Source organism: Ruegeria sp. BF8 (genome assembly GCF_056538625.1).
In genome coordinates, this window is the sequence record NZ_JBQFTL010000002.1 from 111813 (window position 1) to 168657 (window position 56845).

Annotated in this window: 52 protein-coding genes and 2 tRNA genes (2 of these 54 only partly in view); 21 read left to right on the top strand and 33 right to left on the bottom strand. The window is 62.1% G+C overall.

All coding sequences use genetic code 11. The annotated features are described in order from the left end of the window. The 6 genes from pepN to ACR0LD_RS08095 all read left to right on the top strand — a co-directional run. Nucleotides 1-122 carry the end of an aminopeptidase N gene (gene pepN, locus ACR0LD_RS08070; RefSeq protein WP_480636387.1) on the top strand. It extends 2431 nt beyond the left edge of the window, so only the last 122 of its 2553 coding nucleotides appear in the window; the start codon falls outside the window, past its left edge; its stop codon occupies nucleotides 120-122. After that, on the top strand, nucleotides 119-562 hold the full coding sequence (locus ACR0LD_RS08075; protein ID WP_480636388.1) for a hypothetical protein: 444 nt from the start codon (nucleotides 119-121) through the stop codon (nucleotides 560-562). Before pepN ends, ACR0LD_RS08075 begins: the two co-directional genes overlap by 4 nt. 142 nt (nucleotides 563-704) lie before the next feature. After that, nucleotides 705-1952 carry a hypothetical protein gene (locus ACR0LD_RS08080; protein ID WP_170371517.1) on the top strand — a complete coding sequence of 416 codons (1248 nt, stop codon included), beginning with the start codon at nucleotides 705-707 and terminating at the stop codon, nucleotides 1950-1952. 90 nt (nucleotides 1953-2042) lie between these two features. After that, the gene (gatB, locus tag ACR0LD_RS08085; RefSeq protein ID WP_480636391.1) at nucleotides 2043-3554 is read left to right on the top strand and encodes an Asp-tRNA(Asn)/Glu-tRNA(Gln) amidotransferase subunit GatB; all 1512 of its coding nucleotides are present in this window, start codon (nucleotides 2043-2045) and stop codon (nucleotides 3552-3554) included. A 148-nt stretch (nucleotides 3555-3702) separates the two neighbouring features. Then, on the top strand, nucleotides 3703-4959 hold the full coding sequence (gene pepT / locus ACR0LD_RS08090; RefSeq protein WP_480636393.1) for a peptidase T: 1257 nt from the start codon (nucleotides 3703-3705) through the stop codon (nucleotides 4957-4959). A gap of 83 nt (nucleotides 4960-5042) precedes the next feature. Next, the gene (locus ACR0LD_RS08095; protein ID WP_170434671.1) at nucleotides 5043-5510 is read left to right on the top strand and encodes a DUF4177 domain-containing protein; all 468 of its coding nucleotides are present in this window, start codon (nucleotides 5043-5045) and stop codon (nucleotides 5508-5510) included. 12 nt (nucleotides 5511-5522) lie between these two features. Here ACR0LD_RS08095 and ACR0LD_RS08100 read toward each other — a convergent pair whose 3' ends face one another. Then, nucleotides 5523-5912 carry a DUF805 domain-containing protein gene (locus ACR0LD_RS08100; protein ID WP_480636395.1) on the bottom strand — a complete coding sequence of 130 codons (390 nt, stop codon included), beginning with the start codon at nucleotides 5910-5912 and terminating at the stop codon, nucleotides 5523-5525. Between the two features lie 82 nt (nucleotides 5913-5994). Beyond that, nucleotides 5995-6249 (bottom strand): BolA family protein, encoded by a 255-nt coding sequence (locus ACR0LD_RS08105; protein WP_480636397.1) that lies wholly within the window; start codon nucleotides 6247-6249, stop codon nucleotides 5995-5997. 107 nt (nucleotides 6250-6356) lie between these two features. Between ACR0LD_RS08105 and ACR0LD_RS08110 the strand changes: the two genes are divergently transcribed. Then, a complete protein-coding gene (locus tag ACR0LD_RS08110) occupies nucleotides 6357-6977 on the top strand; it encodes a J domain-containing protein (RefSeq protein ID WP_170340931.1) in 621 nt (206 codons plus the stop codon). Nucleotides 6978-6982: 5 nt separating this feature from the next. On the opposite strand, the gene ACR0LD_RS08115 is transcribed toward ACR0LD_RS08110, so the two are convergent. Further along, a complete protein-coding gene (locus ACR0LD_RS08115; RefSeq protein WP_480636399.1) occupies nucleotides 6983-7885 on the bottom strand; it encodes a Hint domain-containing protein in 903 nt (300 codons plus the stop codon). Nucleotides 7886-8490: 605 nt separating this feature from the next. Between ACR0LD_RS08115 and cobS the strand changes: the two genes are divergently transcribed. The 4 genes from cobS (at nucleotide 8491) to ACR0LD_RS08135 (ending at nucleotide 13778) form a co-directional block, all read left to right on the top strand. Further along, nucleotides 8491-9477 carry a cobaltochelatase subunit CobS gene (gene cobS / locus ACR0LD_RS08120; RefSeq protein ID WP_093964859.1) on the top strand — a complete coding sequence of 329 codons (987 nt, stop codon included), beginning with the start codon at nucleotides 8491-8493 and terminating at the stop codon, nucleotides 9475-9477. Nucleotides 9478-9602: 125 nt separating this feature from the next. Next, a complete protein-coding gene (gene cobT, locus ACR0LD_RS08125) occupies nucleotides 9603-11480 on the top strand; it encodes a cobaltochelatase subunit CobT (protein ID WP_170436798.1) in 1878 nt (625 codons plus the stop codon). Nucleotides 11481-11564: 84 nt separating this feature from the next. Continuing rightward, nucleotides 11565-13355 (top strand): aminopeptidase P family protein, encoded by a 1791-nt coding sequence (locus ACR0LD_RS08130; protein WP_480636401.1) that lies wholly within the window; start codon nucleotides 11565-11567, stop codon nucleotides 13353-13355. 78 nt (nucleotides 13356-13433) lie between these two features. Further along, a complete protein-coding gene (locus tag ACR0LD_RS08135) occupies nucleotides 13434-13778 on the top strand; it encodes a DUF427 domain-containing protein (protein WP_480636403.1) in 345 nt (114 codons plus the stop codon). A 33-nt stretch (nucleotides 13779-13811) separates the two neighbouring features. Here the strand turns inward: ACR0LD_RS08135 and ACR0LD_RS08140 are convergent, their stop codons facing one another. The 16 genes from ACR0LD_RS08140 to ftsW form a co-directional block, all read right to left on the bottom strand. Then, on the bottom strand, nucleotides 13812-14477 hold the full coding sequence (locus ACR0LD_RS08140) for an outer membrane protein (protein ID WP_170391021.1): 666 nt from the start codon (nucleotides 14475-14477) through the stop codon (nucleotides 13812-13814). A 123-nt stretch (nucleotides 14478-14600) separates the two neighbouring features. Next, nucleotides 14601-16286, bottom strand: a complete 1686-nt coding sequence (locus ACR0LD_RS08145) for a chloride channel protein (RefSeq protein WP_480636404.1) — start codon at nucleotides 16284-16286, stop codon at nucleotides 14601-14603. Between the two features lie 101 nt (nucleotides 16287-16387). Further along, the gene (gene recN, locus ACR0LD_RS08150) at nucleotides 16388-18037 is read right to left on the bottom strand and encodes a DNA repair protein RecN (protein WP_480636407.1); all 1650 of its coding nucleotides are present in this window, start codon (nucleotides 18035-18037) and stop codon (nucleotides 16388-16390) included. A 36-nt stretch (nucleotides 18038-18073) separates the two neighbouring features. Then, a complete protein-coding gene (locus ACR0LD_RS08155; RefSeq protein WP_170340921.1) occupies nucleotides 18074-18937 on the bottom strand; it encodes an outer membrane protein assembly factor BamD in 864 nt (287 codons plus the stop codon). A 125-nt stretch (nucleotides 18938-19062) separates the two neighbouring features. Beyond that, the gene (lpxC, locus tag ACR0LD_RS08160) at nucleotides 19063-19983 is read right to left on the bottom strand and encodes a UDP-3-O-acyl-N-acetylglucosamine deacetylase (protein WP_480636409.1); all 921 of its coding nucleotides are present in this window, start codon (nucleotides 19981-19983) and stop codon (nucleotides 19063-19065) included. A gap of 213 nt (nucleotides 19984-20196) precedes the next feature. Next, entirely contained in the window at nucleotides 20197-21828 is a 1632-nt protein-coding gene (gene ftsZ / locus ACR0LD_RS08165) for a cell division protein FtsZ (protein ID WP_480636410.1), read from the bottom strand. A gap of 344 nt (nucleotides 21829-22172) precedes the next feature. Then, on the bottom strand, nucleotides 22173-22589 hold the full coding sequence (locus ACR0LD_RS08170; RefSeq protein WP_480636412.1) for a hypothetical protein: 417 nt from the start codon (nucleotides 22587-22589) through the stop codon (nucleotides 22173-22175). Continuing rightward, nucleotides 22576-23910, bottom strand: a complete 1335-nt coding sequence (ftsA, locus tag ACR0LD_RS08175; protein WP_170340546.1) for a cell division protein FtsA — start codon at nucleotides 23908-23910, stop codon at nucleotides 22576-22578. Before ftsA ends, ACR0LD_RS08170 begins: the two co-directional genes overlap by 14 nt. 7 nt (nucleotides 23911-23917) lie before the next feature. Continuing rightward, on the bottom strand, nucleotides 23918-24925 hold the full coding sequence (locus ACR0LD_RS08180) for a cell division protein FtsQ/DivIB (protein ID WP_480636414.1): 1008 nt from the start codon (nucleotides 24923-24925) through the stop codon (nucleotides 23918-23920). After that, nucleotides 24913-25833, bottom strand: coding sequence for a D-alanine--D-alanine ligase (locus tag ACR0LD_RS08185; protein ID WP_170365773.1), 921 nt, complete (start codon nucleotides 25831-25833; stop codon nucleotides 24913-24915). The genes ACR0LD_RS08180 and ACR0LD_RS08185 overlap by 13 nt, the downstream gene beginning before the upstream one ends. Before the next feature lie 104 nt (nucleotides 25834-25937). Beyond that, nucleotides 25938-26864 (bottom strand): UDP-N-acetylmuramate dehydrogenase, encoded by a 927-nt coding sequence (murB, locus tag ACR0LD_RS08190; RefSeq protein ID WP_170434648.1) that lies wholly within the window; start codon nucleotides 26862-26864, stop codon nucleotides 25938-25940. 55 nt (nucleotides 26865-26919) lie between these two features. Next, complete coding sequence (locus tag ACR0LD_RS08195; RefSeq protein ID WP_170357288.1) at nucleotides 26920-27162, bottom strand: DUF2484 family protein; 243 nt, start codon at nucleotides 27160-27162, stop codon at nucleotides 26920-26922. Then, complete coding sequence (locus ACR0LD_RS08200) at nucleotides 27159-27407, bottom strand: DUF2484 family protein (protein ID WP_170357287.1); 249 nt, start codon at nucleotides 27405-27407, stop codon at nucleotides 27159-27161. The genes ACR0LD_RS08195 and ACR0LD_RS08200 overlap by 4 nt, the downstream gene beginning before the upstream one ends. A gap of 75 nt (nucleotides 27408-27482) precedes the next feature. Beyond that, the gene (gene murC / locus ACR0LD_RS08205; RefSeq protein WP_170357286.1) at nucleotides 27483-28892 is read right to left on the bottom strand and encodes a UDP-N-acetylmuramate--L-alanine ligase; all 1410 of its coding nucleotides are present in this window, start codon (nucleotides 28890-28892) and stop codon (nucleotides 27483-27485) included. Continuing rightward, nucleotides 28889-29986: a UDP-N-acetylglucosamine--N-acetylmuramyl-(pentapeptide) pyrophosphoryl-undecaprenol N-acetylglucosamine transferase gene (locus tag ACR0LD_RS08210; RefSeq protein ID WP_170357285.1), complete on the bottom strand. Its 1098-nt coding sequence runs from the start codon at nucleotides 29984-29986 to the stop codon at nucleotides 28889-28891. Before ACR0LD_RS08210 ends, murC begins: the two co-directional genes overlap by 4 nt. Then, nucleotides 29986-31149 (bottom strand): putative lipid II flippase FtsW, encoded by a 1164-nt coding sequence (gene ftsW, locus ACR0LD_RS08215; protein WP_170357284.1) that lies wholly within the window; start codon nucleotides 31147-31149, stop codon nucleotides 29986-29988. The genes ACR0LD_RS08210 and ftsW overlap by 1 nt, the downstream gene beginning before the upstream one ends. A gap of 129 nt (nucleotides 31150-31278) precedes the next feature. Here ftsW and ACR0LD_RS08220 point away from each other — a divergent pair, with 129 nt between their 5' ends. After that, the gene (locus tag ACR0LD_RS08220) at nucleotides 31279-32460 is read left to right on the top strand and encodes a BaiN/RdsA family NAD(P)/FAD-dependent oxidoreductase (RefSeq protein ID WP_170365762.1); all 1182 of its coding nucleotides are present in this window, start codon (nucleotides 31279-31281) and stop codon (nucleotides 32458-32460) included. Here ACR0LD_RS08220 and ACR0LD_RS08225 read toward each other — a convergent pair. The 9 genes from ACR0LD_RS08225 to mraZ form a co-directional block, all read right to left on the bottom strand. Continuing rightward, a complete protein-coding gene (locus tag ACR0LD_RS08225; RefSeq protein ID WP_093964839.1) occupies nucleotides 32457-32831 on the bottom strand; it encodes a glycine zipper family protein in 375 nt (124 codons plus the stop codon). The two genes, ACR0LD_RS08220 and ACR0LD_RS08225, sit on opposite strands and share 4 nt — an antisense overlap. Before the next feature lie 110 nt (nucleotides 32832-32941). Beyond that, on the bottom strand, nucleotides 32942-34336 hold the full coding sequence (gene murD, locus ACR0LD_RS08230; protein ID WP_480636419.1) for a UDP-N-acetylmuramoyl-L-alanine--D-glutamate ligase: 1395 nt from the start codon (nucleotides 34334-34336) through the stop codon (nucleotides 32942-32944). A 150-nt stretch (nucleotides 34337-34486) separates the two neighbouring features. Then, nucleotides 34487-35569 carry a phospho-N-acetylmuramoyl-pentapeptide-transferase gene (gene mraY / locus ACR0LD_RS08235; protein WP_170357281.1) on the bottom strand — a complete coding sequence of 361 codons (1083 nt, stop codon included), beginning with the start codon at nucleotides 35567-35569 and terminating at the stop codon, nucleotides 34487-34489. Nucleotides 35570-35603: 34 nt separating this feature from the next. Beyond that, entirely contained in the window at nucleotides 35604-36998 is a 1395-nt protein-coding gene (locus ACR0LD_RS08240; protein ID WP_480636421.1) for a UDP-N-acetylmuramoyl-tripeptide--D-alanyl-D-alanine ligase, read from the bottom strand. Beyond that, nucleotides 36995-38476, bottom strand: a complete 1482-nt coding sequence (locus tag ACR0LD_RS08245; protein WP_480636423.1) for a UDP-N-acetylmuramoyl-L-alanyl-D-glutamate--2,6-diaminopimelate ligase — start codon at nucleotides 38474-38476, stop codon at nucleotides 36995-36997. Before ACR0LD_RS08245 ends, ACR0LD_RS08240 begins: the two co-directional genes overlap by 4 nt. Before the next feature lie 21 nt (nucleotides 38477-38497). Next, entirely contained in the window at nucleotides 38498-40285 is a 1788-nt protein-coding gene (locus tag ACR0LD_RS08250) for a peptidoglycan D,D-transpeptidase FtsI family protein (protein ID WP_480636425.1), read from the bottom strand. Continuing rightward, nucleotides 40282-40650: a cell division protein FtsL gene (ftsL, locus tag ACR0LD_RS08255; RefSeq protein ID WP_170391006.1), complete on the bottom strand. Its 369-nt coding sequence runs from the start codon at nucleotides 40648-40650 to the stop codon at nucleotides 40282-40284. Before ftsL ends, ACR0LD_RS08250 begins: the two co-directional genes overlap by 4 nt. Then, nucleotides 40647-41642, bottom strand: a complete 996-nt coding sequence (gene rsmH / locus ACR0LD_RS08260) for a 16S rRNA (cytosine(1402)-N(4))-methyltransferase RsmH (RefSeq protein ID WP_480636852.1) — start codon at nucleotides 41640-41642, stop codon at nucleotides 40647-40649. Before rsmH ends, ftsL begins: the two co-directional genes overlap by 4 nt. A gap of 4 nt (nucleotides 41643-41646) precedes the next feature. Further along, nucleotides 41647-42150, bottom strand: a complete 504-nt coding sequence (gene mraZ, locus ACR0LD_RS08265) for a division/cell wall cluster transcriptional repressor MraZ (protein ID WP_093965061.1) — start codon at nucleotides 42148-42150, stop codon at nucleotides 41647-41649. A gap of 917 nt (nucleotides 42151-43067) precedes the next feature. Here mraZ and ACR0LD_RS08270 point away from each other — a divergent pair. Beyond that, nucleotides 43068-43292 carry a DUF1127 domain-containing protein gene (locus tag ACR0LD_RS08270; RefSeq protein ID WP_093964832.1) on the top strand — a complete coding sequence of 75 codons (225 nt, stop codon included), beginning with the start codon at nucleotides 43068-43070 and terminating at the stop codon, nucleotides 43290-43292. Between the two features lie 474 nt (nucleotides 43293-43766). On the opposite strand, the gene ACR0LD_RS08275 is transcribed toward ACR0LD_RS08270, so the two are convergent. Then, complete coding sequence (locus tag ACR0LD_RS08275; protein WP_480636428.1) at nucleotides 43767-44975, bottom strand: FAD-binding domain-containing protein; 1209 nt, start codon at nucleotides 44973-44975, stop codon at nucleotides 43767-43769. Between the two features lie 351 nt (nucleotides 44976-45326). On the opposite strand from ACR0LD_RS08275, the gene ACR0LD_RS08280 reads away from it, so the two are divergent. Beyond that, complete coding sequence (locus tag ACR0LD_RS08280; RefSeq protein WP_480636430.1) at nucleotides 45327-45920, top strand: OmpA family protein; 594 nt, start codon at nucleotides 45327-45329, stop codon at nucleotides 45918-45920. A gap of 38 nt (nucleotides 45921-45958) precedes the next feature. On the opposite strand, the gene ACR0LD_RS08285 is transcribed toward ACR0LD_RS08280, so the two are convergent. Beyond that, the gene (locus ACR0LD_RS08285) at nucleotides 45959-48361 is read right to left on the bottom strand and encodes an ATP-dependent helicase (protein WP_480636432.1); all 2403 of its coding nucleotides are present in this window, start codon (nucleotides 48359-48361) and stop codon (nucleotides 45959-45961) included. Between the two features lie 161 nt (nucleotides 48362-48522). Between ACR0LD_RS08285 and ACR0LD_RS08290 the strand changes: the two genes are divergently transcribed. After that, nucleotides 48523-49683 carry an alpha-hydroxy acid oxidase gene (locus tag ACR0LD_RS08290; RefSeq protein WP_480636434.1) on the top strand — a complete coding sequence of 387 codons (1161 nt, stop codon included), beginning with the start codon at nucleotides 48523-48525 and terminating at the stop codon, nucleotides 49681-49683. Nucleotides 49684-49803: 120 nt separating this feature from the next. Further along, complete coding sequence (locus ACR0LD_RS08295) at nucleotides 49804-53241, top strand: pyruvate carboxylase (protein ID WP_480636436.1); 3438 nt, start codon at nucleotides 49804-49806, stop codon at nucleotides 53239-53241. 62 nt (nucleotides 53242-53303) lie between these two features. Here the strand turns inward: ACR0LD_RS08295 and ACR0LD_RS08300 are convergent, their stop codons facing one another. Further along, complete coding sequence (locus tag ACR0LD_RS08300; RefSeq protein ID WP_480636438.1) at nucleotides 53304-54272, bottom strand: hypothetical protein; 969 nt, start codon at nucleotides 54270-54272, stop codon at nucleotides 53304-53306. A 123-nt stretch (nucleotides 54273-54395) separates the two neighbouring features. Then, entirely contained in the window at nucleotides 54396-54548 is a 153-nt protein-coding gene (locus tag ACR0LD_RS08305; RefSeq protein ID WP_170340270.1) for a hypothetical protein, read from the bottom strand. Between the two features lie 148 nt (nucleotides 54549-54696). On the opposite strand from ACR0LD_RS08305, the gene ACR0LD_RS08310 reads away from it, so the two are divergent. From ACR0LD_RS08310 to ACR0LD_RS08320, 3 genes are all read left to right on the top strand, one after another. Continuing rightward, nucleotides 54697-54771 (top strand) — tRNA-Gly (locus ACR0LD_RS08310). Between the two features lie 34 nt (nucleotides 54772-54805). Further along, nucleotides 54806-54880: transfer RNA gene (locus tag ACR0LD_RS08315), tRNA-Gly, on the top strand. Nucleotides 54881-54968: 88 nt separating this feature from the next. Next, nucleotides 54969-55832: a GNAT family N-acetyltransferase gene (locus ACR0LD_RS08320; RefSeq protein WP_480636440.1), complete on the top strand. Its 864-nt coding sequence runs from the start codon at nucleotides 54969-54971 to the stop codon at nucleotides 55830-55832. A gap of 3 nt (nucleotides 55833-55835) precedes the next feature. Here ACR0LD_RS08320 and ACR0LD_RS08325 read toward each other — a convergent pair whose 3' ends face one another. Further along, a complete protein-coding gene (locus ACR0LD_RS08325; RefSeq protein ID WP_050602861.1) occupies nucleotides 55836-56075 on the bottom strand; it encodes an Lrp/AsnC family transcriptional regulator in 240 nt (79 codons plus the stop codon). Nucleotides 56076-56228: 153 nt separating this feature from the next. On the opposite strand from ACR0LD_RS08325, the gene hisB reads away from it, so the two are divergent. Together hisB and hisH are read left to right on the top strand one after the other, a co-directional pair. Next, the gene (gene hisB / locus ACR0LD_RS08330) at nucleotides 56229-56816 is read left to right on the top strand and encodes an imidazoleglycerol-phosphate dehydratase HisB (protein WP_170357270.1); all 588 of its coding nucleotides are present in this window, start codon (nucleotides 56229-56231) and stop codon (nucleotides 56814-56816) included. Continuing rightward, nucleotides 56817-56845, top strand: the start of a protein-coding gene (gene hisH, locus ACR0LD_RS08335; protein ID WP_170371555.1) for an imidazole glycerol phosphate synthase subunit HisH. It continues 610 nt past the right edge of the window; the window shows 29 of its 639 coding nt (coding positions 1-29); it begins with the start codon at nucleotides 56817-56819; the stop codon falls past the right edge of the window.

Sequence of the window (56845 nt, forward strand, 5' to 3'; positions counted from 1 at the left end):
CCTGGAAACGCTATGACGCCGACCGCCAGGACCTGATCCGCGCCCAACTGACCCGCATCGCCGAAACCCCGAACCTGTCGCGCGACACGACCGAGATGATCTCGCGCATCCTCGGGGCATGACGGCGCCCGAGGGCTCCGGGTTTCGCTTTACCCGACACAACCGGTCGCCCCGCAGCATCGCCATCCTGGCCGCTGTCTATGCGGGGCTGCTGGCACTTGTGCTGGTTTTCGGCGCGGTCTGGTGGCTGATCGGGTTGCTGGCGCTGGGCACCCTGCCCGCGTTGTGGGACGTGCTGCGCGACACCGATGCCGGGCTGAACCTGGACCCGGCCAAACTGAGCTGGCATTCGGGCGCCCGGCAGGGCGAGATCGACCTGACCGAGATCGACTTCTTCCGCTTCGACACGCGCTGGGATTTTTCCGTGCGCGTGTCGATTGTGTTGACCAGCGGCAAGCGGTTGCGCCTGCCGGACGAGTCCCTACCGCCGCACAAACAGCTGGAACAGGCGCTGCAACAAGCCGGCTTCCGGGTTGATCGGCACCATTTCACGGTTTTCTGAAACGATTCACGGAATCCGCGTAGATTGATCCTGTCTGATCCATTGAAGCAGAAAGTTTAATGTTAGAATCCTTGAACTGGTCACAATTCCGGTTCAGAATTCATCGCTAGTTAACAAGTTTGTACAGTTTCGAGTGTTTTCGATGTTCCGGTCGTTCTGGGCAGGTCTTGCCCGTATCAATCCCATATCAACTCACGTGGCTCCGGTTTCGGACGCGGGTTCCCGCTGTCTGGAAGATGTCGGGCGTCTCAATATTCCCGTTGCGGAACTGGGTGCGGCTGACCTGATCGGGCGGGACATGATCGAACGCGGGCGCCATCTTGCTCGGCAGGATCGTTGGGCCGAACTGTCAACCGAGATCCGGGCCGCGGACCAAGCGCGGACAACAGCCCCGGACGGGCTGCCCATCGCCGATCTTCTGGCATTTGGCGCGCGATCGGATGTTGTCCTGGCCGCCGAACACGCGCTGTCCGACGGCGGTGCGATCGCCGAGTACGACCTGCTTGGCGGTATTTCCGAGCTTGAGGGTGTGAAACAGGATCATCCCGATGATCCGATGATTGCTCTCATCGTCGCTCTGGCCCACATCGATCTGGCATGGGCGTGGCGTGGCACGGCTCTGGACGCGGCGCTACCGCCGCTGCATCGTTCACGCTGTGCTGCACATTTTGACCGGGCTGCAGCCATCCTGCCCGAGTGCCGCAAGGCGCTGCCGGACAGCCCTGTGGTCGCCGCCGCCGACTGTGCCCTGCTGGCTGGTCAGCGCACCCAGCGGGCCCGGGTGGCGGATCAGTACGAACGCCTTATTTCGCTGGATCCGCGAAACCATCGACACATGCGCGCGATGGGCAGCCACCTGCTGCCGCGATGGTTCGGCAGCTATGAAGAGCTTGAGGTGCAGGCCCTGCGCAATGCCGCGAACACGCGCGACACGTGGGGTGCCGGCGGATACACGTGGGTTCAGTTCGACGCAATTGCCTTGGATGAACAAGCCTGCGCGCGGCTGGACGTCGAGTATTTTCTGGAAGGTCTGCGCGACATTGTGCAACGGATGCCGGACCAGCAAACGATCAACCTGCTGGCCTCGTATTGCGCGATCACGGTGCAGAATGGGTTCGGTCTGGACGACAAGGCCGATCTGGTCCGGTGCCAGATCCGGGAGGCCGCCCAATGGCTGATCCGCGATCATTTGACCGAACTGCACCCGCTCATCTGGGCCCACGCGGCCAACGGGTTCAACAACTCGGTCCGCGTCAACTCACCCGAGCGGTTCGCGGCACGTGGACAGCGTGACGCTTTGCGCGCCATCGGTGATCTGTTCCGCGAGGAATTGCGCAACGGGACCGACGTGACCTTCACGCCTTCAGGTCTGCAACTGACCAGCCACTGAGAATTGCGTCTCGGCGCCCTTTGCCCCTTGCCCCTTGGCCTTGCCGGGCATAATACCCATGCCTGAACTTCTGCGGAAATGAGGCGCGCCATGCTCGACTTGACCTATGAACTGCCCAAACCCAAGACCATCGCCGGTGCCAAGCACGACTGGGAACTGGTGATCGGGATGGAGGTGCACGCGCAGGTCTCGTCCAATGCCAAGCTGTTCTCGGGGGCATCGACCAAATTCGGGGCCGAGCCGAACTCGAACGTGTCTTTCGTGGATGCGGCCATGCCGGGCATGCTGCCGGTGATCAACGAATTCTGCGTGGAACAGGCAGTGCGCACGGGTCTTGGCCTGAAAGCGCAGATCAACCTGAAATCGGCCTTTGACCGCAAGAACTATTTCTATCCCGACCTGCCACAGGGCTACCAGATTTCCCAGCTGTATCACCCGATCGTGGGCGAAGGCGAAGTTCTGGTGGAACTGGGCGACGGCACCGCGCGCATGGTGCGCATCGAGCGTATCCACATGGAACAGGACGCAGGCAAATCGATCCACGACATGGATCCGAACATGTCCTTCGTCGACCTGAACCGCACCGGCGTCTGCCTGATGGAGATCGTCAGCCGCCCCGACATCCGCGGCCCGGAAGAGGCCGCCGCCTACATCGCCAAGCTGCGCCAGATCATGCGTTACCTTGGCACCTGCGACGGCAACATGCAGAACGGCAATCTGCGGGCCGACGTGAACGTGTCGATCTGCCGTCCGGGCGACTATGAGAAATACATGGAAACGCAGGACTTTTCGCACTTGGGCACGCGTTGCGAGATCAAGAACATGAACTCGATGCGTTTCATCCAGCAGGCCATCGAGGTCGAGGCGCGTCGCCAGATCGCCATCGTCGAGGCCGGCGGCAAGGTCGAGCAGGAGACCCGCCTGTATGACCCCGACAAGGGCGAGACGCGCTCGATGCGGTCCAAGGAAGAGGCGCACGACTATCGCTATTTCCCGGACCCCGACCTGCTGCCGCTTGAGATCAAGCAGGCTTGGGTCGATGACATCGCCGCCAAGCTGCCCGAGCTGCCGGACGAGAAAAAGGCCCGTTTCATCAACGATTTTGGCCTGACCGACTATGACGCCTCGGTGCTGACCGCCGAGGTTGAATCGGCCGTGTACTTCGAAGAGGTCGCCAAGGGTCGCAACGGCAAGCTGGCCGCGAACTGGGTCATCAACGAGCTGTTCGGCCGCCTGAAGAAAGATGACCGCGACATCACCGACTCGCCGGTTTCGCCCGCGCAGCTGGGTGAGATCATCGACCTGATCGCCTCGGACGCCATCTCGGGCAAGATCGCCAAGGACCTGTTCGAGATCGTCTATACCGAAGGCGGCGACCCGGCGCAGATCGTCGAAGAGCGCGGCATGAAGCAGGTGACCGACACCGGTGCCATAGAGGCTGCTTTGGACGAGATCATCGCTGCCAACCCGGCCCAGGTCGAGAAGGCCAAGGTGAACCCAAAGCTGGCCGGCTGGTTCGTCGGACAGGTGATGAAGGCCACCGGCGGCAAGGCCAACCCCAAGGCGGTCAACCAGTTGGTTGCGCAGAAGCTGGGCCAATAAGGTCTTTCCATTTGTACAGGCCGGGCAGCCGGGTTTGCCCGGTTGCTCAAAGTTTTACCCGGAGTTCTTGACGCCTTCCAGGCTCGAGGCGGCGCTTGACTCGGGCGGCCGGTTGCGGCCTTTGTCTTGGCCAGAGAGGTAAGGTGCCATGCAGAACAGATTTGACCAGGAGCTGGAGGACCGGCTGGTTCGCTACGCGGCTATCGACAGCCAGAGCGACGAAAACTCACCCACCACCCCCAGCACGGAAATCCAATACGACATGCTGAACCTGCTGCGGCAGGAGCTGACCGAAATGGGCGCGCAGGATGTGACCATGACGGACTATGGCGTCGTTCTGGCTACCATTCCGGGCACCGCGCCGGGGCCAACCATCGGCTTTCTGGCCCATGTGGACACCGCGCCGCAGTTCAACGCGACCGGGGTCAAGCCGCGGGTCATCAAGGGCTACAATGGCGGCGACATCACCTTTCCCGACGATCCGTCACTGGTGCTGTCCCCGGCCGAGCACCCCTATCTGGCCAGCAAGGTTGGTGACGACCTGATCACAGCCTCGGGCACCACGCTGCTGGGCGCCGATGACAAGGCGGGCGTGTCGATCATCATGACCATGGCCCGGCACCTGCTGGCCGATCGGACGATCGCGCATGGACCGATCCGCATCGCCTTTACCCCCGACGAGGAAATCGGCCGGGGCGTGACCGAGGCGCTTCCCAAGGATCTGGGCGCCGACTTCGCCTATACGCTGGATGGGCAGCAACTGGGCGAGATCGAATACGAGAGCTTCTCGGCTGACCGGGCGGTGATCCGGATCGAGGGCGTTTCGATTCACCCGGGCCTGGCCAAGGACAAGATGGTGAACGCGACCCATCTGGCGGCCAAGATCGTGCAGACGTTGCCGCAGGCCACCATGACCCCCGAAGTCACCGACGGGCGCGAAGGGTTCATCCACGTGACCGACCTGAACGGCGGCTCGTCCGAGATGGAGATCAAGCTGATCCTGCGCGATTTCGAGATGGACGGGCTGGAAGCCAAGGGCGAGTTGGTGCGCAAGGTCTGTGATGCAGTACAGGCCAGCGAACCGCGCGCCAAGATCAGCGTCGAGATCAGCCACCAGTACCGCAACATGCGCTATTGGCTGGAAAAGGACATGACACCGGTGGATCTGGCGTGCGAGGCCTGCCGTGACATGGGGATCGAGCCGGTCTCGGTTCCGATCCGCGGCGGCACCGACGGGTCGCGCCTGACCGAATTTGGCACCCCCTGCCCCAACATCTTTACCGGGATGCAATGCATCCACGGGCCGCTGGAGTGGATCTCGGTCCAGGACATGGCGGTGGCGACCGAGCTGTGCTTGAAGATCGCCTCAAAGGCGACGCATGGGGAAAGCAACAGTCGAGGCTGAAATTCGCCGGGGCGTGAAGTTTTCTGTTCCCCGTCCCGGACGGAACGATACATTGCCCGCCAACACCAGTTCAGGAACCATTGATGCAGCGTTACGAATACAAGGTCGTCCCGGCCCCCAAGAAAGGCACCAAAGCCAAGGGGGTCAAAACACCCGAGGGCCGGTTTGCCGTCACCATCGAGCATTTGCTGAACGAGTTGGGTGCGAAAGGCTGGGAGTACCAGCGCGCAGAGCTGCTGCCCAGCGAGGAGCGGGTCGGCCTGACCGGGTCCGCCGAAAACTGGCGCAATGTTCTGGTGTTTCGCCGTGCGGTCGAAACCGAAGTCGCCAACGACGACGTCGCCGCACTCCTGACCCCGCCAGAAGCGGATGACACTCCACTGGCACGACCGGTTCCTGGCCCGGACGATGCGGCTGCGGCCGGTCAAGTCGAGGCTCCGGCCCGCATCGCGCAGGACCATGACGACCCGCCGCTGACGCTGAAGCCGGCCAAGTCAGAAGATGCCCCCAAAGCGGATGCCGAGGAAGAGAAAGAAAAGCCCGACAGCTAGGCGAAGGCCGCGTCAGGCCGGCGCGGCACCATAGGCGTTTTCGGCCTGCTCGCTGGGTTGAATGTAGAAATACAGAAGGATCAGCGTACCGATCAGCGGAATCAAACCGATCAGGATCCACCAACCGGACCGCCCGGTGTCATGCAGACGGCGCACACCCACCGCGATGTTCGGCACGATCACGCCCAACGAGACTAGCCACGACAGCGGTTGACCGGCTTCCGAAGCGAAGGCATCGAAGCCCAGCAAAGGCGCCACCACCGCACCGTCTATCAACTGTGTGACAATCAGCACCAGAAAGATCGCCAACACCCACCACCAGAACTCGGAGCGCGGTGCGCGCCCTTGAAAGGTTGCGTATTTTGACAGCACCGTACGAACGGCGTGGCTCATCTGTTCCATAGTTTCCTCCGCGCAAATCACGGGAAACATAGCAGATTATTCGAAAAAACCGACAATAATCGAAAAAGTCGGGCGAAAGGCTTTAGTCACCGATGTCCAAAGCCAGGGCGTGGATACGCGGAACGATGTCGCCGAGGGCCTTGTGAACGGCCCGGTGGCGCGCAACGCGGGACTGCCCCTGAAACGCTTCAGCGCGAATGCGGACGTTGAAGTGGCTTTCGCCGCCCTCCTGAAACCCTGCGTGGCCGCGATGGCGTTCACTGTCATCCACGACTTCCAGTTCACGCGGGTTGAACTCGGCCTGCAATCGCTGGCGGATTTCGTCGGTCACGGTCATTTTTACGCTCAGCGGCAAATATTTTGCCGCGCCCCTCTTCTACTTTCGATCACTTAGATTAAACTGCTGCCTCCGAGTCGAAAAGACGCGTTCATGAGGATGAGCATATGGTGAAACCAGATCCCTTCGGATTCGACATGTCGGTGTCCAGCGCCAAGAAGAAAAACCCGCGCGGGCGTCGGGGCATGTCGGGCGCGTCCGAGACCTCGACCCGGGTCTGTGACCACGAAGGATGCCAGGAAGCCGGCAAGTTCCGCGCGCCCAAGGCACCGGATGTGCTGGACGACTTTTTCTGGTTCTGCCAGCAGCACGTGCGCGAGTATAACCAGAAGTGGAATTTCTTCGACGGCACCACCGAGGCCGAACTGAACGCCCAACGGTCGAAAGACAAAGTGTGGGAGCGCGAAACCAAGCCGATGGGCGATCCCGAGGCGCGGGCTTGGGCCCGGCTTGGCATCGAAGATCCGCATCAGGTTCTGGGCGAAAACGCGACCAAGAACCCCGGTCGGGCCGCAACAGGCCGTCGTCTGCCGCCTACTGAGCGTCGTGCGATCGAAATCCTCGAAGCCAAGGACACCTGGACCAAGGCCGAGGTTCGCAAAGCCTACAAAAAGCTGATCAAGGTGCTGCACCCGGACATGAACGGCGGCGACCGCAGCCAGGAAGAACAGCTGCAGGAAGTCGTCTGGGCCTGGGATCAAATCAAGGACAGCAGAAACTTCAAATAGCGGTTTTAGTGCGCGAATGTATCGCGTAACGCAGCAGCTTCGGGGCGTTTTAGGCAACGTACGCGCGTTTGCTCAAAAGCGGATGCCGCGTTTCGCAGTTCGGGAAATAGCACACGGAGTTCCTCGGCATCCTCCCGATCGAAGGACATCACCGCCATTTCACCTAAAAACAGACTTTCAGTTGGCAAACCATTCGACAACAGTATCGCGTGGCGACAGCAAGCAATATGGTAGTATGTAACGGGATCATAAGAATTTACTTGGCGAATTGTTTGATCGTTAACGAGATGAACTGCCGCGGCGAAAACTTTTGGCTCTCCAAACAGCAACTCTGCGCGCCAACCCTCCACGACAATCCTATGTTGTGGAGAAACGTACAAATCTCGGTCAGGCAGTCCTTTTCCGAATGCACCTTTCTGAATGCAAACCGGACGTAACTGGGGGTTTCGCTTCAAAGCTTCTGCCTGCAGGGTCTTCTCTCCGATCCACTCGATGCGTAGCAGTTCACCACTGGAAGCGCGCACTTTGTCACCAACAGCGAGTTCCTCAACAGCGCGACAGCCACTTTCAGTTTCAATCAATGTCCCTTTCACGAAACACGGCACCGTTCCAGCGGGCAAGCTAACGGTTACCCCAATCGAGGCATTGTTGCCATTTCCAGGCCCGCTGGAGGCTCTGACGATCAAACTCAGAGTTGTATTTGGGGGAACAATAACCCCCGGCTGCAGGTCCACTGTTAGTAAACCAGCACTGGAAATAGTAACCGAGTAATCTGAAGGAGAAAGAAGTCCGTCATCTGTTACAGATACAAACCAAGACGCTGGCTTGTTGGAGTTGTAGTCCACAGAAAATGTGTCCGTGTTCGGAGGAAAGAAAATCCTCGTTGGACCGGTAATTACTAAAGCCATGGCAACCTTTTACTCAAACTAAGTCCGAAATAGTGTACCACCTCCACAACACATTTCAATATCTGCACGTGACGAGCCGCAAGTTGTGAAGATTTCTTGTGGCATTTGCCCGAGGTCACTTTCCAGTTCGCCGAAAGTGTTGCCCTGCCTAGTTTCTACACGTCCTTAGGATGACGTTGAATCCAGAAACTGCCATCTCGACGTCTGGTATTGCCACCTGACAGTTCAGGCTCGCGACTAGCAAAGAAATCTGCTGTGTACTTGAGCAACTTTCAAAAAGCCCCATGAGACCATTTTTCATATGTCTGATAAGGTAATTTTCAACATTTGGATTATTGAATACTTACCTGCATACAGCATTTCCGACACATGGATCGGCATGTGCGTCCGAACTGGCCGCAGTGCCTTTGTTGACAAACGCGGCTTGACCTGCACCTGGTACGCGTCGCGACCAAGGATCGCCCGCACGTCAATAGGGCCAGTTTGAAAGAAAAACCTGCTCACCTTTCCAAGGGGGCCGCTTTCCCTTGCCCTTATCTGCAATATGTTGCACCACACACGGGTTCAAACCCGGCAAAACGGGCCAAAGGATAAGGACAAGGCGAATGGCTGACGGATCGACCGATATCAACGCAAAACCCACCGAAGAGATCTCGGTCCGTGACGTGTTCGGGATCGACAGCAATATGTCCGTCAAAGGGTTCGCCGAAAGCAGCGACCGCGTGCCGGCAATCGACCCTACCTACAAGTTTGATCCCGAAACCACGCTGGCAATTCTGGCCGGGTTCACCCACAACCGCCGGGTGATGATCCAAGGCTATCACGGCACCGGCAAATCGACCCATATCGAGCAGGTCGCTGCGCGACTGAACTGGCCTGCCGTGCGCGTCAATCTGGACAGCCACATCAGCCGGATCGACCTGATCGGCAAGGATGCGATCAAGCTGCGCGACGGCAAACAGGTGACTGAATTCCACGAAGGCATCCTGCCCTGGGCGCTGCGCAACCCTGTGGCCATCGTGTTCGACGAATACGATGCCGGCCGCGCCGACGTGATGTTCGTGATCCAGCGGGTTCTGGAGCATGACGGCAAGCTCACCTTGCTGGACCAGAACGAGATCATCACGCCGAACCCCTATTTCCGCCTGTTCGCGACCGCCAACACCGTGGGTCTGGGTGACACCACCGGCCTGTATCATGGCGTTCAGCAGATCAACCAGGCCCAGATGGACCGCTGGTCGCTGGTGGCGACGCTCAACTACCTCAGCCACGACGCCGAGGTGATGATCGTTCTGTCCAAGGCGCCGCATTACAACACCGAAAAGGGCCGCAAGACCGTCAGCCAGATGGTCACCGTTGCCGACCTGACCCGGACGGCGTTCATGAACGGCGATCTGTCGACCGTGATGAGCCCGCGCACCGTTATCAACTGGGCGCAGAACGCCGAGATCTTCCGCGACGTGGGCTACGCCTTCCGCCTGTCTTTCCTGAACAAATGCGACGAGTTGGAACGGCAGACCGTTGCCGAGTTCTATCAGCGTTGTTTTGATGAAGAACTGCCGGAAAGCGCGGCCAGCGTGAGCCTGGGTTGATGGCATCGATTGCGCCCAGATCGGGCGCAACGCCCCCGGCGGGGACATCGGGGGCCAGATGAAGACGGGGTCCGGCCACTTTAACCGGGCGTCGGGCCTAAGGGCGTGAGTGAGGGCTGATAGATATGGCGCAGAAGAACGACAACCCTGCTGATCCGTTCAAGAAGGCTCTGGCCGAGGCGACCAAGGTCATGGCCGATGATCCCGAGTTGTCGGTAAGCTATTCCGTCGACCCGTCGGGCCTGTCCGGAGACTCGATGCGCCTGCCGCAGGTGTCACGCCGAATGACACGCGAAGAGGTTCTTTTGGCGCGGGGCACCGCAGATGCCCTGGCGCTGAACCGTCGCTACCATGACGATGCGACGCATGCACGATATGCGCCTCCGGGAGATATGGCGCGCGACCTCTATGAAGCGATGGAAACCGCCCGGTGCGAAGCGATGGGCGCCCGGGACATGCCCGGCACGGCTTCGAACATTGACGTCAAGATCGGCCACGAGGCGTTGCGGCGCGGCTATGACCAATGCAAGCAACCCTCGGAGGCACCGCTTGCGGTGGCGGCGGGTTATCTGATCCGTCATCTGGCGACCGGGCGTGATCTGCCCGCTGCAGCCGAGAACGTCATGAACCTGTGGCGCGGATTCATCGAGGAACAGGCCGGCGGGGTGTTGGAGAATCTCGACGAGGTGCTCTCGGATCAGGCCGAATTCGCCAAATTCGCCCGCCAGATGATCAAGGATCTGGGCTATGGCGACCAGTTGGGTGACGACCCGGACGAACTGGACGAAGATCAGGAAGATCAGGCCGAGGAAGACGCCGAAGAACAGCCCGATCCGGACAGCACCGGCCAGGACGACCAAGACGACCAGGACGCCGACGCGACGCCCGAGCAAACTCAGGAAGAGCAACAGGATCAGTCTCAGGCGCAGGTCTCGATGGACGAGATGGCCGAGGACGAGATGGGTGAAGAAGCCGAGATGCCCGAGGGCGAAGCGCCTTTGGAGCCGCCTGCCCCTCCGCCCGCCTCCGAGGCCGATCCGGACTACATGGTCTACCTGAACACACATGACGAAGAGATTGCGGCCGAGGACCTTGCCGAACCCGCCGAACTGGAACGGCTGCGCGCCTATCTGGATCAGCAGCTCGAGCCGCTGAAGGGCGCTGTAAGCCGCTTGGCCAACAAGCTGCAGCGCCGCCTTCAGGCACAGCAGAACCGCAGCTGGGAGTTTGACCGCGAAGAGGGCATTCTGGATGCCGGTCGGCTGGCGCGGGTGGTAGCCAACCCCACGACACCGCTCAGCTTCAAGGTCGAGAAGGATACCGAGTTCCGCGACACCGTGGTGACGCTGTTGCTGGACAATTCTGGCTCGATGCGTGGAAGGCCGATTTCCATTGCAGCGATCTGCGCCGATGTTCTGGCCCGCACGCTGGAACGGTGCAACGTGAAGGTCGAGATCCTGGGCTTCACGACGCGGGCCTGGAAAGGCGGACAAGCGCGTGAGGCGTGGCTGAACGATGGCCGCCCACAGCAACCCGGCCGCCTGAATGACCTGCGCCACATCGTCTACAAGGGCGCCGACGCGCCTTGGCGCCGCGCACGGCCCAATCTTGGCCTGATGATGAAAGAAGGCCTGCTGAAGGAAAACATTGACGGCGAGGCGTTGGAATGGGCCCACCGCCGGATGCTGGCGCGTCGTGAACAGCGCAAGATCCTGATGGTGATCTCGGATGGCGCTCCGGTCGATGATTCAACACTCAGCGTGAACCCCGCCAACTACCTTGAGAAGCATCTGCGCGATGTCATCGCCATGGTCGAAAAGCGCAAGATGGTCGAGTTGCTGGCCATCGGCATCGGCCACGACGTCACCCGCTATTATGATCGCGCGGTCACGATCACCGATGTCGAACAGCTGGCAGGAGCGATGACCGAGCAATTAGCCGCGCTGTTCGACAGCGACCCGCGCGCGCGGGCCCGCGTGATGGGCATGAAAAAGGCCGGATGAGGCCGGTCTTGCCTCCAGCGGGAGCATTTAAAAGAAAGGTGAAGGCAGGCGATCAAGACCTGTAGTGAGCCGAAGGAGAAGCAGATGTTCCAGTCTTTCGAAGTCACGGCGCGGCCCGAACAGGGGCCGCCAAGATTGGCGGCTTTGCGCACAGAGTTGGAGCGCGAAGGACTGGATTGCTTCATCGTCCCACGTGCCGACGCGCATCAGGGCGAATATGTGGCCGCCCGCGACGGGCGGCTGGCATGGCTGACCGGATTCACCGGTTCTGCCGGGTTCTGCGCAGCGCTGCGAAACGTGGCCGGCGTATTTGTGGACGGTCGGTATCGCACTCAGGTCAAGGCGCAGGTGGCGCCCGATTTCACGCCGGTACCGTGGCCCGACGTAAGCCTTTCGGCGTGGTTGAAACAGCAGTTGCCCGATGGAGGGCGGGTGGCGTTCGATCCGTGGCTGCATTCCGCCGGACAGATCACGGCAACCCGGGCCGAACTGCAGAATAGCGGGATCCAGTTGGTTCCGTCAGACAATCTTGTGGACCGCATCTGGTCCGACCAGCCACCACCGCCAATGAACCCGGTCAAGGTGCACCCGCTGGAATTTGCAGGCGAAAGCGCCGAAAGCAAGGTTTCGCGGCTGGCTTCGGTTCTGGCTCAGAACGGGAGGTCGGCTGCCGTCATCACGTTGCCGGATTCGATCATGTGGCTGCTGAACATCCGCGGGTCAGACATCCCATATAACCCGGTTGCGCATGGGTTTGCGATTTTGCAGGCCGACGGGCACGTGGACCTGTTCATGGCTGCAAAAAAGCTGAAGGGGATGGACGAGCATCTGGGGCCGCGCGTTTCGATCCACGAACCCGACGCGTTCCTGAACGCTGTTGCGGCGCTTGAGGGCGCGGTGCAAGTGGACATGGGAACTCTGCCGCATGCCGTTGCCGATGTGCTTGGCGACCGGGCTGTGGACGGTGGCGATCCCTGCGCACGCCCCAAGGCCTGCAAGAACGAAGCCGAAATTGCTGGCAGCGCCGCCGCGCATCTTCGTGACGCCGCCGCCGTCATCGAAACTCTGTGCTGGCTGGATGCCCAACCCCCCGGCAGCGTGACTGAAACGCAGGTGGTCACACAGCTGGAGGAGAACCGGCGGCGCGACAATGCGTTGCAGGATATCTCGTTCGACACCATTGCGGGCACCGGGCCAAACGGCGCCATCATGCACTACAGAGTGACCGAAGAAACCGACAGCCGGCTTGAGGACGGTCATATTCTGGTTCTGGACAGCGGCGGGCAGTATCTGGATGGTACCACGGACATCACCCGGACGATCCCCATCGGCACGGTGGGAGACGAGGAAAAAACCTGCTTTACCCGGGTTCTGAAGGGAATGATCGCGATGTCGCAACTGCGCTGGCCCGTTGGTCTGGCCGGTCGAGACATCGAGTGCATCGCCCGGGCACCTTTGTGGGCCGCAGGCCAGGATTTCAATCACGGCGTCGGCCACGGTGTCGGCGCATACCTGAGCGTTCACGAAGGGCCACAGCGCCTGGCGCGGGTCAGCCACGTTCCGCTCGAGCCCGGGATGATCCTGTCGAACGAACCGGGTTACTACCGCGAAGGTGCCTTCGGCATTCGGATTGAAAACCTGCTGGTTGTTGAGGAGGCCCCCGCCCTGCCCGGCGCAGACCCCGAGCGCGCGATGCTGTGCTGGCGGACACTGACATATGTCCCCATCGATCGACGCCTGATCGTCGTAGATATGCTGACCAGTGCCGAGCGTGATTGGCTGAACGCGTATCACCGGGACGTGGCGGAAAAAGTCCGGCCAAGACTGTCACATGCCGCGCAACTGTGGTTGGATGCCGCAACCGCGCCCTTGTGACACCCGTTTGTCACATACTATGGGCATAGGCGAAGGCCTGACCACAACGAGGCCGCGACGACGAGGGAAGGAGCAGACATGACAGATTACATCAAGATCCGCAAAGCACCTGGCAAGTGGTGCGTCAGGTCCGGTGGCGCGATTCTGGGCGAAACGACCAACGCCCTGGAACTGTTGGAAGGCGATCTGGCCCCCGTCATCTACTTTCCGCGTGCAGACATCGCGATGGCCTTTCTGGACAAGACCGAAAAGTTGACCCATTGCCCGCACAAAGGCGATGCTACGCACTACTCGATCGTCAACAAGTCGAGCGTGACGAAGAATGCGGTCTGGAGCTATGAAGATCCAATTCCCGCCGTTGCCGAAATCAAAGGCTACCTTGCTTTCTACCCGCTGGAGTCGGTGAAGGTCGAACAGATTTGAGGGCTGGACAAACCTGGCCCTCAACTACGTCTGTCAGAAACTGTAGCTGTATCCGAGAATGAGCGAGTGCGAAGAGTAGCGGCCATTCGCGAGATCTGTCGGGATGAACACTTGGGTCGTGGCGAAATCAAGATCGCCGGTCGTCTTGTAGCGGTACCCGATGTCAATGTTCCCGCGTTCCCCTACCTGAAAACGTCCGCCAAACCCCAATTGCCCCGCAATGGCGGTGTCACTGTCATCGACCAGTGTCACGCCAGCACCGGACTGACCGTCGTGGGACACGCGTGCAAACCCAAGCCCGCCACCAACATAGGGCTTGAACCTGCCCTGTACCGGGACGTCATACCAAAGGTTTGCCATCCCGAAGGTCGCATCAAAGCTTCCGTCATACTGAGTAAACGGGCGGCCGATTTCCTTGGTATCATTCGAAGCATATGAAAGTTCGAACTCGGCCCGCAGATTTGGCGCGACACGCAGTCCGACGGCCAGACCGTAGGTTACACCATTGTCGGTTGTGATGGTGCCTTGGCCAACCACGACCGAAGGAACTGTCTGGAAAAAATCAAAATCATAGTCGCCCATATCGGTGATACCGAGAAAGCCGGTCACGTACGGAGCCTCCTGCGCCCGCGCGGGGACAGCACCAATCATCGAAACCGCAGCCACCACAGTCAGCAAAGAAGACCGTTCGAAAGCCATGTTCACACCTCAATCAAAGTGACTATCAGGGATAATTCTTCCATCAGGCTAGAATGCTCTCATTTTTTGACAAGGCGTCAAAATCAAAGAGAAACTCTCAGTGGCCCGCCTGCCACTGCTGCATCACGAGTGTTCCTCGGCCGCTGTTGCGGCCAGTGCACGATTGTACGCCTTCAATGCGTCCACGTGGTACAAGGCTCCGACCGGGTTTTCGACCCCGTCATCATCCCGAACAACCACCGGGAGCCAGGTGATTCCGTCTCGATCGAAATAGGGCATTGCCGCCTCGAGGGTTGCGCTGGCCCGGACGCACAAACCCTGCTCGATCATCTCCTGAACCTCCTCCCTGCTTACCGTATTCGGATCTCCCAGCGGTCGCATCACGGCTCCGGCGCGCAGCATCGCCAGCAAATAAGCCTGTGGCCCGGCGGCCAAATGCACCCCGCGGCGCTCGAGCTGGGTCAGGAAGAAGGACCGGTCCACAAGGCGCGAGGCCAACGCCGTGGACATGGACACCGAGACCATCACGGCAAGGCCGATCTGCCAGTCTCCGGTCAGTTCGAACACAATCAACGTGGTTGATATCGGAGCGCCGAGAACCGCCGCCGCAACAGCACCCATGCCGGCAAAAGCATATAGCGTATGCGTGCCCGACACGCTTGGCAGAAGGCCTGTGGCGATCAGGCCAAACGCAAGGCCGGTCAGCGCGCCGATCATCAACGACGGAGAAAATACCCCGCCGCCCATACGTCCACCCATGGTTATGGCCACTGCCACGGTTTTCATCACTGCAAACAGGATGGCCGTGGTCAGCATCAGATCTCCGGTCAGGGCACGGATGGTCGTCTCGTATCCGACGCCTATGATATGCGGGAACCACACCGCCAGCACGCCCAGCATCGCGCCGGACACTGCGGGTCGCAGCCAGCGCGGCAGCGACAGGCGCGCCTGCACGTGATTGCCGAAATCTTCGGCAAAAAAGATCGACCGCATCAGCAACAGCGAGACCAGCCCGCAGATCAGCCCAAGGATCAGAAAGGCCGGAAGTTCGACGTAAAATTGCAGGGATCCGGGCGTGTCCAGGACAAACTCGGTCACATCGCCATATGCCAGCCGGTTGATGACGGTGCCCGCCACCGACGCAATCACGATCGGTGCAAATGCGTGGACTGCAAAATGGCGCAGCACGACTTCCAGCGCGAACAGCGCTCCGGCGATCGGGGCGTTGAAACTGGCCGATACAGCGGCGGCCACGGCGCAGCCCAGCAGGTCGCGGCCGGTTATTCCATCCGCGTTGATACGCTGGCATACCCAAGTCGAAAGCACGCCCGCCATGTGCACCACTGGCCCTTCGCGACCCGTCGACCCGCCCGTGCTGAGTGTGATCAGCGAGGCGAAAAACGACGCGACCCCTGCTTTGGTTTCGACCCGGCCATCACTGATCGCGGATCCTTCGATCACATCGGCGACAGACCGAACTCTCCCGTCATCGGTAAAGCGGTGCAGGATGATCCCGACGACCAGCCCTCCAACCGTGGGGATCGCCAAAATCCAGGCCCAGTGCAGTTTCTCGGCAAAGCTGTGCAGAAACAGGATGTCATCGGTCTGATAGACCAGCGCTTGCAGGGCCGCGATCCCCTTGCGAAATCCCAAAGCCATGAAGCCCGCCGTGATCCCGATCACCAGCGCGATGAACCAGAACTGGATCTGGCTTGGCCCGCGGTGCCGCAGTACCCGCCACGCGTCCTTGAGCGCGGCCAGGGCCTGGTTGAGCTGAGTGCGCAGGACGGTTCGGGTTGATTGTGTCATGGGGCTTTGTGGATAAACAGGTATCCTTTACTAAGCCACGCCGGGCGCTTAGAAAAGTCGGCTGACAAGATATTGAAGGCAAGTGTCGCCGCCCGGCTGCATCAGGCTTGCAACAACGAACGGGCGGCCGCGCGGGCTTCATCCGTGATGACGTCGCCCGAGACCATGCGTGCGATCTCGTCGATCCGGTCCGGTTCGGACAGCGGCAGGACAGTGGACAGGGTCTGCCCGTCGGTCACGTGCTTCTGAACCCGCCAGTGATGCGCCGCGCGGGCCGCGACCTGCGGAGAATGGGTTACCACCAGCACCTGCCCGCCCTGCGCCAGCGCAGCAAGCCTGCGGCCCACGGCGTCCGCGGTGGCGCCGCCCACCCCGCGGTCGATTTCGTCAAAGATCATTGTCCGGGTGCTGTCATCGCCCGACAGGCACACCTTGAGCGCCAGCAGAAAGCGGCTGAGCTCCCCGCCCGAGGCGATTTTGTTCAGCGGGCCCGACGGGGCGCCCGGGTTGGTGGCCACGGTAAAGGCCACGGCGTCCTGCCCCTCGGGTCCGGGGTCGGCGGGCGTGATCTGGGTCTGGAACACCGCACGCTCCATCTTGAGCGGCGCAAGCTCGGCCATTACCGCCGCGTCCAGCCGGCCGGCAGCCTCGCGCCGCAGGGCGCTGAGCGCCTCGGCGGCCGCGTTATAGGTGGCCTGCGCGGCCTGCACCGCAACACGGCGGTCGGCCAGGTCGGCGTCACCGGCCTCAAGCTGGCCCAGCCGGGCGCGCAGCGTGTCGGCGTAACCGCTCAGGTCATCGGGGGCCACGTCATGTTTGCGGGCCAGCGCTCGGATGGCGAATAGACGTTCCTCGGTCTGCTCCAACTCGGCCGGGTTGAAGTCCAGCGCCTCGAGGCAGGCGGTCACGCCGTCCTGCGCCTCGCCCAGTTCGATAAGGGCGCGCCCAAGGGCCGCGATCGGCTCGTCCAGTTGGCCCTCGGCCCGGTCGGCGACGCCTTCCAGCCAGCGCAAGGCATCCGCCATCGCCCCTTCGGCCCCGTCACCGCCCAGCATGGCAAAGGCACGGGCCACGTCGTCACGGATGCGCTCGGCCCCCTGCATCATCCGGCGGCGCGCGTCGAGTTCGGCGTCCTCGCCCGGCTGCGGATCAAGTTTGTCGAGTTCGGCCACGGAATGCCGCAGAAATTCTTCTTCGCTGCGCACGGCGGCCACGGCGGCCTCGGTCTCGGCCAGGGCCTTGCGGGCCCGCGCCATCTCGGTCCAGGCGGCGCGCACGGCGGCCAATTGCGGCTCGGCCCCGGCATAGGCGTCCAGCATGCCGCGATGGCCGCGCGGGTTCAGCAAGCCCCGGTCATCATGCTGTCCGTGCAGTTCGACCAAGGTTTCCGACAGCGCCCGCAGCACCTCGCCCGAGCAGCGGCGGTCATTGACCCAGGCGGTTTTGCGCCCCTCGGCAGTGTTGACGCGGCGCAGGATCAGTTCCGAGCCGCCGGGCAAACCGGCCTCGGTCAGGATCGCATGGGCGGGATGACCCTCGGGCAGTTCGAACTCGGCCACGACCTCGCCCTGCGCGGCCCCCTGCCGGACCAGTTCGGCCCGACCGCGCCAGCCCAGCACAAAGCCCAGCGAGTCGAGCAGGATCGACTTGCCCGCCCCCGTCTCGCCGGTCAGCGCGTTCAAGCCCGGCTGAAAGGTCAATTCCAGCCGGTCGATGATCAGCATATCGCGGATATCAAGGGCGCGCAGCATCGGGTCGTCAGCGTCCCAAGCCTGTGACCATGGCGATTACAACCACTGGCCCTTGATCGTCTGGCGGTAGATCGTGCTGAGCCAGTTGTTGCCGCGGCTCTTTAGTTCGAGCCCACGCGAGGTCAGCAGCTTGTAAGCCGCATCGTACCATTCAGACGACTGGTAGTTGTAGCCCAGAATCGCGCCGGCCGATTGAGCCTCGTCGACCAGACCCAAGGCCAGATAAGCCTCGACCAAGCGGTACAGCGCCTCGGCTGTGTGGCTGGTGGTCTGGAAATCCTCGACCACGACACGGAAACGGTTGATGGCCGCGGTATAGTGATCCTGACGCAGGTAATAGCGCCCAATCTCCATTTCCTTGCCCGCCAAATGGTCGAAGGCCAGATCGAATTTCAGCACCGCCGAGGTGGCGTATTCGCTGTCGGGATAGACCTCGATCACGGTGCGCAGCGCCTGCAACGCCTGGAAGGTCAGACCCTGGTCGCGGCCGACCTCGTCGATCTGGTCATAGTAGCTGAGCGCCAGAAGGTACTGCGCATAAGCTGCGTCTTCGTCGGTTGGGTAGAAGTCGATATACCGCTGCGCGGCGGCGCGGCTTTCTTCATACTCCTTGTCCGAGTGGAACGCGAAAGCCTGCATGATCAGTGACCGCTTGGCCCAGTCGGAATAGGGATAAAGCCGTTCGACTTCGGAAAAGTACCAGGCCGCATCTGCGGGACGATTCTGCGCAAGCTCGTATTCGCCACGGGTGTAGATCTGCTCGGGCGTAAAGCCTTCAAGGTTCTGGGACTTGTCAGCGCCCTTGTTACCAAACAGGCCGCCCGCGTTGCCGCAGGCCGTCAAAGTAGCTGCCAGAAGAATCGCGCCCGCAAGCCTGACTGCCGCTTTGGTGCCAACCATACCGCCCATCCTAGTCGTCTTGTCTCTTTGGGTAACCCCGGATTGAGCTTTGGTCTAGCACATAAAATTCCGGTGCAAAACGCCTTATCGGCCCCACGACCGATTTGTCGCCGGGCCGGGCCGGATCAGGCAACTTCGGGGATTTCGTCCCAGACCAATCCCTGCCCGGGCAGTTGTGCGGCTTGCTCAGGCGTGCACAGCACCGGACGCACGGCGCCAGGCGTCTCGAACAGCTTGCGCAGCAATGTGTTGGTCATGGCATGGCCGGATTTCTCGCCGACGAAGTGACCGAAGATCGGGCCGCCGGCCAGATACAGATCTCCCAACGCGTCCAGCATTTTGTGGCGCACGGCTTCATCCTGGTGACGGAAGCCACCCGGTGTCAGCACTTCGGCCCCTTGAACAACAACCGCATTCTCCAGAGTGCCGCCCAGTGCCAGACCGTTTTCGCGCATCGCCTCGACATCGGTTCGGCGGCAGAAGGTCCGGCAGTTGGACAGTTCCCGAGCAAACGACCCGTTGCGCATATCCAGGATCTTCGACTGGCTGCCGATCGCAGTGTCTTCGAAATCGATGTGGAACTCGATGATCAAACCGTCAGCCGGCCGGATCGAGGCACGGGCACCTTCCCGCTCTGCCACGACCGGCTTGAGGACCTCATACGCCAGAACCGGGCTGGCCTGACGGCGGACACCCTTGGCGATGATACCGCGCACGAAGTCGATCGACGAACCATCCATGATCGGAACTTCGGGTCCATCAATCTCGATCAGGGCGTTGTGGATCCCGCACCCTGCCAGCGCAGCCATGATATGCTCGACAGTCGACACCGAAACGCCGGCGTCATTGACCAGGCGCGTGCATAGTTGGGTTCTTTCGACCACATCGTAGATGGCCGGGATCAACGCATTGCCCAGTTCGATATCTGTCCGCTTGAACCAGATTCCGTGACCGGCAGCTGCCGGTTTCAGAACCATCGTCGCGGGCTTGCCACTGTGCAGGCCCACGCCTTTGAACGTGATCGAAGATTTGAGCGTCTGTTGCAAATTGAACCTCGGTGAGCGGTGTCCAGCCTTTTTCGGCTGTGTTGCACCCTCAGTTAAGGAAGCGCGGGTCAAGGCTCAACTCACTCTTTGTAACTGAATGAAACAGTTCTGCAACAGATCGGCAAAACCCTGCTTACTGGCACTTAAACGTTTGCATCAAAAGGAAAAAGGGCCGCCTTTCGGCGACCCCGTGAGTGGATATTGTTACCGCGATCAGTTGGCCTGACGGCGTAGGAAAGCCGGAATTTCGATACGCTCCTGCTCGGGATCGACCTCTTCATGCGAGGGTGCCGTGGCGTCAGTCTGGCGCATCGCAGGCTGTTGCCGGGCCGGTTGAGCGGGGGTATCCGGGGCGTGCCCAGTCATCCGGTCGATCAAACGGTTGAACCCGAACCGCGGCCGCTCCTCGGCGGCGGGCTGGCGCTGCGGCGCCGGTTCCTGCGGGCGCGACGCGGTCAGACGCTGGGCCGAAGTCGGTACGTTCTGAACAGCCGCCTGCAGCCGTTCCAGCGCGGCCGGCGAAGGCGTTCCAGGGGTATGCGGCACCTGTTGCGGCTGATAGCTTTCCGCCGGGCGTTCGACCGGCTCGGGCTGCGGATCGAACTCGGCGCTGCGTGGCTGATAGGCCGGAGGAGGCAGCCCGTCGTCATCGCCCTCGACAGCCTCATCCGCGCCTTGACCGAATTGCAAAGTCGTGTGCGAAGGCTCTTCGGCCGCTTCAAACAGAGACGGTTCGCGCGGAGCTTCGGGCTGCGGAGCCGGTTCAGCAACTTCCGCCGCGACCGGAGCCGGCTGTGCCACCTCTTCTTCCGCCGATACGGTACGGGTCAGAGGAGCGGACATGGACCGGCGCGGAGCCGGCGCCTCGGAGCCGCTTTCGCTGGCATCGATGCCGGTTGCCACGACCGAGACGCGCATCTTGCCTTCCATCTCGGGATCCAGCGTCGAGCCGACGATGATGTTGGCCTCGGGGTCCACTTCCTCGCGGATGCGGTTGGCGGCCTCGTCCAGTTCGAACAGAGTCAGGTCATGGCTGCCGGTGATGTTGATCAATACGCCCTTGGCGCCCTTGAGGCTGATTTCGTCCAGCAGCGGGTTGGCGATGGCCTTTTCCGCGGCCTGGATGGCGCGATCTTCGCCCTCGGCCTCGCCGGTGCCCATCATGGCCTTACCCATCTCGTCCATCACCGCGCGGACGTCGGCGAAGTCGAGGTTGATCAGGCCCGGACGCACCATCAGGTCGGTTACGCCCTTGACGCCCTGGTACAGCACGTCATCGGCCATCGAGAAGGCCTCGGTGAACGTGGTCTTTTCGTTGGCCAGACGGAACAGGTTCTGGTTGGGGATGATGATCAGCGTATCGACGACCTTCTGCAGCGCCTCGACACCGTCTTCGGCCTGACGCATGCGCTTGGCGCCTTCGAACTGGAACGGTTTGGTCACTACGCCCACGGTCAACACACCCAGTTCACGCGCAGCCTGCGCGATGATCGGAGCGGCGCCGGTGCCGGTGCCCCCGCCCATGCCGGCGGTGATGAAGCACATATGCGCGCCGGCCAGGTGATCGACGATCTGTTCGATGCTTTCTTCGGCGGCGGCGGCGCCGACCGATGCGCGGGCGCCTGCGCCCAGACCCTCGGTCACCTTGATGCCCAACTGCACCCGCGCCGACGAGCGGCTTTGCTGCAGTGCCTGCGCGTCCGTGTTGGCCACCACGAAGTCAACGCCGTCGAGTTGTTTTTCAATCATGTTGTTGACGGCGTTTCCACCTGCACCGCCTACGCCAAATACCGTAATCCGAGGCTTGAGTTCGTCGTGCCCGGGCATCGAAAGATTCAATGTCATGCTCTGTCCGCCTGTATTTATGATCCCGCAAAGCGGTGTTTTTCTTGCCTATCCGCTTGTGATTCTACCTTTCCAAACGTCAAACGTCACGCCAAAAATCGCGTGAATCCACAAAATATGGAAGAAATAAGGCGGTTTTTCGCGGCATTTCGCCCGACTGCGCAAATCTAGCGGTTCAGGGCGGACAGACCACCACACACGCGAAAACCCCCAGCCTGATTTGGCGGGTGCGATGCTGGACATCCTGTTCAAACTGCGGCTGACTGCTCGGGTCCTGCCGACGAGCCTCTGACGGGCCTTGTTGATATTCTGAGGGATAAATCCCTGCACCGCAACCGGAATTTTCAGCTGATGGGAACGGAAGGACAATCCAGGCCGTCCTCCGAAAATCCGCTGACTTCCTGGATTTCGCCATCCCCTAGCCGCGCGATCCTGACCAGCAACCGCCCATCATGCTCGAATGGCCACCAGCATACCGGGCCGGGCTCGGTGTCATAGAGGAAGCACAGCTTGCCGTCCGGTGTCGTGATCTGGCCATAGACACAGCCCTCGCCCTCTCGCCGCCAAACCGAGCGGTTTGGGCTGAGGAACTCCTCGGTGCCGACAAGCATACCGCTGGTCAATTCGTGGAACGTGACGGTTTTTCCGACCACCGCGTCCAGGAATGCTTCGGGCGAGATACGGGTCTGCGCGACAGCCGCAGCCGGAACCCAGGCTGCGCAAAACACCGCAGCCCGGAGCAGGAACCTACCAGTTGTCACGGAACCAGCGCACGGCACGCTTGAACGGCCGTGCTGCGTAGGTATCGACCGGGATTTCAAAGTCCCACCATTCGTCCTGCGGATGCGCCGCGAACAGCGCAAGACCGACCGCCGACGAGAACCCCGGGCCTGTCGCAGATTGCGGCAACCCATGCACACGCAGCGGTCGGCCCAGACGCACCCGCTGACCTAGTATCCGGCTGGCCAGCCCATCCAGACCGGGGATCTGACTGGCTCCACCGGTCAAAACGATCTGTTGGCTTGGCATATGTTCGAACCCTGCAGCGTCCAGCCGAACGCGGACTTCCTCGAGGATTTCCTCGACTCGCGGGCGCATGATGCCGATCAGCTCGGCACGGCTGACGGTACGCCGGTCGTGTTCCCAATCCCCAGTGTCGCCGCCAATGTCGATCATGTCGCGGTCATCGGCTCCGGTGGCGTGAACCCCGCCATTGAAGGTCTTGATCCGCTCGGCGACCGAGGCGGACACACCAAGCCCCATAGAGATGTCACTGGTGACGTGATCCCCGCCCATGCGGACACTGTCGGCATAGATCATGTGCTTTTTGATGAAGATCGAAACGCCGGTGGACCCACCGCCCATGTCGATACAGGCCGCTCCAAGTTCCTGTTCGTCTTCTACCAGCGCAGAAATCCCCGACACATAGGCCGAGTTCGCGATGCCAGCCAATTCCAGGTCGCACCGCTTGACGCAACGAACGATGTTCTGAATCGCAACCGCATCGACCGTCAACATGTGCATGTCGACCGCAAGCGTCTGCCCCATCTGCCCCCGCGGGTCGATCAAGCCAGATCGGTTGTCCAGAGCGAAGTTCACAGGTTGTGCATGCAGCACCTCGCGCCCTGACCCATAGTCCGGGACATCGCACGCGTTCAGGACACGACCGATCTCGGCCTCGGTCACCAGCTGACCGTCCAGATCCACCTGCGCATCCAGCCCATAAGACCGAGGGTTTGCCCCCGAGAAACAGGCGATCACATGGTCTACCCGGATATCGGCCATCTTCTGAGCAGCCTGCAGCGCGGTGCGGATGGCGCGCTCGGTTTCCTGCATGGCCGTGATCTCACCAAAGCGCACCCCGCGCGATCGGGTCGTCGCCGCACCGATCACCCGGAACCCGGTCTGCCCGGCCATGGACCCGATCGAGTTGTCCTCGCTGAGCCGCGCCGACCCATCAAAACGCAGTACAAGACAGGCGATCTTGGAACTTCCGACATCCAGGATCGCAACGACACCGCGTTGCATGGCCTGTCTGCGCATCTGGCGCATTGCGCGTTGAGACTGATAGAGATCCGTCATCATCGTATTACTGCCCGTTACCCATAGTCACTTTTGTATTCCACCAGTCTGCGCTGGCGGCTTCTGTCATCCGAATGGTCGGCCGCGCCCCTATGCGCATATCGACCACGGCAACATCCCGTTCCAGAAGGTCCTGCACCTCGTTCACCGCCAGAACACGCTCGAGCGCGCGCACCGGACGTTCCGTCGGCAGCATGACCCGTTGGCCTCGGTCCAGAACCAGGTCCCAGCGCCGCTCGCCGACGCGGACCAGACCGCGCACCCGGCTGCCCAGGCTGCGCGCAGTGGCCAGAAGCTCCAGTGCCTCGGCCACATGCTGATCTGCACCCTGACCGGCAATCAGCGGAAGATCGGAGCGCTCGGTCCGAGCCGCGATCTCGGCCACGTGGGTGCCCGTTTCGTCCAACAGCTGGATGCCGTCACGGGTGCGCCAGACGATCACGGGCTGACGTTCGACAACATCGACCTGCAGAATGCCGCCCGGACGGATCCGCACGGTTGCCGATTTGACCGGGTCCAAGCCGGTGATCGTGTCCCGGATCTGCTCGACATCCAGATCCCAGGAGCTGAGCGGGAAGTCCAAAGGCACGACTTCGCGGATGTCATCAGCAAGGCCGGCCCCCGCCCCGTCGATCGCCATGAGCTTGACCATGAATTCAGGACGCTCCTGGAACGACGTGATCAGGTTGTCCACCTGCGCCCGAACCGCTTCTCGCCGCTCTTCGGGCGCGAAGTAGAGCCCAACCGTCGCCACGACGGCGCAGAGCGGCACTCCGATCTTGACCCCCAGCCGGATTCCCGGCGTCAGCATCCATCGCTGGAACCGATAACTGAACCGCGACGGTGCCGGGTCCGCACGGCCCTTGCCACGGCGGAAGAACCGACCACCGCGCAACCGCAATTTGGGCTCAGCACGTTCGGCGTCGGCGTCCGCAGACTGAAACTCGGCATCAGGGCCGGACAGAGGCTTGGCGCGGTGGATCACCGGCGCACGAGTGGCGGTCAGCGGTCGCATGAGGCATCCTCGACCATCCAGGCGCAGAGCTGACCGAAGGTCATGCCCAGATGCGCGGCTTGTTCAGGCACCAGCGAGGTGGGGGTCATACCCGGCTGGGTGTTGGTCTCCAGCAGGAACAGTCCCTCTTCGCCCTTGGCGTCGTCCCAGCGGTAGTCAGTGCGGCTGACGCCCCGGCATCCCAGAACCTGATGGGCGCGCAGGGCATAAACCATGCACAACTCGAAGATACGCGGCGGGATATCGGCGGGCAGCACGTGGCGCGATCCGCCGGGCTTGTATTTGGCGTCGTAGTCGTACCAACCGTCGGTCAGGATCTCGGTCACGGTCAGAGCGCGGTCGCCCATCACGGTCACCGTCAACTCGCGCCCGGCCACGTAGTGTTCGACCATGACCTGTTCGGGCATGTCATCCGACAGCTGCGGCGGGCCATTCGACCCTTCGAACACAAGGTAGATCCCGACGCTCGAGCCTTCGTTATTGGGCTTGACCACATATGGCGCGGGCATGACGTGCCCCGCCATCACATCCGATTTCGGAACGATCACGCTGTCGGCCACCGGCAGGCCGGCCGCGCGGAAAACCTCTTTGCTGCGCTGTTTGTCCATGGCCAGCGCCGAGGCCAACACGCCGGAATGCGTGTATGGCATCCGCAGCCACTCCAGCAGACCCTGCACGCAACCGTCCTCGCCCCAGCGGCCATGCAAGGCGTTGAAGACCACGTCGGGCTTGATGTCCTGCAAACGCGCACAAAGGTCGGGACCGGCGTCCAGTTCGACGACCTCGATCCCTTCTCCCACAAGGGCGGCTGCGCATTCGCGCCCGCTGCTGAGAGACACCTCGCGTTCCGCCGAGGGGCCACCCATCAATACCGCCACTTTGGGGTTTGTCCTGCTCGACCTACCCACGTTCGTGCGCCTCAATGTCCCCGGACCTTATCTGGTGGTCCGTATTTCGTTATGCCTTTGATCCGTCGCCTGAATTTGCCTGTTTTGGTCTGACGGTCGGGGCTTTAATCTGTCAGCGGATCACCGACCCGCATGATTTCCCACTCTAGCGTGATCCCGCTTGTTTCGTAAACCTTTTTTCGCACCTCTTCGCCCAGCCCTTCGAGGTCGGCGGCGGTGGCGTTTCCGGTGTTGATCAGGAAATTCGAATGCTTGGGGCTCATCTGTGCGCCCCCGCGCCGGGCGCCGCGCATTCCGGCGTCGTCGATCACCTTCCAGGCCTTCAGGTCGTGCACATCATCGGCCCGCCCGGTCGAGGAAAACCCGGCCGGATTGCGGAAGGTCGACCCGGCGCTGCGGTCCTTGGTGGGCTGGGTCTCGTCTCGCTTTTTCAGCTGCGCCTCCATCCGGGCGTGCAGGTCGGCCGGGTCACCCGCCGGGCCCTGGAACGTGGCCGACACCAGCACCGCACCCTCGGGCAGGTCGGACTGGCGATAGCGGAAGTTCAGGTCGGCCGGCGTCAGCTCGACCAACTCGCCCTGCCGGGTGACGATCGTAGCCGATTTCAGAACATCCGCCGTGTAGCTGCCATAGCAGCCGGCGTTCATCCGCACGGCCCCACCGATGGAACCCGGAATCGTCCGCAGAAAGGTGAGGTCCACCCCCGCATCCGCCGCCTTGCGCGCCACATGCGCATCCAGCGCGGCTGCCCCCGCGGTGACGGTGGTGCCGTCGACCGCGATGCCGTTGAAGCCGCGCCCCAGCCGGATCACAACGGCCCGCAAGCCCCCGTCGCGCACGATCAGGTTCGAGCCGACGCCCATGGGAAACACCGGCACCTCGGCCGGAAGATGATGCAGGAAAGCCTGCAAATCCTCAAGGTCAGCCGGCTGAAACAGATAATCCGCCGGGCCGCCGACTCTCAGCCATGTGAGGTCGTTCAGTGGTCGGTTCGCCGTCAGGCGGCCTTGAGGCGTTGGCAAAGTGGTCATTGAGGCTAGATCGCGGATTCGGCGGGGCGTGGCAAGCCCGTTCCAAGCCGCAGGGTCAAATCCGCCGCCGCAGCCACCGCCCAAGGTAGATCACCGGCCATCGCAGCACTGACATGCCGGCGGCCAGAACGAACAGGCCAACCCACGGGCCGTTTTCGTAGGTGACATAACCCAAGATCGGAATGCCCACCGCGATCAGCGCATAGGCGCGGGTCCAGTGGTTGTCCTTGCTGGGGATCATGGCCAGCACATTGGCGGCGACGCCCCAAAGGGCGGCAAGGGCGATAGACCAGCTCATTGCCCCACCTCGCGGCCCGACCATTTGCGCCAGTAAAACCGGATGGGGTTGCGGAACATCGATACGAACCCGGCAAAGGCCAGCGCTCCGATCAGCCAGCCATGTACCACACCCAGCCAGACGATCAGAACCGGCGCGCAGATCAGCAGCACGATGCCCGGCGGGAATTGCAGGCGCATCGGCAACAGCGCCACGACAGTGGCGCAGATCACCCAAAGGGCGGCAAAGATGACGGAATAATCCATGGTTCTCTCCGCAAATGAGTCACGCACCAGGGCAGCGACACATCCGCAAGTTGTGCACCCAAATGCCTGCTAACGTCAAACGGCTTGTTTTACCTTCAGCCGGTCAGGCAGCGCATTGGCCCAGGCACTGATGGTGCCAGCGCCCAAGCAGACGACCATGTCGCCGAGCCGGGCCTGTTCGCGGACCAGACGCTCCAGGTCGCCTTCGTCCAGCAGCGCGCGTGCGTGGCGGTGGCCGTGACGGATCAGGCCCTGCACCAGATCATCGCGGCTGGCGCCTTCGATCGGGTCCTCTCCGGCAGAGAAGACCTCGGCAATGGCCACGACATCGGCATCGTTGAAACAGGCGCAGAAATCGTCGAACAGGTTGGACAGGCGCGAATAGCGGTGCGGCTGGTGAACGGCGATCACGCGGCCTTCGGTCGCCTGGCGCGCGGCCTTGAGCACCGCCGCGATTTCCACCGGGTGGTGGCCGTAGTCGTCGATGATGGTGACGCCGTTCACCTCGCCAACCTTGGTAAAGCGGCGGTTGACGCCGCCGAAATTGGCCAGCGCGTCGCGGATTTCAGCGGTTTTCATGCCCAGGTGACGCGCCACGGCCACGGCCGACAGCGCGTTCGAGACGTTGTGATCGCCCGGCATCGGCAGGGTGCAACCCTCGATCACGGTATCCTCGTATTGCAGATGAATGTCGAAATGCGCGATGCCGCCCTTGTAGGTCAGGTTGACCGCGCGCACGTCGGCCTGGGCGTTGAACCCATAGGTGCGCACACGGCGGTCGGTGATGCGGCCCACCAACGCCTGAACCTCGGCATGGTCGGTGCAGCACACCGCCAGACCGTAGAACGGGATGTTCGAGACGAAATCATGAAAGCCCGCGCGCAGCCGGTCGAAATCACCCCAATGCTCCATGTGCTCGGGGTCGATATTGGTGACGATGGCGATGGTCGCGGGCAGCCGGTTGAACGAGCCGTCGGACTCGTCGGCCTCGACCACCATCCACTCGCCCTGCCCCATCCGCGCGTTCGAGCCGTAGGCATGGATCACGCCGCCGTTGATGACGGTCGGGTCGAAATCGCCCGCCACCATCAGCTCGGCCATCATGGTGGTGGTGGTGGTCTTGCCGTGGGTACCGGCGATGGCAATGTTGGATTTCAGCCGCATCAACTCGGCCAGCATGTCGGCACGGCGCACCACCGGCAGGCCCAATGCGCGGGCGCCGTCCAGTTCAGGGTTGCCCGGCTTGATCGCGGTCGACACGACCACGACGGCCGCATTGTCGAGGTTTTCAGCCCGCTGACCCACAAAGATCTCGGCCCCTAGCGACGCCAGACGGTCGGTAATCTTCGAGGCCTTCAGATCGGATCCCTGCACCTGGTACCCAAGGTTCAGCAGCACTTCGGCGATGCCCGACATCCCGATGCCGCCGATGCCCACGAAATGGATCGGTCCGACATCCTGCGGCAGTTTGGTTGCTGGATTCATGGGGTCTCCTTCTGCGCCAGCTGTTCGACAAGGGCCACCAGACGCTCGGTCGCGTCGGGCGCCCCGACCGACAGGGCAGCATGGGCCATTTTCTGTGCGGCTTCGGGGTTGGTCAGAACCAGTGCGATTTGCTCGGTCAGGGCGGGAACGTCAAGCGCATTTTCGGGAATCATGATCGCCCCGCCCGCCTGCACCAACCCGCGCGCATTGGCGGTTTGGTGATCGCCCGCTGCGGCGGCAAAGGGGATCAGGATCGAGGGCCGCCCGATCACCGAGATGTCGGCCACGCTGGACGCGCCCGAGCGGCTGATCACCAATTGCGCCTCGGACATGCGGCGGGGGACGTCGTGGAAAAAGGGCTGGACCTCGGCCAGAATCCCGTGGTCGGCGTAGAAGGCGGTGACCCGCTCGGCATCCTCTTCGCGCGCCTGATGCGAAACACGGATATACTGGCGCAGGCTCTCGGGCAGAGCAGCGATGGCGCCGGGCACCACATCGCTGAGGATGCGGGCGCCTTGGCTGCCGCCCATCACCAGCACCGACATCGGATAATCTCCGGGCGGGATATAGGGCGCGGCCGCGCGTTCCAGCACGGCAGCACGGACCGGGTTACCGGTGTGGATGCCGTGGGCGCCCTCGGGCAGGTCGGTGGGCCAGACGCCGCAGGCCACATGCGCGACCCGGGTGGCGAACAGCTGGTTCACGCGCCCCAGAACGCCGTTCTGTTCGTGAATCATGCGGGGCAGACGCAACATCACCGCCGCGCTCAGCGCCGGGATCGACGGATAGCCACCGAACCCCACCACCACATCCGGCTTGTCGCGCAGCAACTGGGCCGTCATCCCGGCAACTCCGGCTGCGATCCGGGGACCAGCCAGCGCCTTGGCCGCCAGCCCGCCGCGCGCGAAGGTGGCCGAGGAGACCTCGACGATCTCGGTGGAATGCGGAAAACCACCGGTATAACGCGCCCCGCGCGGGTCGGTGGACAGGCGCACGCGCCAACCCTTGTTCAGCATGGCCTCAGCCAGCGCCTGGGCGGGGAACATGTGGCCCCCGGTTCCACCAGCCGCAATCAGCAAATAGGGGTTCGTCATCAGCCTCGTCCGCGCAGAATGTCACCCAGCTCGCCTTGGGGCCGCGACCGCGTGAACGCCAGCAGCATCCCCAACGCGATGCCGCCTGCAATCAACGACGAGCCGCCGTAGCTGACGAAAGGCAGCGTCATGCCCTTGGCCGGCAGCAGGCGCACAGCGACGCCCATGTTGATCATCGCCTGCACACCGAACATGCAAGCCAGTCCCGTGCCTGCCAACCGGGTGAACATGTCACGCTCGCGCATTAGGCGCAGCAGGGACCGTACCACGATGATTGAATAAAGCGCGATGATGATCAGCACCAGGATCAGGCCGTATTCTTCGGCCGCGACGGCGATGATGAAATCGGTATGTGCATCGGGCAGCGACCATTTCACCTGGCCCTCACCAACCCCAACGCCAAACAACCCGCCCTCGCGGATTGCGTTGGTGGCATAGCCCAACTGGGTCGTCGGATCGACCTCTTGATTCAGGAAACCATCGATGCGCCGGGCGAAGTGTTCAGAATTGGCGTAGGCGAACATGCCACCCAGGACGACCGCTCCGGCCATTCCCAGCAGCAGGAACATCGGTGCACCCGCCACGAAATACATCACGCCCCAGCCGAACAGGATCAGACAGGCCTGACCGAAATCAGGCTGCATCACCAACATGCCAACGATCGACATACACAGCGCAAACGACCACAACCGCCCCGGCGGGCCATTGATCTCCTGCGCGGCGGCCAGCAGCCAAGCGGCCACGACAATGAAGCCCGGCTTCAGAAACTCGGACGGTTGCAGCGAGGCGAAGCCCAGCGAATACCAGCGCACCGCACCCTTGCCGAAATCGGTTCCGAAGACCGGCAGAAAGGCCAGCGCAACAAATGAGGCCAGAAAGCCCAGCACCGCCAACCGACGCACCAAGGTGGGTGACATCATCGAGGTCAGCATCATCGCGATCAGCGCCAACACACCGAAAAGGGCCTGACGCTCGACATAATGAAACGGATCGAACCCGTTGCGCTGCGCCAAAGGCGGCGACGAGGCCAGCCCCAACAGAAGCCCGATCGCAAAAAGGATCAGCACGCAGGACATCGTCCAGCGGTCAATCGTCCGCCACCATTTCGGAAGGATCGGTTCACCGCGCTGGTCCTGGACCGCGCCATACACCATCTCAGTCATGAGATACCGCCACTATCTGCCTCGTTACCGTCCCGTTTTCGGGATCTGTTCGAGAGTCTACAGGGAAAATGCCCCTCAGGCCAGCCTCTTCCTCTTGTCATTGGCGTCAATCCGCGCCAAGGGCGAGGGATGCGATTTGACACGATCATACTGGGCGCCGGAGCCGCCGGCATGATGTGCGCCGCCCATTGCGGCGGGCGTGTGCTGGTGATCGATCACGCCAAGGCGCCGGGGGAAAAGATCCGCATCTCGGGCGGAGGGCGGTGCAACTTCACAAACCTCTACGCCGGGCCGCAGAACTTCCTGTCGCAGAACCCGCATTTCTGCAAATCGGCGCTGGCGCGGTACACGCAATGGGATTTCATCGACCTTGTGGGCCGTCACGGCATCGCATGGCATGAAAAGACGCTGGGGCAGCTGTTCTGCGACGGCTCATCGAAGCAGATCATCGCCATGCTGCTGGCCGAGATGGACCGCGCGGGCGCAGAGCTGTGGTTGCACACGTCGTTACGCGATCTGCGCAAGACCGAAGCCGGCTTTGAACTGGTGGTCGAGCGCGAGGGTGCGCGATATGACCTGAGCTGTGCCAACGTGGTATTGGCCACCGGCGGAAAATCCATCCCCAAGATGGGTGCGACCGGGCTAGCCTATGACATCGCCGCGCAGTTCGGATTGCACGTCACCGAGACCCGCGCCGCTTTGGTGCCGTTCACCTTCCCCGATGGGCGGTTCAAGGACCTGTCCGGTGTTTCCGTCCCCGCGCGACTGTCGAACGATCGCACGAGTTTCGACGAGGCGCTGCTGTTCACCCATCGCGGCCTGAGCGGGCCGGCTGTGCTGCAACTGTCCTCATACTGGCGCGAGGGCGAGGCGATCCGGATCAACCTGATCCCCGAGCTGCCCCTTTTCGACCTTCTGCGCGAACGGCGGCAAAGCGCAGGCCGCAAGGCCCTGACCACCGAACTCGCGCGCCACCTGCCCGCCCGCCTGGTCGAGTTTCTGAGCGCCCAGATCCCGATGCGTGGCAACCTGGCCGATCAGTCGGATGCGGCGCTGCAGGCACTGACCGATGCGCTGAGCGACTGGGCACTGACCCCCTCGGGCACCGAAGGGTACCGCACCGCCGAGGTCACCCTGGGCGGCATCGACACGGACAGCCTGTCTTCCAAAACGATGGAGGCCAGGGATGTCCCCGGCCTCTATGCAATTGGTGAAGCGGTGGATGTCACCGGATGGCTGGGCGGATACAATTTCCAGTGGGCGTGGTCCTCGGGCCACGCCGCCGGAATTGCGATCGCCGGTCGCCTTTAGCCTACGACGTTGTAGCCGCGGCCGCGCATGCAGTTGCGGACGATGACTTCCTGCTTCTGGGTGTTTTGCAGAGCGCTGGCGCCTGCCCCCACCAGTGCGCCAGCTACGGCCGCACGGCCCAGATCGCTTGCGCTGTCGTCGATGATGGCTTTGGTGCCCGCAGCACCCGCCGCGCCAATGGCCGCCGCCCCAGCGGTATTGCTGTCGATCGTGCCCTGCTGCCGCGCTACGGCCTGACACTGCGCCAGGTCTGCGTTGTAGTTCGGGCTGACGGGTCCATCCACAATGGGTTGGTAGTTCGCGCCTGTGTTCGTGCAGGCCCCTGCCACCAGGATGGCCGGCAGGATCATTGAAAGCTTGCGGTTCAGCATGGTCTTAACCTCGTGTTGAATTCCTAGGGTAACAAAATCATTAATTCTGGTGCGTCAAGCTGATAGCACTTCAATTTGGCCCAACCGGCGGTTCATTGCAAATGTACAGTTCAAAGCCGCTTTTGAACCTGCGCCACGAAATCGTCGCCGCGCTGTTCGAAATTGTCGTACTGGTCGAAACTGGCCGCCGCGGGCGCCAGCAGCACGGTTTCACCCGGCGCGGCGTCGCGCATGGCCTGTTCGACTGCCTCGGCCATTGTGGTGCAAACGCGGGCCTCAACCGACAACTGCATGGCGAAGCCGGCCGCCTCGCGCCCGATCACATAGGCGCACAGAACCTCGTCGGTCGCGTCGTTCAGCGCGGCGATACCCCCCTCTTTCTCAAGCCCGCCGCAGATCCAGCGGATTTTTTTGAACGCGCCCAGCGCCTTGGCCGCGCTGTCGACATTGGTGGCCTTGGAGTCATTCACGAATGTCACACCGTTTGCCTCAGCGATGATCTGGCTGCGGTGCGGCAAGCCTGGATAGCTGTGCAGCGCGTCCTCGATCAACTTGGGCGCCAGGCCCAGCGCGCGGCAGGCGGCATAGGCCGAGCACGCGTTTTGGTGGTTGTGGGTTCCGGGCAGGCCCTTGATGCCGCGCAGGTCGATCGAAGCGGCCTGGCGCCCCTTGCGGTATTCCGAGAGGAACCCCTTGCGGGCAAAGACCTGCCAGCCCGGGCCGGCCAATTTGCGCGCCACCGAGACGCGGATCACCCGGTCGTCGCCCGGCCCTTGGGCCAGTTGACCGGCTAGAAACGCGCCTTCGATCTCGTCCACGCCGATCACGGCACGGTCGGGACCGCCTTCTGAGAACAGGCGGCGTTTGGCGGCGAAATAGCCGCCCATGCCCCCATGCCGGTCCAGATGGTCGGGCGAGAGATTGGTGAACACCGCCACATCGGGCGTCAGCGCACGCGCCAGCTCGGTCTGATAGCTGGAAAGCTCCAGCACCACCACTGATCCGTCGCCGCCGGGCTCGATATCCAGCACGCCGCGCCCGATATTGCCCGCCAGCTGCGCCTCGCGCCCCGATTGGGTCAGGATATGGTGGATCAGCGCCGCCGTGGTCGACTTCCCGTTCGAGCCGGTGACGGCGACCACACGCGGCGGCACATCGAACTTGTCCCATTCGGCACCGCCCAGCGAGCGGAAGAACAGACCAATGTCATTGTCGACCGGAACGCCGGCCTGCAGCGCGGCGGCAACAACCGGGTTGGGTTCGGGATAAAGATGGGGAATGCCGGGCGATACGATCAAGGTGGCGATCGCGTCAAAGGCGCCTTCCCGCCGCAGGTCCTGACACATGAACCCCTCGGCCTCGGCCTTTTCGCGCGCGGCGGGGTTGTCATCCCAGCACACCGGCTCGGCTCCGCCGGCCCGCAATGCGCGCGCCGTGGCCAGGCCCGACCGCCCCAGCCCCAGAACCGCAACCTTATGTCCTGAAAACCCTTTGACCGGGATCATGCCGCGCACCTTCTTCCATCTGCCAATGCGCCGCCACCCTGTACCGAAGAATTGACCCTTGGCAAGGGCGGCGTCAGGCTCGCGCCCTCGGCGCGAGCCGGGCCCAACGGGTACAGGCGGGCCGCAGGCCCACCGCGCCCGGCGGGAGCCTTACCGTACTTTCAGTGTCGCAAGGCCAATCATCGCCAGGATCAGCGAGATGATCCAGAACCGGATCACGATGGTTGGCTCGGCCCAGCCCTTCTTCTCATAGTGGTGATGGATCGGCGCCATCAGGAACACCCGCCGCCCTGTGCGTTTGAAATACAGCACCTGGATGATCACGCTTAGCGCCTCCACCACGAACAGGCCGCCGACGATGGCCAGAACCAGCTCGTGCTTGGTGGCAACGGCGATGGCGCCCAGTGCGCCGCCGAGGGCCAGCGAGCCGGTATCCCCCATGAACACCGCCGCTGGCGGGGCGTTGTACCACAGGAACCCAAGCCCGCCGCCAAACAATGCGGCGGTGAATATAAGGATCTCACCCGTGCCGGGGACATAGTGCACGTCCAGGTATTCGGTAAAGTCGACGCGACCCACCGCATAGGCGATCACGCCCAAAGTCGAGGCCGCGATCATCGCGGGCATGATGGCCAGCCCGTCCAGCCCGTCGGTCAGGTTAACGGCATTTGCCGCCCCCACGATCACCACGATCGAGAACGGAATGTAGAAGATACCCAGATTGATCAGCGTGTCCTTGAAGATCGGCACGGCCAGCTGGTTCTGCAGCATCTCCGGGTGGTGCAGCGTCGCCCACAGCGCGGCCAGCGCGGCAATAATGATGCCCAAAGCCAGGCGCATTTTGCCTGAAACGCCCTTGGTATTCTGCTTCGATACCTTGGCATAGTCGTCCGCAAATCCGATGGCTGCGTAGGCCAGCGTGACGAACAGAACCATCCAGACATAGGGATTGTCCCACCGCGCCCAAATCAGCGTGGACGTCACCAGAGCACCGACAATCAGCAGCCCGCCCATCGTGGGCGTGCCGGCCTTGTTAAAGTGACCCTCGGGGCCGTCATCCCGAATTGGCTGACCCTTGCCTTGTTTCCGGCGCAGCACGTTGATCAACGGCTTGCCGAACAGGAAGCCAAAGATCAGGGCCGTCAGAAAGGCGCCGCCTGCGCGGAACGTGATGTAGCGGAAGAGGTTGAAGAAATCCCCTCCGTCCGACAGGCTGGTCAACCAATAGAGCATTACAAAACCTTTCTCACACCGCGGTCATGGGTGGTCATGCATCAAGCGCGCCCACTTGCCCCATTTTCCGCAAACCGTCAACAATCCGTGCCAGCGCCATGCTGAGGGAGCCTTTGGCCAACACGGCATCGCCCGCCCGAACCAGCTGCGGCAGCTCTAGAACCATTTCGGCGCTGGTCTCAAACCACAGCCCGCGCTTGTCCTCGGGCAAGGCCTCGTGCAGCGCCCGCATCAACGGACCGATGCAATGCACCTTGTCGATCCGTGCCATGGCCGGCACATCGGCCAGCCCTGCGTGCATGGCGCGCTCTTTTGGACCCAGCTCCTTCATGTCGCCCAGAAAGGCGATGCGCCTTTCGCCCTTCGCTGCCGCCAGCACATCCAGCGCCGCCGCCATCGAGGTCGGATTGGCGTTGTAACTGTCATCCAGCAGCTCGATCTGCCCGCCGTCCGGCAGGGCCAGCATCTCGCGCACGCCCCGCCCCGTGACCGGCGCCCATTTGGCGAGGCCGGTGATGGCCGCGTCCAGATCGACACCCAGCGCGACGCAGGCAGCCAGCGCGCCTAGACCGTTCATGGCAAAATGCGTCCCCGCAGATTGCACGTCGAAAGCGAATGGCTGGCCCATGGCCTCGGCGGTCACGTGGATGTCCGTGGGCGACTGGGTCACGCCGGTCAGCCGATAATCCGATGCGGTGCGGCCGAAATCCACGATCACCGCGCCATGCCGGGCAGCGCAGGTGCGCAGGATGACGGTATGATCCAGGTCGGCGTTCACGATGGCGGTGCCGCCGGCCTCCAAACCTTCAAAGATAGCGGCCTTTTCGTGAGCGATGCCGGCAACCGACTCGAACGCCTCGAGGTGAACCGCGGCGACGGTGGTGACCAGCGCCACATGCGGGCGAGCCTGCCGCGCCAGGGGTGCAATTTCGCCGGGGTGGTTCATGCCGATCTCGATCACCGCATATTCGGTGTCGCGCGGCATCCGGGCCAGAGTCAACGGCACGCCCCAATGGTTGTTGTAGCTGGCAACGCTGGCATGGGTGCGGCCTTGATCCGACAGGATGGTCGCCAGCATCTCCTTGGTCGAGGTCTTGCCCACACTGCCCGTCACCCCAACCACGCGGGCCTTGCACCGGGCACGGGCCGCGCGACCCAACGCCTCGAGCGCGGTCTGTACGTCATCGACGATCAGCAGCGGCGCATCGGCGGCCACACCTTCGGGCACCCGCGTGACCAGCGCGGCAGCAGCCCCTTTGTCCAGCGCCTGCGCCACGAAATCATGCCCGTCGCGCGCCGCCTTCAACGCCACGAACAGGTCACCCGGTTGCAGCGTACGCGTATCGATGGACACACCGCCCGCCTGCCAGTCGGTCGTGGCCCGTCCGCCCGTCGCGGCGGCGGCCTCGGATGCGGTCCAGAGTGTCATGCGACCCTCCCGTCCAGCGCGGCCACGGCGATGCTGGCCTGTTCCACGTCATCGAAGGGCAGAACCTGGTCACCCACGATCTGCCCGGTCTCGTGCCCCTTGCCCGCGATCAGCAGCGCATCGCCGGGCTGCAATGCATCGATGCCGCGCAGGATGGCCTCGGCCCGATCGGCAACCTCGGTCGCGTCGGGGGCCCCGGCCATCACCGCGGCGCGGATGGCGGACGGGTCTTCCGAGCGCGGGTTGTCGTCGGTGACAAAGACGATGTCGGCGTTCTCGGCCGCGGCGCGGCCCATCAGCGGGCGCTTGGTCGCATCGCGGTCGCCGCCCGCGCCGACGATGGCAATCAACCGGCCCATCACATGTGGACGCAGCGCCTGCAACGCGGTGGCCACGGCGTCGGGCGTGTGCGCGTAGTCGACGAATACCGCAGCCCCGTTGCTGCGCGTCGCGGCCAACTGCATCCGCCCCCGCACCGTGGTCAGATGCGGCAAGGTGTCGAAGACATGTTCAGCCTCGTCTCCGCTGGCGATGACCAATCCGCAGGCCAGTAGAACGTTTTCCGCCTGAAACCCGCCGATCAGGTTCAGCCGGGTCTGGAAGGTCTTGCCGCGCCAGGCAAAGCGCAGATCCTGCCCGGTGGCGTCAAACCGTTGGTTCAACAGGCAAAGATCGACATCCCCGCTGCCTACGGTCAAAACTGTCTGACCGCGCGCCTGCGCGATATCACGGATCGCGGCGCCTTTCGGGTCGTCCATGTTGATCACGGCCGTTCCGTCCTGCGGAAGAACCCGGTCGAACAGGCCGGCCTTGGCGGCGAAATACGCCTCGAACGTCGCGTGATAGTCCAGGTGATCCTGGGTGAAATTCGAAAACCCAGCCGCCGTCAGGTGCACGCCGTCCAGCCGGCGCTGTTCCAAACCATGTGACGAGGCCTCCATCGCGGCGTGGGTCACGCCGGCCTCGGCGGCCTCGGCCAGACAGCGATGCAGGGTGATGGGTTCGGGTGTCGTGTGGGCCAGCGGTGCCGTCCACGCGCCCTCGACCCCTGTCGTGCCGAGATTGACGGCCATGTGGCCCAGTTCGGTCCAGATCTGGCGCACGAAGGTCGAAATCGAGGTCTTGCCGTTGGTGCCGGTGACCGCCACCATGGTGCGCGGCTGCGCCCCGAACCACAATGCGGCGGTATAGGCCAGCGTCTGGCGCGGGTCCTGCACCACCACCAGGGCGGCGTCCGAGGCGGCCAGTTCATCGGCGGCGATCCGCTCGCCTTCGGCATCGGTCAGGATGGCGGCGGCCCCCATGCGCAAGGCGTATTGGATGAATTCGCCGCCATGCACGCGCGTCCCCGGCAGCGCCGCGAACAAAAAGCCGTCCTTGACCTGACGGCTGTCCACCGCCAGCCCGGTAATCTCCGGGTCGGCACCGCCGCGCGCGGTCAGGGCCAACTGGCTGAGTTTCTTTGACCTTGCGCCCATGACCCACCTCTGTCGGACTGCCTAATTCGAGGTCAGCGTTATAGCAGCGCGATCCTCAGGCTCAAGCCGCGGACGCAAGCCCAGCAGCGGCGCGATGCGGCCGATCAACTCGGCCGCCACGGGTACCGCCGTCCAGCCTGCCGTGCGGCGCTTTTCGCCGTAGGCCAGGATCGACGGTTCGTCCAGCGCAACGATCAGAACATATTTCGGATCGTAGGCCGGAAAGACCGAAGCGAAGGTGGCGATCACCTTGTCATCATAGTAGCCGCCGCGCGGCTTGGGCTTGTCGGCGGTGCCGGTTTTGCCGGCCACGGCATAGCCCGGAACGTCACCAAAGCTGGCGGTTCCGTCCGTCACCACCTTGCGCAGCATCATCAGCGATTGTTTGGCCGCGCTTTCCGACATCACGCGCGGCCCGTATTGCGGCCCGTTGCGGCGCAGGATCGTGGGGCTGACATAATGCCCGCCATTGGCAATGGCCGCATAGCCCGCCGCCAGATGCATCGGGCTGGTAGACAGGCCGTGGCCGTAGGAAATGGTGACGGTGCTCAATTCGCCCCACTTCTTGGGCTTGAGCGGCACCCCGCCCTTGGCCTCGACGATCTCGAACGGGGTGGGGTCGAACATGCCCAGCGCGTCCAGGAACTGTTGCTGGCGCTCGGCGCCGATCTGCAGCGCCAACCGCCCCGTGCCGCGGTTCGAGCTGTGCACAATCACATCGGCCACGCTGATCTTGCCGTAATTCTTGCCGTTGAATTCGCCGATCGGGAAACGCCCGATCTTCATCGGGCCCGAGGTGTCGATGATCGTGTCTGCATTCACCAGCCCCAGATCGACCGCTTGCGCGGCAGTGAAGATCTTGAAGATCGACCCCAATTCGTACACGCCCTGCACATAGCGGTTGAACAGAGGGCTGTCCGAGGGGTCAAAGCCCGAGGTCGGCGGGCGCGGACGGTCGTTCGGGTCGAACGAGGGCAACGAGGCGGCAGCAATCACTTCGCCGGTATGGGCGTTCATCAACACCGCCGAGGCGCCCTTGGCGTTCATGATCTTCATGCCGCCGTCCAGCACCTGTTCCACCGCCGCCTGAACAGTCAGGTCAAGCGACAGCTGCAGCGGCTTGGTTCCGTTGGCCGGGTCGCGCAGATAGTCATCGAACTGTTTTTCCACCCCGGCCACACCAATCACCTCGGCAGCCGAGACGCCTTCGCGCCCAAAGCCTGAACCGCCAAGGATATGCGCGGCCAGCCGGCCGTTGGGATAGAGCCGCATTTCGCGCGGGCCGAACAGGATGCCCGGATCGCCGATGTCATGCACCGCCTGCTTTTGTTCCGGTGAAATACGTTTTTTGATCCAGAGGAATTTACGCTTGCCGGTGAAGTCCTTGACCAACCGCTCTTTGTCCAGATCCGGGAAGATCGCCACCAGCTTTTCCGCGGCCGCGATCGGGTCGATCATCAGCGGGGGCTGGGCATAAACGGAGTAGGTATCAAGGTTGGTCGCAAGGATTCGGCCTTCGCGGTCCACGATATTCGCCCGCTGCATGGCAATCGACGCGCCCGGGGCGCTCGCTAGCGGCTCTTGCGCCTCCGAAGTAGCCAATGCGCCCATCCGGAAGCCGACAATGGCAAATGCCGCAAAGAAAAACGCGCTGAGCACCAGCAACCGCCCCTCGGCGCGGGCGCGGGCGCGGTCCTTCATCTCTTCGTGGCGGCGGCGGATGTTCTCGCGTTCGATCACCTTGGGGTTTTCCCCGCGGGCGCGGGCCTCGAGGATGCGGGCAAGCGGGCGGAGCGGTGTGCGCGTCATGGGATCTGCACCTCGCCCAGGGCCTGGGTGTCGGTGATCGCCTGCAATTCGATCGGGTCGGCGATGGGCAGGTCGGGATCCTCGGCATAGGCGATCTGGTCGGCACGTCCGAACTGCTCGGCGCGCAGCGGCAGCAGGGCAAGACGCTCGAAATTCAGGTCGGCCAGTTCACGCAGTCGGTCCGGGCGGTTCAGATAGGCCCATTCGGCCTGCAATACAGCCAGCCGGGCCTGCGCCGCGCCGATCTGGTGCTGCAGGGATTGGGTTTCCTTCAATACCTGCTGGGTGCGGTAGTTTTCCTGATAGGCCCACAAGGCCAGGCCGAAAACACCCAAGGCGGTCAATACAAACAGAATACTCTTCATCTTGCCTTTCCCCCGATCATGGGCATGCCGATGGCGCGGGCATCAATTTCCCCCGCCAGAGCATCGGTACGAACAGCAACCCGCAACTTGGCCGAGCGCGCGCGTGGGTTGTCCTGCAACTCCTGCGGGTCGGGGCCGATGGCCTTGCGGGTCTTCAATGTGAATTGCGGCTGATCCTGCTGGATCTCGGGCGCATAGCGGTTGGCACGGCCGGTCTTGCCCGCGCGCGACTGGAAAAAGCGTTTGACCATCCGGTCCTCGACCGAGTGGAAGGTGACCACGGCCAGTTGCCCGCCCGGCTTCAACGCGCGCTCGGCGGCCATTAGGCCCTGGAACAGCTCCTCGTATTCGGCATTCACCGCAATGCGCAACGCCTGGAACGACCGAGTGGCCGGATGGGATTGTCCGGGCTTGGCGCGCGGCAGGCAGGATTCGACGATCTCGGCCAGACGCAGGGTGGTGGTGATGGGCGACTCGGTGCGGGCCTTGACGATGGCGCGCGCGATGCGGCGGCTGGCCCGCTCCTCACCGTAGTGGAACAGGATGTCGGCCAATTGCTCCTCGGTCGCGGTGTTGACCAGATCAGCTGCGCTTTCGCCCTCCTGGCTCATGCGCATGTCCAGCGGGCCGTCTTTCATGAAGGAAAAGCCACGCTCGGCCTGGTCCAGCTGCATAGACGAGACACCAAGGTCCAGCACCACGCCGTCGAGGTCGCTGGCGTATTCATCCATGCGCGAGAAAACACCCGGCTGCATCACCAGCCGGTCGCCATATTCGGCTGCCCAATCCGCCGCCATTTCAAAGGCCAATGGATCGCGATCGACGCCGATTACTTTGTCGGCGCCAGCCTCAAGCAAACCCCGGGTATAGCCGCCCGCACCAAAGGTACCATCCAGCCAGGTGCCGGAAACCGGCTGGACCGCGTCCAGCAAAGGGCGCAGCAGAACGGGAATATGGGGTTTGTCAGATGAAGTGTGATCCGCGCCGGCCATGCCGTCACGCACCTTCGATGCCGTCAAGGAACTGCATCGGATCGAAATCCTCGGGCAGTTCGTCCAACCAGTCTTCGGTGGCGGCCAGTTCCTCGGCCTCGTATGTCTCGGGCTTCCAGATCTGGAACGTGTCGCCCGCGGCGATAAAAAACGCCTCGCCTTCCAACCCGATCTTGTTGCGCAGCTTGGCCGGCAACACCAGGCGACCTGTTTCATCGACATTGGTCGGGAAAGACTGCCCGTGGAACAGGCGCTGCAACATCTTGCGCTGCATCGAGCCGCGCGGCAGCGCGTCGATCTTGGCGTCGACCTCGTCGATCGCCTCCATAGTATAGCATTCAAGGTATTTGCGACGGTGGTCACCGTAAACAATCACCAGTTCAGGATTGTCACCGGGCTGCCAGTTGGGGTCCGAGGCCTCGAGCACACGGCGAAACGAGGCCGGGATCGACACCCTGCCCTTCGCGTCCACCTTGTGGTGGCTTTCACCTCTAAACCTGCGCGCCAAGACGACTGTCCCTTTCGCTTGCGCCCCACCTACGTCTTCCCCCGGATGAAAAACGGCGGGTTGATCTGCTGCCACTGATCAACCCGCCGCATTGACCCGCTGTGCGGGATGTCCAGCTGCGCGCGCCACCTGGGGGGATGTCTGCTCGCCCGCGCGCCGGATCTCTTGAGTGATGAAAGCGAGATGCCTGTATGAAACCTGTTTATTTTTGGTTCGGGGTCGTTTGGCGCCCCATGTGCCTCGTCCTCATCGGATGAATAAGGGATGCCATGGGAATTCATGGAAATCAATGAGATTTTTTTCCAAGAAGGTTAGATTTGGAAAACTACAGCAGTGGAAATTCATACGCAAATACGAAAAATGACCACAGGTAGACAACTAGTAATATCCAAACACAATATATAGACATATTTTGCGCGGGAAAAATTTTCCCACGATTTCCCACATCTTATGCTCAACAACCCCGATTCCACCCAACACCCCTCGCTTATTCGACCAAATGGCGCCGAATCACCCTGCGATCCAGGCCGAACCCAAGAGAGACCGCCCCGAATTTCCCACCAATTCCCGCCAGTCCCACAAAGTCCCATAGCCCCGCCCAAATCGGGAGTTGGGCCAGACGCACAAAAATCGCGCAGTCCTGAACCGCACAAATTCCGCGTTTACGCGCGCAAATTTTCATCAAATGATGGGCGGCAGCCAGGCCGGAACAATGCCCCGCAGTTCGCGCTAACGAAAATTTCCATATTTTAAAGGCATATTTACGGGTGTCGGGATTCCGACAGTCAATCTATGCACTTGCTGCATAGCAGCATTGATCCTGTCCGGTATTGTGCAATCGCAGCATTTGCCTATCTTCAGTCTCAAGCAAGCGCCGGAACATAGCGGCGGCAACGACAGATGATTGGGTAACGAACATGGCAGTCGCAAGCACCAACAGCGCACACAAAAGCGCATCGACATTTGGTTTCGCCTCTCTGATCGAAACCATGAAGACCCGTATCGCACGCTATCGCGTGTACCGCCAGACGGTGAACGAACTGTCAGAACTGTCGGACCGCGAGCTGGCCGATCTGGGCCTGCACCGTTCGATGATCCGTCGCCTGGCCATGCAGGCCGCCGAAGAACAATTTGCGCGCTGAGCGCCACGAAACACCGAGATCAGGTCCACTCCTCCTCCCATAGGACCTGTATTTCAGCGGCAGCATCTCTCCTCCTCCCTGATGCTGCCGCACCCTATACCGGCCTCAACCTGCCGGATGCTGATACATCGGGGCTCTCCTCCTCCCTGCTCTGATGTTGAAAGCGCGCGGTGGCATCTTCCTCCTCCCTGATGCCACCGCGCCCTTCAAATACCGGGCCAGACCCGGAAACGCATACATCGGGTTCTCCTCCTCCCTTCCCGATGTGAAAAGAGCGCGGTGGCACCCTTCCTCCTCCCTGGTGTCACCGCGCGCTTCAGATACCGGGGAAAACCCGGGTTCGGATACATCGGGGCTCTCCTCCTCCCTGCTCTGATGTTGACAAGAACGGCGGTTCCCTCCTCCCTGGGAACCGCCGTTTTTTGTTTCACCAAGGGCGGACTATTCGAGAACAACCGAAAACCCACCAGCGGGTTATTCTGTAAGGTGAAGGTCTTTCAGAAATTGCGGGATCTGTTTTTTCAGACCAAAGAACCCACGGGTCGCATGCGGCCAAACCAGACTGTCATAGCCACGCCGGACGCGGATCACCTCGATCCCTTGCCAGATCAGCAACGGCTCGGCGGCGTCCAATGCCGAGCGGACCGGCCCAATGGGTGCATAAGGCGTAACAATCCGCCGAACACCCGTCGCCTCGACCTTGTTCAGCAGGGGTTCCGCCCAGTCACGCACAGCAATTGGATCCTGTCGCCACTTGGCCAAAGCGTGACCGAGCGCACCGAATGCGAAATCGGTCTGTGGCCGAGCTGACCGTGAATCGACCGGACCGTGCAATCCGACAACTGCCTCGGGTTCATGTGGCATCAATGCTGCCCCGCCGACATCCTCCAAGGTCAGCAAAAGCAGGAAGGGCCCGTCCGGTGGTGCGGCTAAAGGCGGTATTGGGCAAACCGGATGAGCGACGCTCTCAGTCAGTGGGATCGCTGTAGCCGCCAGCCCCTTAGGATGGAAACGACCATTGGTGTAGCGGGCAATGTTCTCCGCGCGGGCGAGATAGGTTTTGCCTTTGGTGTGAAGGCCACCCACCCAGCGCCAGCTTAGTGTGTTCGAAGCTGGATCGGCGTCCATAAGGTGCTGCAGGAAGAAATCCGCGCCCAGTTGCCATGGCAAGCCCAGCGTGAATATCCAGATCGAAGCAAACCACATCCGGGCGTGATTGTGCAGATATCCGGTTTGAACCAATTCGGCGGCCCAGGCGTCGAAACAGTCGATTCCGGTTCGACCGGAAATGGCATCCTCGTAATCTGATCCGGGGTTCTGCAACGCGCTGTCGAGATCCTGCAGATAGGACGCCCAAACGCTGGGACGCTGCTCAAGCCAGCCCTTGAAATAGCCGCGCCAAAAAACTTCCTGCACGAATTTCTCGCATTCAACCGGGTTGTGGCGCGTCAGCACCGCGCTCAGGACGTCGACCTCGGTTATCAGACGGTGCCGGATCCATGGCGACAATGCCGTTGTGTTGCTGCGATCTGCCGGACCGAGATCGAAGTTTCGCGTATCGGCATATGCCTGCCCGGACCGACCAACAAACTGTTCAAGCCGTTTCAGCCCCGCGGACCGTGTCGGCGTCCAGTCAACCGTTTGAATATCGGGGTCGTTTGCAGGCAAGGATCGGGAGTTCATGAGAATTTGCACCAGACGGAACGGCGTCGGGTGTTACTCCGAACCCTTATAGCCCTCAGGGGCACAGAAGATGTCCAGGGGCTGGTCGCACGTGTTTCTGCAGTCGGCTGGGTCTTCACGCGCATCAGAATCTGCACCCTGTTGTACATAAGGTAGTGCTAGGGCGCGCCCGCGAGCACGACTGCGACGGAGGTCGCCCATCTGCCGCAACCGGATCAAAATACTCGAGAACACCCTTCATTTATTTCGTCCCAGCCCAATTCTTTGAGTGGGAAGTAGCGGAGGCAGGTTTGGTTTCCAGACCCTACTTCAGCCAGCGATCCCAAAGGCTTTGCAACGGGTTTGAGTTGTTTGAATTTCAACTTTGACTCGGACCAGCTTGATGCCGAAGGCCGGCAACAAGTCGCTGAAATCGCTGAGCGGTTGAAGGCCATCAACAGCTACAAGCCAACGGTGGTTGTGGGATACACCGACGCGGTCGGATCGAAGGGTTACAATCAAGGCCTCGGCCAGCGACGCGCCAATACGGTTGCCCGCGCGCTGATCGCAGCAGGTGTGCCGGTGGATGAGATCGGGAGTATCTCGAGCCGTGGCAAATCGGATCTGCTGATCGCAGTCGCGACCGCCGATCGTCGAAACCGGCGCGTCACGGTCGGTTTGGCCGAAATACTGGCAGCCTGCCGAAGCTATCGAGATGTTCAGCTGACCGAAGCAGCAGTGGGCGACGAATTGCAGAACGACCTGATGCAAAGGCTTGGCGAGGCCTCTGCACGCCGGACCCAATTGGAAGGTTCAGGGCGCAACAGCCCGGCCTTTCAGATGGCCGGAGCCGCGCGCGAGGACTGTGGCAAAGCTGCGGGTCTCGCCACCGACTCCATCAGAAAAGTCGAATATGCAAAGCGCTGTTTCTGCAGCTATGCACGGTTGGAAGCAGCGCTGAAATAACCCGACAACCGTCTGGTCGGTCGCTGCCCTTCCCTAGCCTAGAACGGCACATCGTCTTTTGCGGATAGATACTGCGCGACGACCTTCTTGGTTCCGGCCTTGTCGAACTCGACCTCGACTTTGTCCCCTTCGATCCCGACCACGCCGCCATAGCCGAACTTCTGGTGGAACACCCGCTCGCCCAGAGTAAAGCTGGCCACGGCGGTCGCGTCGATCACGGTGTTGCGGGATTCACGCGGCTGCGACATGCCGTATTGCCCCTGCCGCGCCTGCATCCGTTTCCAGCCCGGCGAGTTGTAGACATTGGCCTGCGCCGCGCGGGTTTCGATACCTGCCGACATCTGGCCGCCGCCATAGAGGCCCGGAGGCGTCAGAACCTCGACATGATCCTCGGGCAACTCGTCGATGAAACGCGAGGGCATCGCGTTCTGCCATTGCCCGAACACGCGCCGGTTGGCGGCGAAGGAAATGGTGCAGACCTCTTCGGCGCGGGTGATGCCGACATAGGCCAGCCGCCGTTCTTCCTCGAGCCCCTTGAGGCCGGTTTCGTCCATCGACCGTTGCGAGGGGAACAGACCGTCCTCCCACCCCGGCAGGAAGACGGCGGGAAACTCCAGCCCCTTGGCCGCGTGCAGGGTCATGATCGAGACCTTGGGCCCGCCGCTGTCCTGTTCGTTGTCCATCACCAGGCTGACATGCTCCAGGAACCCTTGCAGGTTCTCGAAATTGTCCAGCTGGTTGACCAGTTCCTTCAGGTTTTCCAACCGCCCCGGAGCCTCCGGCGTCTTGTCGTTCTGCCAGTGGGCGGTATAGCCGGATTCGTCCAGCACGATCTGCGCCAGTTCGATATGCGACACCTCGGGCGGGCCATAGCGCACGGGCGCGGTTCCGTCGTCGATGACCGCATCATCCTCGATCTCGATCCGGGGGCCGCGGGTCATCGCGTTCCAGCGCGCCAGCCCTTCTACCAGTTCACGCAGAGCCGCGCCGCCCTTGCCCTTGATCAGCCCTTGCTCCACAGCGATCCGCGCGCCCTGAACCAGCGACACGCCATGTTCGCGCGCGGTGCGCTGGATCGTCTGCTGCGCCTTGTCGCCCAAGCCGCGCTTGGGCGTGTTCACGATCCGCTCGAAAGCCAGATCGTCCTCGGGGCTGACCACCAGCCGGAAATAGGCCATGGCATCTCGGATCTCCATCCGTTCATAGAATCGAGGGCCGCCGATCACCTTGTAGGGCAGGCCGATGGTCAGGAACCGGTCCTCGAAGGCGCGCATCTGATGGCTGGCGCGCACAAGGATGGCGATTTCGTCCAGGTTCATCGGTCGCACGCCACGGGTGCCGCCCTGCATGGCGTCGATCTCTTCGCCGATCCAACGGGCCTCCTCCTCACCATCCCAGTGGCCGATCAGGCGGACCTTTTCGCCCCCGGGCTTGTCGGTCCACAACTCCTTTCCCAGACGGCTTTCATTGCCACGGATCACGTTCGAGGCGGCGGCCAGAATATGCGGGGTCGAGCGGTAGTTCTGCTCCAGACGCACCACATGGGCGCCGGGAAAGTCCTTCTCGAACCGCAGGATGTTGCCCACCTCGGCCCCGCGCCAGCCATAGATCGACTGGTCGTCGTCGCCGACGCAGCAGATATTCTTGTGCCCGCCCGCCAAAAGCCGCAGCCACAGGTACTGGGCGATATTGGTGTCCTGATACTCGTCCACCAAGATATAGCGGAACCAGCGCTGGTATTGCTCCAGCACGTCCGGGTGGGTCTGGAAGATGGTGACCATGTGCAACAGCAGGTCGCCGAAATCCACCGCGTTCAACTCTCGCAGGCGGGTCTGGTATTGAGCGTAAAGCTCGACGCCCTTGTTGTTGTAGGCCCCGGCATCGGCGGTGGGCACCTTGTCGGGCGTCAGGGCGCGGTTCTTCCAGTCGTCGATGATGCCGGCCAGCATCCGCGCAGGCCAGCGCTTGTCGTCGATATTGGCGGCCTGCACCAACTGCTTGAGCAATCGCAACTGGTCGTCGGTATCCAGAATGGTGAAGTACGACTTCAGCCCCGCCAGTTCCGCATGGCGGCGCAGCAGCTTGACGCAGATCGAGTGGAAGGTGCCCAGCCACGGCATCCCCTCGGCGGGCTGGCCCAGCAGGCGGCCGACCCGTTCCTTCATCTCGCGCGCGGCCTTGTTGGTGAAGGTCACGGCGAGGATCTCGTTCGGGCGGGCCCGCCCGGTGTTCAGCAGATGCGCAATGCGGGTGGTCAGGGCCTTGGTCTTGCCGGTGCCCGCCCCGGCCAGCATCAGGATCGGGCCATCCAACAGCTCGACCGCTTCCCGCTGCGCCGGGTTCAATTCATTCAAGTAGTCCGCCTCGGGCCGAAGCGCGGCCATGGCGCGGGCCGACAGCGAGGCGCCCTCGAAGGCGTCATTTTCATCGAAACTGCTCATCCGCCCAAACTAAGCCGGAAGTGCGCCGAGGGAAAGGGTTTGTTCACGGCTTGTTCGCACGGTTTTGCGAATTTCTTTCGTAGCGATGGTTGAGCCGTCAGGTGCGGGTTGCATCCGACTGAAACCCTTGCCGAATCGCGCGGCAGGTCGGATCAATCTGCATGGACCTGCACAGCACCTATCCAAGCATCGAGGATCTGAAGCGCCGCGCACGCCGTCGGCTGCCGCGCTTTGTCTGGGACTATGTCGACAGCGGCACCGGGGCCGAGACCGCGCTGAAACGCAACCGGGCAGCGCTGGACCGGATCGGGTTTCTGCCCGCCATCCTGAAGGGCCCGTTGGAATTCGACACCAGCACCCGCTTTCTGGGGCGCGACCATCCGCTGCCCTTCGGCATGGCCCCGATCGGGATGTGCGGACTGGTCTGGCCGGGGGCCGAGACGCTGATGGCGCGCGCCGCTGCGCAGGCGGGCATACCCTATGTTCTGTCCACCGTCGCCAGCCAAAGCCCCGAGGACATGGCCCCGCATATCAGCCCCGACGCCTGGTTCCAGTTGTACCCGCCCAAAGACCCCGAGATTCGCGCCGACCTGCTGAACCGCGCCCGGTCCGCCGGGTTCGGGACGCTGGTGCTGACCGTCGATGTGCCCGTGGCCTCGCGCCGGGAACGGCAGACCCGCTCGGGCCTGACCCATCCGCCGCGCCTGACGCCACGCCTGCTGGCGCAGATCGCCGCCCGCCCGGCCTGGGCCTGGGGCATGGCGCGTCACGGCAAGCCCCGGATGCGCACGCTGGACAGATATATCGACGGCACCGCCAACCTGCCGCCCACGGCGCATATCGGATACCTGCTCAGGACCTCTCCGGGCATGGATTACGTCAAATGGCTGCGCGACCACTGGCAGGGGTCGTTCATTATCAAGGGCGTGCTGCGCCCCGAGGATGCCGAGCGGTTGAAACAGGCCGGGATCGACGCTCTGTGGGTGTCGAATCACGGTGGTCGCCAGTTCGATGGCGCGCCGGCCAGCATCGACATGCTGCCCGCCATCCGCGCCACCACCGACCTGCCGCTGATCTTCGACAGCGGGATCTCGGGCGGGCTGGACATCCTGCGGGCGCGGGCCTTGGGCGCCGATCTGGTCATGCTCGGGCGGGCTTTCCTCTATGGCGTTGCAGCATTGGGCAAGCGCGGCCCGGCCCATGTCATCGACATTCTGCGGCAGGATATGCTTGCAAATATGGGACAACTGGGCGCCGCAACGCTAAAAGATCTGCCGAATGTTAACGCAAACATTGATGCCGCGATGCAGCATGTGCCATAAAACGCCGCAATAGGCGGCGTTTGCGAGCGATAACATGCCGGTTCTACCCAGAACTACAGATATATCTGCGCGTAATCTCGGTCTATTAACACGGCCAAATGAAAAAGACCGGGACTTGCCATGACTGACTTCAAGAAAATCCTGATCGCCAACAGGGGTGAGATTGCCATTCGCGTGATGCGCGCCGCGAACGAGATGGGCAAACGCACCGTTGCCGTCTATGCCGAGGAGGACAAGCTGGGCCTGCACCGGTTCAAGGCGGACGAGGCGTATCGCATCGGCGAGGGTCTGGGCCCGGTCGCGGCCTATCTGTCGATCGACGAGATCATCCGCGTCGCCAAGGAAAGCGGCGCAGACGCCATCCACCCGGGCTATGGCCTGCTGTCGGAAAACCCCGATTTCGTGGATGCCTGCGTTCAGAACGGCATTACCTTCATTGGCCCCAAGGCCGAAACTATGCGCGCCCTGGGCGACAAGGCCAGCGCCCGCAAGGTGGCGATTGCCGCCGGTGTGCCGGTGATCCCGGCGACCGAGGTGCTGGGTGACGACATGGACGCGATCCGCAAGGAAGCGGCCGAGATCGGCTATCCGCTGATGCTCAAGGCGTCGTGGGGCGGTGGCGGCCGTGGGATGCGCCCGATCTATTCCGAAGACGAGTTGGAAGAGAAGGTTCTGGAAGGCCGTCGCGAGGCCGAGGCCGCGTTCGGCAATGGCGAGGGCTATCTGGAAAAGATGATCACCCGCGCCCGCCATGTCGAGGTGCAGATCCTGGGCGACAAACACGGGCAGATCTATCACCTGTACGAACGTGACTGCTCGGTCCAGCGCCGCAACCAGAAGGTCGTGGAGCGCGCCCCTGCCCCCTATCTGACCGAAGAGCAACGCGCCGAGATCTGCGACCTGGGCCGCCGCATCTGCGCGCATGTGAACTATGAATGCGCCGGCACGGTCGAATTCCTGATGGATATGGAGACCGGCAAGTTCTACTTCATCGAGGTAAACCCCCGCGTCCAGGTCGAACACACAGTGACCGAAGAGGTCACCGGCATCGACATCGTGCAGGCGCAGATCCTGATTGCCGAGGGCAAGACCCTGGCCGAGGCCACCGGCAAGGCCAGCCAGGACGAAATCCGCCTGAACGGCCACGCGCTGCAGACGCGCGTGACCACCGAAGACCCGCTCAACAACTTCATCCCCGACTATGGGCGCATCACGGCCTATCGTTCGGCCACGGGCATGGGCATCCGGCTGGATGGCGGCACGGCCTATGCCGGCGGGGTGATCACGCGGTATTACGACTCGTTGCTGACCAAGGTCACCGCCTGGGCGCCGACGCCGGAAAAGGCGATTGCCCGGATGGACCGCGCCCTACGAGAGTTCCGCGTGCGCGGTGTTTCCACCAACATCGCCTTTGTCGAAAACCTGCTGAAGCACCCGACCTTCCTGTCGAACGAATACACCACCAAGTTCATCGACGAGACGCCCGAGCTGTTTCAGTTCAAGAAGCGCCGCGACCGGGGCACCAAGGTTCTGACCTATATCGCCGACATAACGGTGAACGGGCACCCCGAGACCAAGGATCGCCCGCGGCCGCGTGCCGACCTCAAGGAACCCAAGCCCCCCGCGCCCAAGGCGGAACCGCTGATGGGCACGCGCAACCTGCTGGAACAGAAGGGCCCGCAGGCCGTGGCCGACTGGATGAAGGCCCAGCGCCAGTTGCTGATCACAGACACCACCATGCGCGACGGGCACCAGTCGCTGCTGGCCACCCGGATGCGCTCGATCGACATGATCCGCGTCGCACCCAGCTATGCCGCGAACCTGCCGCAGCTGTTCAGCGTCGAATGCTGGGGCGGGGCGACTTTCGACGTGGCCTATCGTTTCCTGCAGGAATGCCCCTGGCAGCGCCTGCGCGACCTGCGCGAGGCCATGCCCAACCTGATGACCCAGATGCTGCTGCGCGGTGCCAATGGGGTGGGCTATACCAACTATCCCGACAACGTAGTGCAGGAATTCGTGCGCCAGGCCGCGCAGAACATCGACGTGTTCCGCGTCTTCGACTCGCTGAACTGGGTCGAGAACATGCGCGTGGCGATGGATGCGGTGATCGAGAACGGCAAGATCTGCGAAGGCACCGTCTGCTATACCGGCGATATCCTCGACCCGAACCGCGCCAAGTATGACCTGAAATACTATGTCGGCATGGCCAAGGAACTGCGCGACGCCGGCGCCCATGTTCTGGGCCTCAAGGACATGGCCGGCCTGCTGAAACCCGCCGCCGCGCGGGTGCTGATCCGCGCACTGAAGGAAGAGGTCGGCCTGCCGATCCATTTCCACACCCACGACACCGCCGGTATCGCCAGCGCCACCATCCTGGCCGCCAGCGAGGCGGGCGTGGACGTGGTGGATTGCGCGATGGACAGCTTCTCGGGCAACACCAGCCAGGCGACGCTGGGCACCGTGGTCGAGGCCTTGCGCCACACCGACCGCGACACCGGTCTGGACATCAAGGCGATCCGCGAGATCAGCGATTATTTCGAGGCGGTGCGCGGCCAATACGCGGCCTTCGAATCCGGACTGCAGGCCCCCGCCTCCGAGGTCTATCTGCACGAGATGCCGGGCGGCCAGTTCACCAACCTCAAGGCGCAGGCGCGATCGATGGGGCTGGAGGAACGCTGGCACGAGGTGGCGCAGATGTATGCGGACGTGAACCAGATGTTCGGTGACATCGTCAAGGTGACGCCGTCCTCGAAAGTGGTGGGTGATATGGCGCTGATGATGGTCAGCCAGGGCCTGACTCGCGACCAGGTCGAGGATCCCTCGACCGACGTGGCCTTCCCCGATTCAGTCATCGACATGATGCGCGGCAATCTGGGCCAGCCTCCGGGCGGTTTCCCCGAAACGATCGTGACCAAGGTGCTGAAAGGCGAAAAGCCCAACACCGAACGGCCGGGCAAAGACGTGCCTCCGGTTGATTTGGAGGCCACCCGCGCGGAGCTCTCGAAACAGCTGGAAGGCATGGAGGTCGATGACGAGGACCTGAACGGATACCTGATGTATCCCAAGGTGTTCCTGGACTACATGGGCCGTCACCGCATCTATGGCCCGGTACGCACCTTGCCCACCCGCACCTTCTTTTACGGAATGGAGCCGGGAGAGGAGATCTCGGCCGAGATCGACCCGGGCAAAACGCTGGAAATCCGCTGCCAGGCTATTGGGGAGACGGACGAGAATGGCGAGGTCAAAGTGTTCTTTGAACTCAATGGCCAACCGCGCGTCATCCGGGTGCCCAACCGGATGGTCCAAGCCTCGACCATTCAGCGGCCCAAGGCCGAGCCGGGCAACGCCAACCATGTCGGCGCGCCGATGCCGGGCGTGGTCTCGACCGTCGCCGTGACCGCCGGGCAGGAGGTCAAGGAAGGCGACCTTCTGCTGACCATCGAGGCGATGAAGATGGAAACCGGCATCCATGCCGAGCGCGACGCCACCGTGAAGGCGGTGCATGTCCAGCCCGGCGGCCAGATCGACGCCAAGGATCTTTTGGTCGAGTTGGAATAAAACCGTTAAAACACAGAAAGGCGCGCCATCAGGCGCGCCTTTTTTCATCCGAGCGGGCTAGTTCAACCGTCGCTGGACTCCGCGACAGGCTGTTGCGGCAACTGTTCCGGCGTGCTGTCAATCGAAACCTCTTCCTCGATCGGCGCTGGCAAGCCCAACAAATCGTGCAGTTCATGAAGAGCCGGATCGGACAAGTCACGGCCACCGGTCAAGGTATCAAGTGCTTCCTGCGGATCATCCGCCCCTGCCAAGGCTTCTTCGGCTTCGGTCACAGCCTGCTCCGCTTCGGCCACGGCATCCTCGTATTTGTCCTGTGCGGTGATGCCCTCGGCTGCTTCTTCTTCAGTTGGCGCAAATTGGTCCTCGATCTCCGCTTCGGTCAGACCTTCCAGTTCGGACAATTCCTGTTCGCGCATTTCAAGCTCCTCTGTCGCGCCAGAGAAACCAAGTATACTCTGCTGATAGCTGTAGAGCTTGCCCGGCATGCTGTTCGGGGCCGCATTCATCAGGGCATTCTGGCTGGCGTGCGCGGCATTCAAGCCCTTGAGCTCCGACGCGATTTTGCCGTGCTTGATTGGTTTGACATACGGCTCCTCGACAACTGCCGCCGCTACCCGCGCTTTACGGATCGGCTTCTCGACTTTCTTTTTTCCAGTGAAGAATTCGTCGAGTTTGGCTGCAAAACCGTTCTGCCCTTTGGTCCGTGATGTAGTTTTGGTGTTCTTTCGTTGTGCCTTTGGTTTAGCGAGACCGAGACCGGCGAGAAAACCCTTGCCCTGGCCGGTCCCACCCTTCGTGCTGCGCGCAGATCCTCCGAGGCTGGCACTGGATTTTTCGGCGCTTTTGCCATTTCCGTTGCCGCCACCGTTACTATTTCCGTTTCCACCACCGTTACCATTTCCGCCACCATTGCCATTCCCGTTCTTGGCTATGGCGATATCTGGCGTAGCCAACACCGCAACGAAGCTAACTGCCCCGGCCAGCAACAAAGATGTCGCCACAACCCGTGACATAGAAATAAACCAATGCATGCCAATCCCCTTTTAGGTATCCAAATACTTGCGCCAACCGGCACAAGTTTGAGCAGAAATTTCGCATTATGCATATACTAGTTATCGAATACGGCAAAATTTGGCCTTCGAACGAAACCGCTGTTACCCACTCAGTTCGAGAGAATTGACCTCGGGCGGAAGTTTGAAAATATCATTAACTTCATAGGCTTGCTCGTTTCTCAACTGACCTGCAAAGAGGCTCAGAAGCATGGCTCCGACCAACGCAGTCAGTTTTATGTTCTCAACCTTGTTCATCCCTCCGTCTCCACCGTTGTCAATATCCGTGGCTGTAGGTTTCAACGGCTCAGCACACCTTTTCCGTCGCAATTTTTTTTCCGGCCAAGTGCGTTTTTCCTCTTGCAGCTTTCCGCCAGAATTTATAGTTCACGCCTCACTCGACGGCGCGGGCGTAGCTCAGGGGTAGAGCATAACCTTGCCAAGGTTAGGGTCGTGAGTTCGAATCTCATCGCCCGCTCCAACGAGGACCGAAAGGTCGCACAAGATATCTGATTGCGGGCGTAGCTCAGGGGTAGAGCATAACCTTGCCAAGGTTAGGGTCGTGAGTTCGAATCTCATCGCCCGCTCCAGATATCCACCTTCCCACAACAAGCACTGGCGGATCGGTCGGTCCTACGCCATTCTGTTCTGACATGCAGCAGTCAGATGGATGCCCCGATGTCAGACTACCAAATCCGTACGCTGACCGCCGAAGAACTGCGCCACGCAGTGGATTGGGCCGGGCGCGAGGGCTGGAACCCGGGTCATGAGGACGCAATCTGTTTCCGCTCGACCGACCCCGACGGATTTCTGGGCGGGTTTCTGGATGGCGAGATGATCGCCTCGGTTTCAGCCGTGAACTACGACGACGCGTTTTCGTTTCTGGGTTTCTATATCGTGCGGCCCGAGTTTCGCGGATCCGGTCATGGTCTGGAAATCGCCCAGCACGCCCTGGCGCATTGTACGGGGCGAAACATGGGTTTGGACGGGGTGGTCGAACAACAGGACAACTACCGCAAGTCGGGCTTTGTCTTCGCCTACAACAATTATCGGTTCTCCGGCACAGTGTCAGGCATCCTCTCCAGCCTACCCAAGACCAGTATCGAGGTTGCGCCCCTCGGTGGCCTGACCGAAGACCTTCGCACCTATGACCGTGCCCTGTTCCCCGCGCATCGGGATGCCTTTCTGACGGAGTGGCTGAGCGCACCGGGCCACATCTCGCGAGCTTGTATCCACAAAGGTCGCATCGCCGGGTATGCAACTCTGCGCCCCTGCCTGAATGGCTACAAGGTAGGGCCGCTGTTCGCCGACGATCCGGACATCGCGCAGGCGCTTTTAGCTGCGGTTCTGGCTGAAGTTCCCGCTGATCACCGCAGTTCTGAGGTCTATGTCGACATGCCACAGCCCAACGCGGCGGCCTTTGAACTGGCTGACGCTTTGGGCCTGGAAAAAGTCTTTGAAACCGCGCGCATGTATTCCGACCACGAGCCGGATATCGACCTGAACCGCGTGTTCGGCGTGACGACGTTCGAACTTGGCTGAGCCTTAGAACGCCTTGAAGGTCATTGTCGTCAACGACCGTTCGATGTTCGGAATGACCAGAAGGTGTTCATTTATGAAATGGCCAACATCCTCGGTTTCGGGGATGTAAAGCTTGAGCAGCAGGTCATATTCACCACTGGTGGAGTAGAGTTCCGAGTGGATTTCGCGCAGAGCGATCTCTTCGGCCACCTTGTAGGTGGTGCCGGGCTTGCAGCGGATCTGGATGAAAACGCAGGTGGACATTTCGTGGCCTTGTTGCTTCCGTTTGGCGCAGGCTGGCACGCCCCGCGCCCGGGCGCAATCCCCTGCAACAGTTTGCTGCGATTGCAATGATCGGGCTGGATAAGGCCGCCCGTCCCCGTCTATAAGCGCCCCTGTAGCAAGAGGATTTCGCCAATGCGCACAGCTTCGATCAGCCGCAAGACCGCCGAGACCGCGATTACGGTCGAGGTCAACCTCGACGGCACCGGCACCTATGACAACCAGACCGGTGTGGGGTTCTTCGATCACATGCTGGACCAGCTGGCGCGGCATTCGCTGATCGACATGACGATCCGGGCCAAAGGCGATTATCATATCGACGACCACCACACGGTCGAGGACACCGGCATCGCGTTGGGTCAGGCGCTGACGCAGGCGCTGGGGGACAAGAAAGGCATCCGGCGGTATGGCGAGTGCCATCTGCCGATGGACGATGCGCAGGTGCGCTGCGCGCTGGACCTGTCGGGCCGACCGTTTCTGGTGTGGAACGTGGACCTGCCGACGCCCAAGATCGGCAGTTTCGACACCGAGTTGGTGCGCGAGTTCTTTCAGGCGCTGGCCACCCATGGCGGCATCACCCTGCATATCGACCAGTTGCACGGCTTCAACAGCCACCACATCGCCGAAGCGGCGTTCAAGGCCGTCGCCCGCGCCCTGCGTCATGCGGTCGAGACCGACCCGCGCAAGGGGGATGCGATTCCGTCCACCAAGGGCGCGCTATAGATGCTGACCGCGATCATCGACTACGAAAG

Coding starts and splice junctions, on each gene's coding strand:
- gatB (WP_480636391.1), top strand. CDS start 2,043: ATGCTCGACTTGACCTATGAACTGCCCAAACCCAAGACCATCGCCGGT.
- ACR0LD_RS08100 (WP_480636395.1), bottom strand. CDS start 5,912: ATGGAACAGATGAGCCACGCCGTTCGTACGGTGCTGTCAAAATACGCA.
- ftsL (WP_170391006.1), bottom strand. CDS start 40,650: ATGAAGAGTATTCTGTTTGTATTGACCGCCTTGGGTGTTTTCGGCCTG.
- ACR0LD_RS08220 (WP_170365762.1), top strand. CDS start 31,279: ATGCGATTTGACACGATCATACTGGGCGCCGGAGCCGCCGGCATGATG.
- ACR0LD_RS08240 (WP_480636421.1), bottom strand. CDS start 36,998: ATGACACTCTGGACCGCATCCGAGGCCGCCGCCGCGACGGGCGGACGG.
- ACR0LD_RS08130 (WP_480636401.1), top strand. CDS start 11,565: ATGTTCCAGTCTTTCGAAGTCACGGCGCGGCCCGAACAGGGGCCGCCA.
- ACR0LD_RS08080 (WP_170371517.1), top strand. CDS start 705: ATGTTCCGGTCGTTCTGGGCAGGTCTTGCCCGTATCAATCCCATATCA.
- ACR0LD_RS08095 (WP_170434671.1), top strand. CDS start 5,043: ATGCAGCGTTACGAATACAAGGTCGTCCCGGCCCCCAAGAAAGGCACC.
- hisB (WP_170357270.1), top strand. CDS start 56,229: ATGCGCACAGCTTCGATCAGCCGCAAGACCGCCGAGACCGCGATTACG.
- ACR0LD_RS08285 (WP_480636432.1), bottom strand. CDS start 48,361: ATGAGCAGTTTCGATGAAAATGACGCCTTCGAGGGCGCCTCGCTGTCG.
- recN (WP_480636407.1), bottom strand. CDS start 18,037: ATGCTGCGCGCCCTTGATATCCGCGATATGCTGATCATCGACCGGCTG.
- ACR0LD_RS08245 (WP_480636423.1), bottom strand. CDS start 38,476: ATGGGCGCAAGGTCAAAGAAACTCAGCCAGTTGGCCCTGACCGCGCGC.
- murB (WP_170434648.1), bottom strand. CDS start 26,864: ATGACCACTTTGCCAACGCCTCAAGGCCGCCTGACGGCGAACCGACCA.
- ACR0LD_RS08155 (WP_170340921.1), bottom strand. CDS start 18,937: ATGGTTGGCACCAAAGCGGCAGTCAGGCTTGCGGGCGCGATTCTTCTG.
- ACR0LD_RS08105 (WP_480636397.1), bottom strand. CDS start 6,249: ATGACCGTGACCGACGAAATCCGCCAGCGATTGCAGGCCGAGTTCAAC.
- mraY (WP_170357281.1), bottom strand. CDS start 35,569: ATGCTCTATTGGTTGACCAGCCTGTCGGACGGAGGGGATTTCTTCAAC.
- cobT (WP_170436798.1), top strand. CDS start 9,603: ATGGCGCAGAAGAACGACAACCCTGCTGATCCGTTCAAGAAGGCTCTG.
- ACR0LD_RS08270 (WP_093964832.1), top strand. CDS start 43,068: ATGGCAGTCGCAAGCACCAACAGCGCACACAAAAGCGCATCGACATTT.
- ACR0LD_RS08200 (WP_170357287.1), bottom strand. CDS start 27,407: ATGGATTATTCCGTCATCTTTGCCGCCCTTTGGGTGATCTGCGCCACT.
- ACR0LD_RS08145 (WP_480636404.1), bottom strand. CDS start 16,286: ATGACACAATCAACCCGAACCGTCCTGCGCACTCAGCTCAACCAGGCC.
- murD (WP_480636419.1), bottom strand. CDS start 34,336: ATGATCCCGGTCAAAGGGTTTTCAGGACATAAGGTTGCGGTTCTGGGG.
- ACR0LD_RS08325 (WP_050602861.1), bottom strand. CDS start 56,075: ATGTCCACCTGCGTTTTCATCCAGATCCGCTGCAAGCCCGGCACCACC.
- ACR0LD_RS08180 (WP_480636414.1), bottom strand. CDS start 24,925: ATGCGACCGCTGACCGCCACTCGTGCGCCGGTGATCCACCGCGCCAAG.
- ACR0LD_RS08300 (WP_480636438.1), bottom strand. CDS start 54,272: ATGCATTGGTTTATTTCTATGTCACGGGTTGTGGCGACATCTTTGTTG.
- ACR0LD_RS08135 (WP_480636403.1), top strand. CDS start 13,434: ATGACAGATTACATCAAGATCCGCAAAGCACCTGGCAAGTGGTGCGTC.
- ACR0LD_RS08075 (WP_480636388.1), top strand. CDS start 119: ATGACGGCGCCCGAGGGCTCCGGGTTTCGCTTTACCCGACACAACCGG.
- ftsA (WP_170340546.1), bottom strand. CDS start 23,910: ATGACGGATCTCTATCAGTCTCAACGCGCAATGCGCCAGATGCGCAGA.
- ACR0LD_RS08110 (WP_170340931.1), top strand. CDS start 6,357: ATGGTGAAACCAGATCCCTTCGGATTCGACATGTCGGTGTCCAGCGCC.
- ftsW (WP_170357284.1), bottom strand. CDS start 31,149: ATGACTGAGATGGTGTATGGCGCGGTCCAGGACCAGCGCGGTGAACCG.
- ACR0LD_RS08295 (WP_480636436.1), top strand. CDS start 49,804: ATGACTGACTTCAAGAAAATCCTGATCGCCAACAGGGGTGAGATTGCC.
- ACR0LD_RS08290 (WP_480636434.1), top strand. CDS start 48,523: ATGGACCTGCACAGCACCTATCCAAGCATCGAGGATCTGAAGCGCCGC.
- ACR0LD_RS08115 (WP_480636399.1), bottom strand. CDS start 7,885: ATGGCTTTAGTAATTACCGGTCCAACGAGGATTTTCTTTCCTCCGAAC.
- ftsZ (WP_480636410.1), bottom strand. CDS start 21,828: ATGACATTGAATCTTTCGATGCCCGGGCACGACGAACTCAAGCCTCGG.
- murC (WP_170357286.1), bottom strand. CDS start 28,892: ATGAATCCAGCAACCAAACTGCCGCAGGATGTCGGACCGATCCATTTC.
- ACR0LD_RS08210 (WP_170357285.1), bottom strand. CDS start 29,986: ATGACGAACCCCTATTTGCTGATTGCGGCTGGTGGAACCGGGGGCCAC.
- ACR0LD_RS08320 (WP_480636440.1), top strand. CDS start 54,969: ATGTCAGACTACCAAATCCGTACGCTGACCGCCGAAGAACTGCGCCAC.
- rsmH (WP_480636852.1), bottom strand. CDS start 41,642: ATGGCCGGCGCGGATCACACTTCATCTGACAAACCCCATATTCCCGTT.
- pepT (WP_480636393.1), top strand. CDS start 3,703: ATGCAGAACAGATTTGACCAGGAGCTGGAGGACCGGCTGGTTCGCTAC.
- ACR0LD_RS08305 (WP_170340270.1), bottom strand. CDS start 54,548: ATGAACAAGGTTGAGAACATAAAACTGACTGCGTTGGTCGGAGCCATG.
- ACR0LD_RS08140 (WP_170391021.1), bottom strand. CDS start 14,477: ATGGCTTTCGAACGGTCTTCTTTGCTGACTGTGGTGGCTGCGGTTTCG.
- ACR0LD_RS08250 (WP_480636425.1), bottom strand. CDS start 40,285: ATGACGCGCACACCGCTCCGCCCGCTTGCCCGCATCCTCGAGGCCCGC.
- cobS (WP_093964859.1), top strand. CDS start 8,491: ATGGCTGACGGATCGACCGATATCAACGCAAAACCCACCGAAGAGATC.
- ACR0LD_RS08225 (WP_093964839.1), bottom strand. CDS start 32,831: ATGCTGAACCGCAAGCTTTCAATGATCCTGCCGGCCATCCTGGTGGCA.
- ACR0LD_RS08275 (WP_480636428.1), bottom strand. CDS start 44,975: ATGAACTCCCGATCCTTGCCTGCAAACGACCCCGATATTCAAACGGTT.
- ACR0LD_RS08195 (WP_170357288.1), bottom strand. CDS start 27,162: ATGAGCTGGTCTATCGCCCTTGCCGCCCTTTGGGGCGTCGCCGCCAAT.